Origin of the sequence: Erwinia sp. MYb416 (assembly GCF_037479575.1) — a bacterium.
Taxonomy (GTDB): domain Bacteria; phylum Pseudomonadota; class Gammaproteobacteria; order Enterobacterales; family Enterobacteriaceae; genus Erwinia; species Erwinia rhapontici.
In genome coordinates this window covers 461374-519044 of the sequence record NZ_JBBGYT010000439.1, presented here as the reverse complement: position 1 = coordinate 519044, position 57671 = coordinate 461374, and the positions used below count along the sequence as shown (strand labels likewise).

42 protein-coding genes, 1 tRNA gene and 1 pseudogene (2 of these 44 only partly in view) are annotated in these 57671 nt (G+C 55.6%); 20 read left to right on the top strand and 24 right to left on the bottom strand.

Features of this window, described 5'->3' with window-relative positions; genetic code table 11:
* The 7 genes from WH277_RS21135 to ompC form a co-directional block, all read left to right on the top strand.
* On the top strand, positions 1-6834 hold the 3' portion of the coding sequence (locus WH277_RS21135; RefSeq protein WP_339507058.1) for a beta strand repeat-containing protein. 6789 nt of this gene lie to the left of the window's left edge; the window shows 6834 of its 13623 coding nt (coding positions 6790-13623); the start codon falls outside the window, past its left edge; it ends in the stop codon at positions 6832-6834.
* Positions 6835-10857 (top strand): beta strand repeat-containing protein, encoded by a 4023-nt coding sequence (locus tag WH277_RS21130; RefSeq protein ID WP_339507056.1) that lies wholly within the window; start codon positions 6835-6837, stop codon positions 10855-10857.
* 447 nt (positions 10858-11304) lie between these two features.
* The gene (locus WH277_RS21125; RefSeq protein WP_339506781.1) at positions 11305-13692 is read left to right on the top strand and encodes a BapA prefix-like domain-containing protein; all 2388 of its coding nucleotides are present in this window, start codon (positions 11305-11307) and stop codon (positions 13690-13692) included.
* 66 nt (positions 13693-13758) lie between these two features.
* Complete coding sequence (locus tag WH277_RS21120; RefSeq protein ID WP_133841429.1) at positions 13759-15108, top strand: TolC family outer membrane protein; 1350 nt, start codon at positions 13759-13761, stop codon at positions 15106-15108.
* Between the two features lie 38 nt (positions 15109-15146).
* Positions 15147-17312 (top strand): type I secretion system permease/ATPase, encoded by a 2166-nt coding sequence (locus tag WH277_RS21115; protein WP_133841430.1) that lies wholly within the window; start codon positions 15147-15149, stop codon positions 17310-17312.
* Positions 17309-18478 (top strand): HlyD family efflux transporter periplasmic adaptor subunit, encoded by a 1170-nt coding sequence (locus tag WH277_RS21110; RefSeq protein ID WP_339506779.1) that lies wholly within the window; start codon positions 17309-17311, stop codon positions 18476-18478. Before WH277_RS21115 ends, WH277_RS21110 begins: the two co-directional genes overlap by 4 nt.
* A gap of 473 nt (positions 18479-18951) precedes the next feature.
* Positions 18952-20058 carry a porin OmpC gene (ompC, locus tag WH277_RS21105; RefSeq protein WP_133841432.1) on the top strand — a complete coding sequence of 369 codons (1107 nt, stop codon included), beginning with the start codon at positions 18952-18954 and terminating at the stop codon, positions 20056-20058.
* A 107-nt stretch (positions 20059-20165) separates the two neighbouring features.
* Here ompC and WH277_RS21100 read toward each other — a convergent pair whose 3' ends face one another.
* Entirely contained in the window at positions 20166-20330 is a 165-nt protein-coding gene (locus WH277_RS21100; RefSeq protein ID WP_159336293.1) for a hypothetical protein, read from the bottom strand.
* Between the two features lie 452 nt (positions 20331-20782).
* Here WH277_RS21100 and apbE point away from each other — a divergent pair, with 452 nt between their 5' ends.
* The 3 genes from apbE to WH277_RS21085 all read left to right on the top strand — a co-directional run bounded on the left by apbE (position 20783) and on the right by WH277_RS21085 (position 24238).
* The gene (gene apbE / locus WH277_RS21095) at positions 20783-21832 is read left to right on the top strand and encodes an FAD:protein FMN transferase ApbE (protein ID WP_339506777.1); all 1050 of its coding nucleotides are present in this window, start codon (positions 20783-20785) and stop codon (positions 21830-21832) included.
* A 17-nt stretch (positions 21833-21849) separates the two neighbouring features.
* Positions 21850-22491, top strand: a complete 642-nt coding sequence (gene alkB, locus WH277_RS21090) for a DNA oxidative demethylase AlkB (RefSeq protein WP_133841434.1) — start codon at positions 21850-21852, stop codon at positions 22489-22491.
* Between the two features lie 94 nt (positions 22492-22585).
* The gene (locus WH277_RS21085) at positions 22586-24238 is read left to right on the top strand and encodes a multidrug ABC transporter permease/ATP-binding protein (protein WP_133841435.1); all 1653 of its coding nucleotides are present in this window, start codon (positions 22586-22588) and stop codon (positions 24236-24238) included.
* A 221-nt stretch (positions 24239-24459) separates the two neighbouring features.
* Here the strand turns inward: WH277_RS21085 and WH277_RS21080 are convergent, their stop codons facing one another.
* The 8 genes and pseudogenes from WH277_RS21080 to WH277_RS21045 all read right to left on the bottom strand — a co-directional run bounded on the left by WH277_RS21080 (position 24460) and on the right by WH277_RS21045 (position 31224).
* Positions 24460-25254, bottom strand: a complete 795-nt coding sequence (locus WH277_RS21080; protein WP_133841436.1) for an amino acid ABC transporter ATP-binding protein — start codon at positions 25252-25254, stop codon at positions 24460-24462.
* Between the two features lie 2 nt (positions 25255-25256).
* Positions 25257-26156 carry an amino acid ABC transporter permease gene (locus WH277_RS21075; protein WP_167863602.1) on the bottom strand — a complete coding sequence of 300 codons (900 nt, stop codon included), beginning with the start codon at positions 26154-26156 and terminating at the stop codon, positions 25257-25259.
* Complete coding sequence (locus WH277_RS21070) at positions 26143-26667, bottom strand: GNAT family N-acetyltransferase (RefSeq protein WP_133841438.1); 525 nt, start codon at positions 26665-26667, stop codon at positions 26143-26145. The genes WH277_RS21075 and WH277_RS21070 overlap by 14 nt, the downstream gene beginning before the upstream one ends.
* A gap of 11 nt (positions 26668-26678) precedes the next feature.
* Positions 26679-27632: pseudogene (locus tag WH277_RS21065) on the bottom strand (ABC transporter substrate-binding protein); the annotation flags it as partial.
* Positions 27633-27676: 44 nt separating this feature from the next.
* Complete coding sequence (locus tag WH277_RS21060) at positions 27677-28807, bottom strand: M20 peptidase aminoacylase family protein (RefSeq protein ID WP_159336297.1); 1131 nt, start codon at positions 28805-28807, stop codon at positions 27677-27679.
* A gap of 11 nt (positions 28808-28818) precedes the next feature.
* Complete coding sequence (locus WH277_RS21055; protein WP_339506774.1) at positions 28819-29817, bottom strand: LLM class flavin-dependent oxidoreductase; 999 nt, start codon at positions 29815-29817, stop codon at positions 28819-28821.
* Positions 29818-30209: 392 nt separating this feature from the next.
* Entirely contained in the window at positions 30210-30944 is a 735-nt protein-coding gene (locus WH277_RS21050; protein WP_212813071.1) for a 4'-phosphopantetheinyl transferase family protein, read from the bottom strand.
* A gap of 73 nt (positions 30945-31017) precedes the next feature.
* A complete protein-coding gene (locus WH277_RS21045) occupies positions 31018-31224 on the bottom strand; it encodes a hypothetical protein (protein ID WP_133841443.1) in 207 nt (68 codons plus the stop codon).
* A gap of 509 nt (positions 31225-31733) precedes the next feature.
* Here WH277_RS21045 and WH277_RS21040 point away from each other — a divergent pair.
* Positions 31734-32147, top strand: coding sequence for a hypothetical protein (locus WH277_RS21040; protein ID WP_133841444.1), 414 nt, complete (start codon positions 31734-31736; stop codon positions 32145-32147).
* A gap of 111 nt (positions 32148-32258) precedes the next feature.
* On the opposite strand, the gene WH277_RS21035 is transcribed toward WH277_RS21040, so the two are convergent.
* From WH277_RS21035 to WH277_RS21025, 3 genes are all read right to left on the bottom strand, one after another.
* Positions 32259-32335 (bottom strand) — tRNA-Pro (locus WH277_RS21035).
* Between the two features lie 75 nt (positions 32336-32410).
* Positions 32411-34162 carry an LPS biosynthesis-modulating metalloenzyme YejM gene (gene yejM / locus WH277_RS21030; protein ID WP_133841445.1) on the bottom strand — a complete coding sequence of 584 codons (1752 nt, stop codon included), beginning with the start codon at positions 34160-34162 and terminating at the stop codon, positions 32411-32413.
* A 21-nt stretch (positions 34163-34183) separates the two neighbouring features.
* On the bottom strand, positions 34184-34411 hold the full coding sequence (locus WH277_RS21025; RefSeq protein WP_133841446.1) for a YejL family protein: 228 nt from the start codon (positions 34409-34411) through the stop codon (positions 34184-34186).
* A 169-nt stretch (positions 34412-34580) separates the two neighbouring features.
* Between WH277_RS21025 and yejK the strand changes: the two genes are divergently transcribed.
* Positions 34581-35585: a nucleoid-associated protein YejK gene (yejK, locus tag WH277_RS21020; RefSeq protein ID WP_133841447.1), complete on the top strand. Its 1005-nt coding sequence runs from the start codon at positions 34581-34583 to the stop codon at positions 35583-35585.
* Between the two features lie 57 nt (positions 35586-35642).
* Here yejK and rplY read toward each other — a convergent pair whose 3' ends face one another.
* Together rplY and WH277_RS21010 are read right to left on the bottom strand one after the other, a co-directional pair.
* A complete protein-coding gene (rplY, locus tag WH277_RS21015) occupies positions 35643-35927 on the bottom strand; it encodes a 50S ribosomal protein L25 (RefSeq protein WP_133841448.1) in 285 nt (94 codons plus the stop codon).
* Positions 35928-36097: 170 nt separating this feature from the next.
* Positions 36098-37852: a DEAD/DEAH box helicase gene (locus WH277_RS21010; RefSeq protein ID WP_167863611.1), complete on the bottom strand. Its 1755-nt coding sequence runs from the start codon at positions 37850-37852 to the stop codon at positions 36098-36100.
* Positions 37853-38041: 189 nt separating this feature from the next.
* Between WH277_RS21010 and rsuA the strand changes: the two genes are divergently transcribed.
* The 3 genes from rsuA (at position 38042) to WH277_RS20995 (ending at position 40727) form a co-directional block, all read left to right on the top strand.
* Positions 38042-38746 (top strand): 16S rRNA pseudouridine(516) synthase RsuA, encoded by a 705-nt coding sequence (gene rsuA, locus WH277_RS21005; RefSeq protein WP_133841450.1) that lies wholly within the window; start codon positions 38042-38044, stop codon positions 38744-38746.
* Positions 38747-38776: 30 nt separating this feature from the next.
* Complete coding sequence (locus WH277_RS21000; protein WP_133841451.1) at positions 38777-39979, top strand: Bcr/CflA family multidrug efflux MFS transporter; 1203 nt, start codon at positions 38777-38779, stop codon at positions 39977-39979.
* Between the two features lie 403 nt (positions 39980-40382).
* On the top strand, positions 40383-40727 hold the full coding sequence (locus WH277_RS20995; protein ID WP_374760141.1) for a YejG family protein: 345 nt from the start codon (positions 40383-40385) through the stop codon (positions 40725-40727).
* 13 nt (positions 40728-40740) lie between these two features.
* On the opposite strand, the gene yejF is transcribed toward WH277_RS20995, so the two are convergent.
* From yejF to WH277_RS20955, 8 genes are all read right to left on the bottom strand, one after another.
* Positions 40741-42324, bottom strand: coding sequence for a microcin C ABC transporter ATP-binding protein YejF (yejF, locus tag WH277_RS20990; protein WP_159336303.1), 1584 nt, complete (start codon positions 42322-42324; stop codon positions 40741-40743).
* A 1-nt stretch (position 42325) separates the two neighbouring features.
* Positions 42326-43351 (bottom strand): microcin C ABC transporter permease, encoded by a 1026-nt coding sequence (locus WH277_RS20985; protein ID WP_133841454.1) that lies wholly within the window; start codon positions 43349-43351, stop codon positions 42326-42328.
* Positions 43351-44442 (bottom strand): microcin C ABC transporter permease YejB, encoded by a 1092-nt coding sequence (locus tag WH277_RS20980; RefSeq protein ID WP_133841455.1) that lies wholly within the window; start codon positions 44440-44442, stop codon positions 43351-43353. Before WH277_RS20980 ends, WH277_RS20985 begins: the two co-directional genes overlap by 1 nt.
* An 11-nt stretch (positions 44443-44453) precedes the next feature.
* Positions 44454-46262, bottom strand: a complete 1809-nt coding sequence (locus WH277_RS20975) for an extracellular solute-binding protein (protein ID WP_339506767.1) — start codon at positions 46260-46262, stop codon at positions 44454-44456.
* Positions 46263-46371: 109 nt separating this feature from the next.
* Positions 46372-47964, bottom strand: coding sequence for a cyclic di-GMP phosphodiesterase (locus WH277_RS20970; protein ID WP_133841457.1), 1593 nt, complete (start codon positions 47962-47964; stop codon positions 46372-46374).
* Positions 47965-48274: 310 nt separating this feature from the next.
* Positions 48275-48847 carry a bifunctional murein DD-endopeptidase/murein LD-carboxypeptidase gene (gene mepS, locus WH277_RS20965; RefSeq protein WP_200644044.1) on the bottom strand — a complete coding sequence of 191 codons (573 nt, stop codon included), beginning with the start codon at positions 48845-48847 and terminating at the stop codon, positions 48275-48277.
* A gap of 507 nt (positions 48848-49354) precedes the next feature.
* Positions 49355-50062 (bottom strand): phosphatase PAP2 family protein, encoded by a 708-nt coding sequence (locus WH277_RS20960; protein ID WP_133841459.1) that lies wholly within the window; start codon positions 50060-50062, stop codon positions 49355-49357.
* Between the two features lie 52 nt (positions 50063-50114).
* Complete coding sequence (locus WH277_RS20955; RefSeq protein ID WP_339506764.1) at positions 50115-51089, bottom strand: CobW family GTP-binding protein; 975 nt, start codon at positions 51087-51089, stop codon at positions 50115-50117.
* Positions 51090-51208: 119 nt separating this feature from the next.
* Between WH277_RS20955 and WH277_RS20950 the strand changes: the two genes are divergently transcribed.
* Positions 51209-51526, top strand: a complete 318-nt coding sequence (locus WH277_RS20950; RefSeq protein ID WP_339506762.1) for a hypothetical protein — start codon at positions 51209-51211, stop codon at positions 51524-51526.
* Between the two features lie 64 nt (positions 51527-51590).
* Here the strand turns inward: WH277_RS20950 and yeiP are convergent, their stop codons facing one another.
* Complete coding sequence (gene yeiP, locus WH277_RS20945; RefSeq protein WP_133841462.1) at positions 51591-52163, bottom strand: elongation factor P-like protein YeiP; 573 nt, start codon at positions 52161-52163, stop codon at positions 51591-51593.
* Positions 52164-52378: 215 nt separating this feature from the next.
* On the opposite strand from yeiP, the gene WH277_RS20940 reads away from it, so the two are divergent.
* Positions 52379-52633 (top strand): YkgJ family cysteine cluster protein, encoded by a 255-nt coding sequence (locus WH277_RS20940; RefSeq protein ID WP_133841463.1) that lies wholly within the window; start codon positions 52379-52381, stop codon positions 52631-52633.
* 1 nt (position 52634) lies between these two features.
* On the opposite strand, the gene WH277_RS20935 is transcribed toward WH277_RS20940, so the two are convergent.
* On the bottom strand, positions 52635-53849 hold the full coding sequence (locus WH277_RS20935; RefSeq protein ID WP_159336305.1) for a sugar efflux transporter: 1215 nt from the start codon (positions 53847-53849) through the stop codon (positions 52635-52637).
* Positions 53850-54221: 372 nt separating this feature from the next.
* On the opposite strand from WH277_RS20935, the gene fruB reads away from it, so the two are divergent.
* The 3 genes in view from fruB to fruA are tightly spaced (at most 16 nt apart) and all read left to right on the top strand, a layout consistent with a single transcriptional unit that may run on beyond the window.
* Positions 54222-55355: a fused PTS fructose transporter subunit IIA/HPr protein gene (gene fruB, locus WH277_RS20930; RefSeq protein ID WP_339506760.1), complete on the top strand. Its 1134-nt coding sequence runs from the start codon at positions 54222-54224 to the stop codon at positions 55353-55355.
* Positions 55352-56293 (top strand): 1-phosphofructokinase, encoded by a 942-nt coding sequence (gene fruK / locus WH277_RS20925; RefSeq protein ID WP_133841466.1) that lies wholly within the window; start codon positions 55352-55354, stop codon positions 56291-56293. Before fruB ends, fruK begins: the two co-directional genes overlap by 4 nt.
* 16 nt (positions 56294-56309) lie before the next feature.
* Positions 56310-57671: the 5' portion of a PTS fructose transporter subunit IIBC gene (gene fruA / locus WH277_RS20920; RefSeq protein ID WP_339506759.1), read on the top strand. It continues 327 nt past the right edge of the window; the window shows 1362 of its 1689 coding nt (coding positions 1-1362); the start codon lies at positions 56310-56312; its stop codon lies beyond the right edge, outside the window.

The window sequence follows — 57671 nt, the reverse complement described above, 5'->3', positions numbered from 1 at the left end:
GGCAACACCTCAACCAGCAGCAGCAATTTCACTGTTGACACTATTGCACCGTCGTTGGCGCTGGATCCTGTCACCGGCGACAATATTATCAACGCCAGCGAGCAGCAAAATGGTATCGCCATCAGCGGTACGGGTGAAAATGGCGCAGCCATTGTGGTGACGCTGAATGGCAAAACTTACGAGACCACCGTTGGGGTTAACGGGCTGTGGTCGGTAGAGGTGAATGCAACTGACCTCGGCGCTCTCACGGGCAGCAGCTACCCGGTCAGCGTTACGGAAACCGATCTGGCCGGCAACAAAACTACCCAGACGACCACGGTGCAGATCAATACCTCGCAACCGACGATTACGGTTGATCCGTTTACCGGCAACGATATTGTTGATGGGGCAGAGCAGCATGTCAGCCAGAAACTGACCGGGACCACTACCAACGTGGAAGAAGGTCAACTCGTTACCCTCGCGCTGAACGGCGTCACTTACAGTGGCGTGGTACAGGCGAGCGGCGCATGGAGCATTACGCTTCCCGCGACGGCGCTGGAAGCCTTAAGCAACGGACAGCAAACCTATGTGGTTTCTGTCAGCAACAGTGCCAATACAGCGATTGAACAAACCGGAAGCTTTGAGGTGAACAACCTGCTTTCGGGCCTGGCAATCAATCCGATCAGCGGTGATGGTTTCCTCAATGCGCAGGAGGCGGCTCAGCCGCTGGAAATCAGCGGTACTTCAGCTAACTTCACGGTCGGTACTCTGCTGACGGTCAGCGTGGGTGGCAGCGACTTCCCGGTCACCGTTGGCGCAAATGGTCAGTGGACATTAACCTTGCAACCGGGGGCTATCCCCTTAGTGGATGGGCCGCTGACGGTAACCGTGAGCGGTACTGATGCGGCAGGTTCGGCAGTGACCAGCAGCAGCTCGCTGGATGTTCACGTGACGAATCTCCCCAACGTGGTGGTTGATGCACCGTTCGGTGATAGCGTCCTGAATGCGACAGAGGCAGGCAGTACGCAAACCCTGACCGGCTCAACCGGTATCTCTGGCGACGGTCAGACGGTCACCATCACACTGGCAGGTATCACTTATACCGGCACGGTTGACGGTAACGGCAACTGGAGCGTGGCAATCCCGGGAACGGTACTGGCGGGATTACCGCAGGATACCAACAACATCACGGTGCTGGTCAACGATGCTGCGGGTAATCCGTCAGAACTCACCGTACCGTTTAACGTTGATACCCTGGCGCCGGCGGTCACCGTTGATGTGATAGCGGGTGACGGGGTGCTGAATGCCGCAGAGCGGGGCGCCGACCTGGCGGTTTCAGGAACGGGTGAAAATGGCAGCAGCATCGTCGTGACGCTGAACGGCGTCACCTATCCGCCGGTGGTGGTGAGCGGCGGAATCTGGACGGTAAACGTTCCGGCGGAAGATTTACAGGCTATTCCGGACGGCAGCTACGCGGTGAGTGTGACGGCGACGGATGCGGCGCAGAACAGCAGTGCCCCTGTCACCAGCACGCTGGTGGTGAAAGCGGATGTGGCGGATCTCCCCACGATTACGATTAATACCTTTGCCGGCAACAATATCGTTGATGGTGCTGAACAGCAGAGCAGTCAGTTGTTGTCCGGTACAACGACAAATGTCGAGCAGGGACAGACGGTGACCGTCACCCTGGGTTCGCAGGTCTATAACCCGGTTGTACAGTCAGATGGCAGCTGGAGCATCAGCATTCCGTCCGGTACCTTGCAGAACGGCACACCAACCATTACTGCCGCGGTGAGTGATGCTGCGGGCAACCCAGCCAGCAACACTCTCACTATCACGGTGAACACCCTTGCCTCGGGGATCAGTATCGATCCGATCAGCGACGGTTATCTCAGTGCCGATGAGGCTCAGCAGTCGCTGATCGTTACCGGTCATACCGCCAACGTGGCGACGGGCACCCCGGTGTCAGTATTGATTAATGGTCAGACCTTTACGGTGAACGTGGGTGCCGGTGGTGTGTGGAGTGCGCTGGTACCGGCAAGTGCGCTGGCGGGCCTGGCTGACGGCCAAACCATTGTTTCTGCCAGTACGCTGGATGCCAACGGTAATCCGGTTGCCAGTAACGCCACGCTGAACGTGGTTGTCCATAATCTGCCGCAAATCAGCGTCGATATCCCGTTTGGCGATGGTGTATTGAATGCCAGCGAAGCGGCACTGGGGCAGACGCTGTATGGCACCACGGGTGTGGCGGGGGCAGGACAAACGGTCTCCGTGCTTATCGGCACCACCACCTATACCGGCACGGTGGATACTAACGGTAACTGGAGCATTCCTTTGCCGTCAGCAGTCTTGCAAGGTCTGCCGCAGACAGGGGCAGATCTGGCCGTTACGGTCACGGATGTGGCAGGCAACAGCAGTAGCCAGACGGTGACGGTCGGTGTGGATACGGTCGCACCAACGATTACGCTGGATCCGATCGCCACTGACGGTGTGATCAACGCTACTGAAGCCGCGCAGGGCGTCACCATCAGCGGGGGCAGTACCGGGGCGCAGGAAGGCCAGACAGTCAGCGTGGTGTTCAATGGACAGACATACACTACCACCGTCGATGATCAGGGAAACTGGAACCTGACTATTTCGGCCGATGCCCTGACCGGTGTGGCCAACGGCAGCTATACGCTGACGGCCACCGTGACGGATGCCGCAGGTAACAGCAGCCCTGTCAGCACCAACGTGACGCTGGCTACCGGCGCACTGCAGCCAACGATTAACCTCCCGTTTGGCGATGGTTATCTCAACAATAGCGAAGCGACTGATCCTGCCGGGCAGTCCCTCACGGGCACCACTGGTGCGATCGGTGCCGGGCAGACGGTGATTGTTACCATCGGCAGCCAGGCGTTCCCTGTTACGGCAGACATTAACGGTAACTGGACGCTACCCCTGAGTACCACACAGTTGCAGGCCCTCGGCGAGGGCAGCCTGCCCATCAGCGTGGACGTGACCAATGCGCAGGGCAACACGGGCAGCATCAGCAGTTCCGTTATCGTTGATCGGACTGCGCCAACGCTGAGCCTGGATCCGGTTGCCGGTGATAACGTGATTAACGGCACTGAAATTCTGCAAACCGTGACCATCAGCGGCACGGCATCGCCGGATGAAGCAGGTCAGCAGGTGAGCATCACCTTTAACGGTAACCAGCCTGCTTATATTGCGATTGTGCAGGAGGATGGTAGCTGGCGCTTTGATCTGCCGGGGAGTGCGACGCAGAACCTGGCCGACAATAGTTATACTGTGACCGCCACGCTGACCGACAAAGCGGGTAACACCTCATTGGTGGCCACGGAAACCGTCGAAGTGAGGGCAGAAGCCGGCGATCTGCCGCTGATTACCATTGATGCGATCACCGGTGATGACTATCTCAACACCAGTGAAGTGGGTCAGGCACTGCAGTTAAGCGGTACCACCACCAATGTGACCGATGGCCAGATGGTGGAGATTACCTTTAACGGGCAGACGTTTTACGCTGAGGTTAACGGCGGAGTATGGAGTTACCTGGTACCGGATACGGCAGTGGGAAGCATTGCGGATGGTCCGCAGCAGGTGAGTGTCTCGGTCAACGATATCTACGGTAACGTGGGCGATGATACCCGTGACTTTACCGTGATTGCGCGTGGTGACGATCTGCCTTCCATTACCATCAACCCGGTCACCAGTGATGACATGGTGAACTACAACGAGTCACGCGACCCGAATGGCGTCATCATCACCGGTAGCAGCCAGCATATTCCGGAAGGTGACACCATTACCGTGCGCGTTAATGGTAAAGACTATCCGGCAACCGTGGACAGCGACGGTAACTGGACAGCGACGATCCCGCAGACTGATGCGCAAAATCTGCCGCAGAACAGCAATGCCATTACTGCCAGCGGTAACGACGTTGCAGGCAATACCGCGACGGCCAATGAGAGCTTTACCGTTCATACTCAACCGCCACTGCTGGAAATCGACGCCAACCTGGTGACGGACGGTGTGCTCAGCCTGGCGGATGCTCTGACGGGGCTGGTGTTGTCAGGCAATACAGCGCCGAATCTCAACGTTGAGATCACCCTTGGGACCAATGTCTACAGCGTGCTCTCCGATAACCTGGGCAACTGGAGTACCACCATTCCAAGTGCTGATTTGCTGGCATTGGTCGACGGTGATCTGGGGCTCAGTGTCTCCGTCAAGGATGCGTACGGTAACACCACGGAGCAAATTCTCGACGTCAACGTGGCGGTGAACGCCCTCACGGAACTGACCCTGGAGACGCCATTCGTTGATGGCTTCCTTAACAGTACCGAAGTTTTAGTTGATCAGACGATCCGGGGCACGGTGGATAATCTGCCGAACGGTGCCAGCCTGGTGGTGACTGTCGGGACACAGACTTACTCCCCTGTGGTTCTGGATGGTCTGGGGGGATGGTCGGTGACTATCCCGGCCGCCGATCTGGCCGCGATGGGCAATGGGGTTATTCAGGTCAGTGTATCAACAGTGGATGCGGTGAACCCGGTGAGCGTATCGGCCGATGTCGAGCTGATACTGACCAATACGCTGAACCCGGTGATCAACCAGCCGTTTGTTGATGGTCTGCTGGATGTGGCCGAAGCCGCAGTGTCGCAGACGCTGACGGGCACGACTGGTGTGATTGGTGCAGGGCAGACTATCGTACTGACGATTAACGGCAACGTCTATGCCGCCAGTGTTGATGCCAACGGTGTCTGGACGGCCAACTTAACCCCGACACAGCTGCTTGCTTTGGGCAACAGCACGGGGGCAGGCCATGAGATTGTGATTGTGGTCGGCGATGCGGCGGGTAATACGGCATCAACCTCGCTGGACTTCCCCGCCATTGTCACCGGATTACCGACGGTCACCCTCGATCCGCTGTCGCTGGCGGGTAACGGTATTCTGACACTGAATGAAGTCGCTGGCGGGATCACGTTGGGGGGGAATGTGACCTTTAATGGTGATGCGGCTAACACCCATGTCATTGTCAATGTGAACGGTACGCCGATTGAGGCCACCATCAACGGTGATGGCACCTGGAGTCTGCCGCTGTCGGGTGGCGTATTAGCCACGCTGCCGGACGGCAACTGGCCAATTACGGTGACGGTGACGGATGGCGTGGGCAACGTGGGGCTCCCGGCAGATGCATCGCTGACCGTGGCGATTAACGATGTGCCCGTTCCGACCATTACCACCCCGTTCGTTGATGGCCTGCTAAGCATTGCAGAAGCTGGCGTGGACCAGGTGTTAAGGGGATCGACGGGGGTATTGGGTACGGGTCAGACGGTCACTGTCAGTATTGACGGCGCGGCAGCCGTGCCTGCCGTCGTTAATGCCAATGGTAGCTGGTCGTTGGATCTCAGCACCGGCCTGTTGTCTGGTCTGGCCAACGGTGAACACACCATTACCGTGGTGGCGACTGACGCCTACGGCAATGAGGCGGAGGTCGATGGCAGCTTTGATGCGCTGCTGACCCTGCCAATACCGACCATTACTAACCCGTTCGGCACCGGGCTGGGCATTGATGAGGCGGCGGGAGCGATCACCATTACGGGTAACACCGGCATTCCGGTGGTGGCTGGGCAGGATCAGAGCGTCACGCTGAAAGTCGATGTGAATGGCGTGGTCTACGATGCGACGGTGGTAGGGAATATCTGGACGGTGGAACTGCCTCCGGGTGCGCTTAACGGCCTGAGCAACACAACACACCAGGTGATCGTCACCGTCATTGATGCTGCAGGCAACCCGGCAACGGAAACGCTCGACTTTAACGCCTATCTGACGGTGCCGCAGCCCACCATCGCGGTACCATTTGATAATGGCTATCTTAACGTTGATGCGCTGGCAGGGGCGGTACTGACCGGTACTACTGGCGCGGTCGGCGCGGGGCAGAGTGTGACCCTGACCTTTGGTGGCCTGGCGGCGATCCCTGCGACGGTCGTTAATCCTGATGGCACCTGGTCGCTAACGTTGTCTGCGGGCCAGATGGCCGATCTCGGAGGTCTGGGGCAAAATCTGCAAACCGTTAAGGTCACTGTGACCGACCCGGGGGGGAACACCAATACCCTCAATGAAGGCTTTATCATCGATACGACTGCGCCTGTGATTAACGGACTGACCTTCGCCGGCGATAATGTTCTCAACTACGTCGAAAGCCTGAATACGCAGACGTTGACCGGGATTTCCAATCCTGCTGATGCAGGGGCCACTGTGACACTTCAAATTGGTACTCAGACCTTAACCGGCCTGGTGGGTACCAACGGAGCATGGACGATTAATGTCGGGGTGACGGATCTCGCGGCACTGGTGACCGCAGGCGGTAATTACACGGTGTCCATTACCGACGTTGCGGGCAATACCACCAGCGTTAATGGTGCTGTTGGGTTAAACCTCAGCCCAACGCTTGACGGTTACATTACGCTGGCTCCTGTCAGCGGCGATAACATTATCAATGTGGCCGATGGCCCTAATACCCTTATCAGCGGGACGCTCAACAATGTCCCTCTGTCGCTGGGCGGGCAGATCACCATCACGGTGGGTGGCATTCTGGTCGATACCATTTCGGTCGATGCACTGCGCCTGAACAATGAGTTTACCTCCCAGACGCTGGTGAATGCGGACCTTCCGGCCGGTTCACAGCAGGTGGTGGTGACCTTTACGCCAACCGTTGGCGACCCTGTTGTCGCCAACACGACGGTTCTGATTGATATCACTGCGCCTACTGTGACGATCACGCAATTTGCCGGAGATAACATTCTCACCGTGGCGGAAGCGGCCACATCACAGACGATTACCGGTACCTCATCGTAAATTGGCAGCACGGTTTCTGTGACGCTGGGAACCAAAACCTACACCGCCGTGGTGCAGGCTGGCGGCGCCTGGACGGTGAACGTGCCGTCTGCCGATCTGCAAGGGCTGGCTCAGGATGTGACCAGCATCAGCGCCAGCGTGAAGGATGCGGCGGGTAATACCGGGTCTGCGGTACTTAACAATGTGATTGTGGATACTGTCGCGCCATCGTTGCTTAATGTAGACGCCTTGCTGGGTGATAACGTCATCAACGCGACTGAATCACTGCTGACGCAGACGCTGACGGGGACTGTGTCGGGAGCCGATGGTCAAAATATTTATGTTTACCTCGGTAACAGCACTGTTCCTCTGGCGCAGGCAACCGTCCTCAACGGTGCCTTTAACCTTGAGCTGACGCCGACGGCGATCGGCGCCCTGTTGCAGGGCGGTAACGTGCTGACGGTGAAAGTGGCGGATGACCATGGCAACCAGACCAGTGCCGCCATCACCATTAACAAAGTGTTCAACAGCCTGCTGGGGCTGACGGTTGATACCGTGTTTGGCGATCCTGCGGGCACCGGGGGTTACCTGAATGCGGTTGAGGCTGGCCTCAGTCAGCTGATCACCGGTACTGCGGTGTCCGCAGCGGGGGGATTAGTGTCACTCACGCTGCTCAGTGGTCAGGTCCTGACTGCCACTGTTGGTCAGGATGGCAAATGGTCTCTGGCAGTGCCGCCAGCGGCGCTGGCGACCTTGCAGGAAGGGGCCAATACGCTGAACCTGGTGGTGACTGACGTCGTCGGTAACGTTGCCAGCGCGACGACATCGGTCACCACGATTGTCAATAATCTGCCGGTGGTTAACACGCTCACCAACCTGTTTGGCGACAATAACGTGCTTAACCTGCTGGAAGCGCAGGCCGGACAGACCATCGGCGGCGAATTAAATGCGGTGGTCGGCTCGGTTGTTACGGTGACGCTGGGTGCCAGGGCTTATACCACCACCGTGCAGGCGGGCGGCGGCTGGAGCGTAGACCTCTCCGCCACCGATCTGCTGGCGCTCGGGAATGGCAATCTGTCGCTGGGGGTAAAAGTGGTCGACCCGGCGGGTAACGTTGCCAGTAATAGCACCAGCATCACTGTTGCGACGATTAAACCTGAGATTATCCTGAATCCGATCCTCGGTGACGGCTTACTGAATATTGCCGATTTGAGCAATGTCGCCAGTCAGCTGGTCAGCGGTACGGTGAAAAACGTGGCAGCCGGTACTATCATCAAAGTGATGATCGGAACAACTGAGGTGGACGCGACGGTTGATGCCACCGGTAAGTTCAGCGTTGGCCTCACTTTGCCTCAGTTGCAGGGGCTGCAGTCCGGTCTGCTGGATATCAGTGCATCGGTGAAAGACAGCCTGTCCGGTAATGAATCCACCCTTTCCGTTACGGGGGGACTGCAGGTCAGTCTGACTCCGCCAAGCCTGTCGTTGAACCAGACGCAGCTGTTCGGGGATGGCCTGCTGAATGCGGCGGATGCACTGGTTAATCAGCTGATCAGCGGCACCACCACGGCGGGGGCGCGTGTCGTGGTCACTGTTGGTGACAGCACTACGCCACTGCTCTCCGGCACGGCAGGGACTGACGGGGCCTTTAATCTGGCGCTGACGCCATCGGCGCTGGCGACCCTGTTAGACGGCGGTGTCACCCTTAAAGTGACCGTCACCGATACGGCGGGTAACAGCAGCAGCAGCACACTGGCGGGGACGGTGGGCATTCATGCTTTACCATCGGTCACCCTTAACCCGCTGTTTGGCGATGGGATATTAAGTGTGACAGAGGCCCTCTCTTCGTTAGGGCAGCTGTTAAGTGGTCATGTCAATAATGTCCCAACCGGTACCCTGGTCAGTATTAAAGTCGGTGGCCTGACTTTACAGGGGAGCACTGACTCCAACGGCAACTTCGGTGTGACACTCACATCGGCACAGTTACTGGGTCTGGCGACGGGGGGACTGACGGTGTCAGCAACCGTGACCGATGCGGTAGGCAATGTGGGCAGCAGCAGTGTCGGCGTCACCATCGGGGTGCATGTGGCACCGACGGTCACCGTAGGCACGCTGTTTGGTGATGGCGTCCTTAACGCCGCTGAGCTGGCGACAGCGCAGACCATCAGCGGTACCTCCACCAATGCGGTGGCGGGTTCAACGGTGAGCTTTACCCTGAATGGTATTGCTTACAGTACGACGGTGGGCAGTAACGGCAACTGGAGTATCAGCATTCCGAAAACTGCGCTGGCTGCCATACCAGACGGTCCGTTGACCATCACCGCCAATCTGGCTGACCCGTATGGCAATACCGCGTCCGGCAGCAACAGCGCCAGCGTGATTGCGCACAATACGCCGACCATCACCTTTGGCACGCTGTTTGGCGATGGGGCACTGAATGCGGTGGAAGCGCAGACGGCGCAAACCATCTCCGGTACGGCGTTTAATGCCGAAGGTTCGACCATTCTGGTTAACGTCGGGTCGAAGACCTACAGCACGGTGGTCGCCGCCAACGGCAGCTGGAGCGTTTCGGTGCCGTCGGTGGATCTGAAAGCATTGCCGGATAACACGGCGTCAATCAGCGCCAGTGTGATCAACGGGGCCGGTACCAGCAGCGGCACGATTACGGTTCCGGTGATTGTCGGTACTCACAGCACGCCGACGGTGACGTTGAGCAATACCGCGGGCTTCAGCGATGGTTACTTCAACCTTGCTGAATCCGGTACCGCACAAGTCATTACCGGGACGTCCACCAGTGCAGCGGGGGGCCGGGTCACTGTCAATATTGAAGGGATTTCATACACCGGCACGGTAGCCGCTAATGGGACCTGGAGTGTGACCATCCCGGCAGGAGGGCTGACCTCTCTGGCAGATGGGCAGCATACTGCGGCAATCACTGTTGCTGACCGCGCAGGTAACACCAGCAGCACCAGCGCCAGCTTCAACGCCGTGACGCAAAACCTGCCGGCGGTGAGCGTTGATGCGGTTGCCAGTCTGTTGAGTGTCTTGCTGACCGGGCTGACCATTTCAGGGGGAAGCCTGCGTCTGGCGACGGGGACCGCGGTGACGATCACGCTGTCGCAAAGCGGGCAAACCCAGACAATGACCACGACGGTGGGCGCTAATGGACGGTACAGTGCGAAGTTCGTCGGGGGGTTACTCAGCACGTTGGATCTCAGCTCGGTGGTCACAGTGACGGCGGTTGATGCCGCAGGTAACCCGGCGACCACCGTCACCACGCTGCTGTTGGGTTCAGTGTTGCCGCTAGCCACTACCGCCTCGGTGATGATGGCGGTGGCCTCCGATGAATCTCTGGCGTCGACGGATACGTCTTCAATCAGTGCGGCCAGCACCAGTGAAGAGAGCACCACCACTACCGTGCATACGGCAGCGCGTGTGGCCTCAACGCTGGTGACCGACAGCGATACCAGCAGCACCGACCATGCCACCTCCACGGCAGCGGCCAGCACCACGGCCAGCAGTGAAACAGTGGCATCGACGGCAACGGATGACGGCAGCTACACCATTGGCGGGGTCACCATTACGCTGGCGGATGGTCAGACCGTGCACGGCGAATCGGTGACGGGTAGCGTAGGTAATGACACCATCACGGTGAATTCGCTCGACTTTACGCATATTGATGGCGGCGCAGGGACGGATACCCTGGTACTGAACGGTGAACATATTGCGCTGGATCTCACCTCGCTCGGTCTGAAAGTCGAGCATGTGGAGATTATCGACCTTGGCACCTCGGGCAATAACAGTATTAAGCTGGACTTGAACGAAGCGCTGAATATTACCGATAAACAGAGCGATGACCTGCTGATCAAAGGGACGCTGGGTGACCAGGTGACGCTGGCCAATACCGATGGCGGCGTCTGGGCCACCACCGGGCAAAGGACGGTAGAAGGGCAGACCTTTGACGTTTATCACAACTCGGCGCTGTCGTCAGACAACACCCTGGGCGATGTGCTGATCCAGCATAATCTCCAGGTCCATGTCGTATAACGAAAAAATAATCCCAGCTCGGGTCGCATTCCCGCGCTGGGCGTCTAAAGTTAAGAGGAAGTGATAGATTGGTAGCGAAACAATCCAACAGCGGCTTCGGCCGCTGTTGTTCGTTGTGGACCTGAATAAACTAAGAAAGGTGTTTTTAAAGTGAGTAAGGCAAAAATAACAATAAGATATAAGGCCACTGGCGAAGTGTAATTCCAGATTTTGGCCAGTAGTAATGTGCTGATGACAAGGCTAACGTAGGCCGCGCCAGCGCTACTATAATAGCTATTTTAACCATTTTTCCTTGTATGGATTGCATTGTGATCCGTTGTACACCGGGTGACGCTCGGCGCTATTTTTGTAGCGCTGGCTGATGTTTTGCGTGAAAAAAACGGCCTCTGGCTGGGCTTTTCTTCGCAAACGCTTACTCACTTTACCGGGTACACAAGGGGAAACACCATGACTCAGCCTGCATCTGGCTTCGTCGATATACTCTCTCGCGATAGCGGAAAACTGCTGTCTCAGAGCCAGCCCCATACGTCTCAAACCGTGCGGCTTGATCAGCCTTCGCTGGTGAAAATTCACGCACCGACCACCTCCGTTGTTGAGTATCAACAGCAGGGCGACGATCTGATCCTTCACATGCGTGATGGCAGCACGGTGCGCTATCAGCATTTCTTCACGGCCACCGACGGCGAACAAAGTGAACTGCTGTTTGATGACGGGGTGAACCCGCCGCAGCATGCGCTGTTCAGCAGCGGGCTGAATACTACCGATGCCGCAACGCCGCTGACACCAACCTATCAGGCACTGGCCAGCGTTGATGCGCTGCTCGGCGCGCCCGCCGCAGCGGAGAGCAGTGGAACCCTGACGGCCGTTGGTCTGGGGCTACTCGGACTGGCCGGGGTCGGCGGTGGCGTGGCGCTGGCCAGCCATCACAGCAGCAACGATGACAGCAGCAGTCAGAGTGCGCCTGCCAGCGGCGGTGACACCCCGGTGGTTGTGCCACCGGAGAGCAGCACAGGAACGGGCGGCAGCCCGTCACTCACCGTGACCCCGCTGACGGGTGATGCGGTGATCAGTGCTGACGAGCGCCAGAGCGATCAAACCTTCAGCGGGACCTCCACCAATATTGCCGCAGGCAGCACCCTGACCGTCAGCCTGAATGCGCACACTTACAGCACGCAGATTGCCAGCGATGGCAGCTGGAGCGTCATCCTGCCTGCCGCAGATCTCCAGGCGCTGCCCGACGGCAGCAACACCATCAGTATCAGCTTCGTTAACGCCAGCGGCGGTACGTCGACCGCAAATAAAGTGATTACCGTTGAGCCGCTGACGCCCATCGGTGAGCCGCCGCATCCCACCCTCGACCTGCCGTTTGGCGATGGCATCCTGAACAGTGCCGAGCTGGCAACGCAGCAGACCCTGACCGGCAGCACGGGATCGACCGGCAGTGGGCAGAAGGTGGTGGTGACGATGGGTGAAGAAAACTACAACGCCACGGTGGACAACGACGGTAACTGGTCACTGAGTCCTGATTCGTACGCCCTGTATTTGATGGGCCAGGGGGAAAGCACCATTGTGGTCACCGCCACCGATGGCTGGGGCCAGCAGGGCAGCAGCAGCACGCCGATTGTTATCGACACCAGCGACCCACAAATCACCATGAATGAGATTTCGGGCGATGACGTGATTGATGCCAGTGAAAAGGGTGACGATTTGCTGATTAGCGGTTCGGCCTGGGGCGAAGCGGGACGGACCGTGGATGTGCTGTTCAATGAGCAAACCTGGCACGCGGTGGTGAGCAGCAGTGGCACATGGAATCTGGCTATCCCGGCCAGCGCGCTTCAGGGGCTGGACGATGGCGTCTATCGCGTGCAGGCCAGCCTGAGTGATGCCGCGGGTAACAGCACATCTACGGCGCACAACATCACCCTCGCAACCTCTGTTGATACCCTGCCGTCACTGAGCATTGACCCCATCTCCACCGATGATGCCGTCAACTACCGTGAAGGGATCTATGGGCTTGAAATGTGGGGCACCTCCAGCAACCTGCCTTCCGGCACGGTGGTTACACTGGATCTTGCGGGTAAAACCTATTATGGCAACGTCGCCAGCGACAATATCTGGCGCGTGTCGATCAATGACAGCGAACTGGCGGCGATCACCGACGGTAAATATACCTTTACCTTCAGCGCTACCGACCCCAATGGCAACAGCACCAGCGCCACCCGCGATGTCCTGTTGCTCAGTCATTACACCAGCAAAATTGGTTTCACCGTCGATGACGTCACCCCGGCGGACGTTAGCGTGGTTGACGGCCAGGAGTACGTCACCATTGGCGGCACCTTCGCCGATACCTTCCCCATTAACTTGATCAGCATCCGGGTGGATGACTATCCGTATTACAGCGCGACCCTGACGGAGGATCACCACTGGAGCATCACCGTGCCGCTGTCCGGTTCCAATGTGCATGACGGGCTGAATTATATCTATTTTGGTACCTCGGACGGTGCCGGTAACTGGGTTGAACAGTCTGACCAGATCCACGTTGATCTGGGGAATGCGACGGACAGCGGATCGCTGCAACTCGCCAGTCTGGGTCTGGCAACGCAGAGCGATGCGCTGGTGGCCGCGACAACGCAGGACGACCTCACCGCCGTTCAGTCACTGCTCCTGACCGGGGACAGCCCGGTGGCGCTCAGTACCACCGACAGTGGTGTCTGGTCACAGGTGTTACCGGGGGGCAGCAGCGAACCGATGTCGGATGTGTATCACGCTCCCCTTCAGGAAAGCACGCTGGCAGACGTGCTGACGCAGCATCAATTGCAGTTACAAACCGCTTAATTGGGGGCAGAAGAGGCGGGGTATTTCCCGCCTCTGGCCCGGAACATAATGATCACAGGTGTCTGGATGAAAAATAGGGTGATATTGCTGTGTTTCACAACCTGTCTGGTTGGGCAGAGCGCACTGGCGGCGAAAGAGGAACCTGTTGCGGCATTTAACTGGCGCGCAGCACCCACGGAAGAGCAGATTGCCAGCCTGACGCTGCGTGACGCTATCCTGCGAGCCTTTGCACGTAATCCCAAAATTTCTGAAGCCGCTGCACAGATCCGCGTCGGTGAGGCCGAGTTGGATGCGGCGAAAAGCGCCTGGTATCCCCAGGTGTCGCTGGCAGCCAGCGGCGGGCGATCGCACCAGACCGACTCCTCCGGCAGCCTGAATAACAGCGGTTCGGGTGGCATCACCCTCAGCCAGTTGCTGTATGACTTTGGCCGTACCGGGGGGGCAATCGACGAGCAGCACAAGCTGTCCGATGCCTACCGCTATGCGCTTTATGACACCATGACCACCGTGGCGCAGGACACCCTTCAGGCGTATCTGGCAGTGAAACGCTACCAGGCGCTGGTGGATGCCGCGCGTCTGAATATCGCGTCTTTGCAGCGTGTCAGGGACATGGCAAAACTGCGTGCAGATGCCGGGCTAAGTTCCCAGTCTGATGTCCTGCAGGCACAAACCCGCATTGCCGGTATGAACGCCAGCATGGAGCAGTATCGCGCACAGGCGCGATCGGCGCGTGCGCAGCTGACCGTGCTGACGGGCGTAACGTCTGAAAACCTGCCAGAACTGCCACAGGCGTTGCTGAACCAGCAGGTGACACTGGACAAAATCGCCTATGAGAAAAGCGCTGCCGTGCGCAGTGCGCAGGCGAAGCAAGAGGCGGCGCTGGAGCGTGTGCGCCAGGCCTCATCCAACCACTGGCCGACCATTAAAGTCCAGGCTGGCCGCACCCGTTATGAAAATGACAGCCGATCCTACTGGGATGACGAACTGCAATTGCAGGTAGAAGCGCCGCTGTATCAGGGCGGGCTGGTGAACGCCAAAACTCGTGCCGCTGAGGGCGATCGTGAAGCGGCTGAGGCCGCCATCCAGCAGTCAAAACTGCAAATCAACCAGAATGCCTCTACGGCCTATGCCGACATGATTGGCGCGCAACAGCGTAAAGAGGCCGGTGAGCAGCAGTTGAGCAGTGCAGATCATACCCGTGAGGTGTATGCCGATGAATACAAACTGAATAAGCGTAGCCTGAACGACCTGCTGAGTGTTGAGCAGGATGTCTTTCAGGCTGACAGCAGCCGCCTGACGGCGCTCTACGATGGCTGGGATGCCACGGTTCGTTATGCCGCAGCGGTGGATAATCTGCTGGATATTTTGGGCATTGACCGGGAAAAGAACAGTGGACAAACGCTGCCGTCGCTGTGATGCGGCGCTCGTAAGACAACCAGATAAGGCCGTTTTTTATGACTAAACAAACCGCAACCACGGAAAACTGGATCGATGCCATGCTGCGTGTGGCCGCCCGCTTCGGTAAACCGGCTGATGGTAAAACACTGCGACAGCAGATGCGCTGGTTTGAGCACCTCACGCCGCCGCAGCAGCTGGAGCGACTGGCGGGGCTGCTCGGGCTGCATCTCACTATGACACCGCGTGACAAAATCCGCTGGCGTCAGGAAGTGACGCCCGTGGTGCTGATTATGGAGAGCGGCAGTGTGGTGGTGATTGAAGCCATTGATGGTGAAGGCAATGCCCGTTACTGGCTCAGTGACGGCGGTGACGTGGTGCGTGAAACCGAACTGGCGCTGCTGCTGGCACAAAGTCAGCAAGAGGTGGGGATTATCGGCGTGGCGGCACGTGGGCGCGATGCGCGTATTGATGAGTTCGTCCAGCCGTATAAAAAGCACTGGTTCTGGCAGAACTTCCAGGGAATGGGGCGCAAAATCGGTGAGATTTCCCTGGCCTCGATCGTGGGTAACGTGCTGGCGCTGGCGGGGATTCTGTTCTCCATGCAGATCTATGACCGGGTGATCCCCGCGCAGTCAGAAGCCACGCTGTGGGTGCTGTTTGGCGGCGTACTGATTGCCGCCGTGATCGAATATCTCATCCGTCTGATGCGTACGCAGGTGTCTGACATGATGGGAAAACGCATCGACCTGAAAGTCTCTTCCATGCTGTTTGCGCGTGCGATGAATATCCGTAACGAGGCGCGACCAAAATCCACCGGATCGTTTATCTCCCAGCTGCGTGAAATTGATCAGGTGCGTGAGCTGCTGACCTCCACCACCGTGGGGGCGGCGGCGGATATGCCGTTTGTCATCCTGTTCCTGTTTATTATGGCGTTTATTGGCGGCCCGCTGGTGATCGTGCCGCTGCTGGCGATCCCGCTGATCGTCATTCCCGGCCTGCTGATCCAGATTCCTATGGCGAAACTGGCCAAAGAGGGATTACGCGAAGGGGCATTGCGTAACGCCATCCTGGTGGAAACCATTGAAGGTATTGAAGATATTAAATCACTGCAGGCTGAACCCTATTTCCAGCGTCAGTGGGAGCAGACGCACGAAGTGAGCGCCGCGATTGGCATGCAGCAGCGTCTGTGGGGCGCGCGCCTCACGGGCTGGGCGTCAAGCGTGCAGCAACTGACCTACGCCAGCATGCTGGTGTTTGGGGTCTATCTGGTGCTCGATGGTCAGATCACCACCGGTACGCTGGTGGCGAGCAGTATGCTCTCTTCGCGCACCATTGCGCCGCTGATGCAGCTGACGATGGTGTTCTCGCGCTGGCAACATGCGAAAAGTGCGATGAACGGGCTGGATGAATTGCTGAAGAAACCGCTCGACCAGCCGGAAGAGGGAGAAATGGCGCACTGCCCAACGCTGACCGGTCACTACGATCTGCGTGGCGTGCAGTACAGCTACGATGAAGAAAACGTGAAAAACGTGATCACCATTAACCAGCTGCAAATTAAACCCGGTGAACGCATCGCTATCCTGGGACGTGTGGGGGCCGGGAAGTCGACGCTGCTGAAACTGCTGGCCGGGCAGGCGATGGCGACCCAGGGCAAAGTGATCGTCGACGGCGTGGACTTACGCCGCATTGACCCGGTTGACCTGCGGCGACAGTTGGGCTGGTTGTCACAGGATTCTCGTCTGTTCTTCGGCACCCTGCGCCAGAACCTGATGCTGGGCAACCCCCACGCCAGCGAGCAGGATATGTTACAGGCGCTACGCGTCAGCGGTGCACTGAGCCTGGTGCAGCAGGATGCGGCCAGCCTGGACCGCATTATTAATGAGGGCGGACGCGGACTCTCCGGCGGGCAGCGCCAGATGGTGATGCTCAGCCGTATGATCCTGCGCCAGCCGCAGGTGGTGCTGATGGACGAACCCACCGCGTCGATGGATGAACAGCTGGAAGAACATGTGATCAGTCAGATGAAAGGCTGGCTGAGTGGGCGCACCCTGATACTGGTGACGCATCGCCCGGCGCTGCTGAAAATGGTCGATCGCATTATTGTCATGGATAACGGCCGCGTGATTGCTGATGGCCCGAAAGATGACATCCTGAAACGTGCTACCGCGCAGACGGCACAGGCCCAACCGCCGGCGGCCAGTGCAAGAGGAGATGCCGCATGAGCCTTGTATTGATGGATCGCAGTCTGAAACAGAATGAACGGCGCACCTCGGCCATCATCTGGGTCTGTACTGCCGCGCTGGTGCTGTTTTTTGTCTGGGCACATTTCGCCATTCTTGATGAAGTGACGGTGGGAACGGGCAAGGTCACGCCGCTCAGTCGTGCGCAGGTGATTGAAAGTCTGGATGGCGGCATCGTCGACCAGCTCAACGTCCATGAAGGCAATATCGTCGAGAAAGGGCAGGTGCTGGCAAAACTTGACCCGACGCGTTTTCAGTCCAACTTTGGTGAGGCGGCATCACGCGCGCGAACGCTGCGCGGATCGGCCGAACGCTTAACCGCTGAACTGACGGGCGCGCCGCTGAAATTCAGTGCCGAAACGCTGAAAGAGCCGGATCTGGTGGCGCGTGAAACGCAACTTTACCAGTCGCGGCGGCGTAATTTGCAAGAGACCGTCAGCAATCTGGAGCAGTCAAAAAAACTGGTTCAGGATGAGCTGCGCATGACCCAGCCGCTGGTGGCGAAAGGGGCGGCGGGTGAGGTGGAAGTGATCCGCCTGCGCCGTCAGGTCGCTGAGCTTCAGGGAAAAATAGATGAGGCACGTAATGACTACGCGGTACGCGCACGCGAAGAGCAGGTGAAGAACAACGCGGACCTGGATGCACAATTACAGGTGATGACCGGGAAAGAGGATCAACTGACCCGCGCCACTATTTACTCACCGGTACGCGGCATCGTTAAAGATATTCAGGTCACCACCGTGGGCGGCGTGTTGCAACCCGGCGGTAAGCTGATGGAGATTGTCCCCCTTGAGGACCAGCTACTGATCGAAACACGCATTAACCCGCGTGATATCGCCTATATCCGTCCGGGGCTGCCCGCCACGGTCAAAGTGACGGCGTATGATTCGTCAATCTATGGCGATCTGCGCGGTGAAGTGGAGACGGTATCACCCGATACCTTGCAGGATGAGGTCAAACGTGACCAGTACTATTACCGGGTTTATGTGCGTACCGACAAGGCCGAACTGACCAACAAAGCCGGACGAAAATTCCCGATCGTGCCGGGGATGGTCGCGAACGTAGAGATTAAAACCGGCCAGAAATCCGTCATGGATTATCTGATTAAACCGCTGAATAAAGTTAAAGAGTCGATGCGCGAACGCTAGATTTTCGTCGCCAGATAATACCAGGAAAGAATAATTTCGCAGGGGAATAAAATACGTAAAAAAATGCCAGGCACAAAGCCTGGCAATATTAATAGGTGGTGCAACTCATTCGGGGTGAATGAAGATAATAATTCAATAAATGATGATAGCGCGCTAATAATACTGCTTCATGGCAGAATAATTTTATCAATCAGTGCGCATTGTTACATGTAGGTGTAATGCAATGAATTATAAGACGAATCTTATTTTTTGTCTTTAAGTGCGCAATTAGTTATCTATTTGTGCTGCGTAAAAGTTCCGCTTTATTTACATTAAGAAATGTGTTTACCCCCTTAAGAAACATTTTATGTGATTTAGTATCATTTTCTTGATGGATTATTACTCTCCCAAGCTTAACATGACACTAAGTGCTTAATTTTTACCTACAGCACGCAGTGGCAATATAAGACTTATAATCGAGAGGGTATTAAAAAATGAAACTTCGCGTTCTTTCTCTGATGGTCCCGGCGTTGCTGGTAGCAGGTTCAGCGGGTGCGGCAGAAATCTATAACAAAGACGGCAACAAACTGGATCTGTTCGGTAAAGTTGATGGTCTGCACTACTTCTCAGACGACTCCGGTTCAGATGGCGACCAGTCTTATCTGCGTTTCGGCTTCAAAGGTGAAACCCAGATTTCCGACCAGCTGACCGGCTACGGTCAGTGGGAATATCAGGCAGCCCTGAACACCGCTGAAGCCCAGGGAACAGCGAACAGCTATACCCGCGTTGGTTTTGCCGGTCTGAAATTCGGTGACGCTGGCTCATTCGATTATGGTCGTAACTACGGCGTGGCATACGACATCGGCGCATGGACCGACGTACTGCCAGAGTTCGGTGGCGATACCTACGGTGCAGATAACTTCATGTTCCAGCGCGGCTCGGGCATGGCGACCTACCGTAACAACAACTTCTTTGGTCTGGTCGAAGGCCTGAACTTCGCCGTACAGTACCAGGGTAAAAATGACAGCGATGCTGAAGTGGCGGGCAACCGTAGCGCTACCGCACAGAACGGCGATGGATATGGCCTTTCTGCCACCTACGACATCGGTGCGGGCTTCAGCGCTGGTGCTGCCATGTTCTCTTCTGACCGCACCAATACCCAGAACAGCAATGCGCTGCTGGGCAACGGTGACAAAGCAGAAGCTTACACCGGTGGTCTGAAATATGACGCGAACAACGTTTACCTGGCAGCCATGTACACCAAATCGTACAACGCGACTCGCTTCGGCAGCACGGATAATCCGGCCGCCTACGGCTTTGCCGATAAAGCAGAAAACTGGGAACTGGTTGCACAGTATCAGTTCGACTTTGGTCTGCGTCCGTCACTGGCTTACGTGACTTCACGCGGAACCGATATTCAGAACTGGGGCACCCAGAACCTGAAACAGTACATCGATGTCGGCGCGACTTACTACTTCAACAAAAACATGTCGACCTATGCGGATTACCAGATCAATCTGCTGGATGACAACAACTTCACCCAGGCTGCCGGTATCAATACCGACAACGTGGTGGCTGTAGGCCTGGTTTACCAGTTCTAATCCTCACCTGATACGGCCATTTTCCTGGCCGCGATAAGCCTGAGGCACAATAAAAAGCCGCCTCTGCGTGATATGACGCAGAGGCGGCTTTTTTGATCATGCCAGGTTCAGGCGGCCATCACGGCCACTTTTTTATCGCTCTCTTCTCCTTCTTCTTTCCCGGCGAAATGCTGCGTACTGCCTTCCAGTCCTGCTCCTCCGAGCGTCAGCAGTGAAAATCTCAACAGACGACGTCGGGCCTGGTTTTCTTTGACCGCATTTTTGTTGCGCATGACCTTTCCTCATTCTGAACAATAAGGGTTATCAAGCAGAAAACGTGCCAGGTTGGGGGAGAGGGGATTGAGGGGCGGTTCAGGTGGCTTGTGATACTGTGCGCGGCTCAGAGAGAGGCATGATGCACCAGGATGGTGCCGGTGAACTCACCCCGGTGCGGCCGGGGGAGTCTGGCATACCGTGTTAGCGGTGACGCGGACGCGGTAACTGTCGGACGTGTGTCTGCTTGTAATGCTTAAAGCCTGCAAAGATAATCAGGGCGATTGAAGCCATGAGAAGCACGTAATAGATCATTATGGCTCTCCTTTAAGAGTGAATGATGGGCGTCACGAGTGCCCTGTACAGCTACCATCCTGGTGAGCAATGGCGGTAAGATCAAGGCATCGAGTCCGAGTTTTCCCTGCGGTAAAGCACGGTTCGGACCAGTTTTTAATCAAGGTTACAGGTTGATATGAAGAGTAAATGGCGGTTTTTTTTAGGTTTGATGGTGGTTTACTTGCTGGCGTCCTGTGACAATCCTAAGCCATCAGCGGGATCTGAAGGGATGGTGCTCGAAGGTAAAACAATGGGAACATTCTGGAGGGTGAGCCTGGCGGGCGTCGCGCCTGAGCGTCGTGACGCCCTGCAAAAAGCGATACAGCAGCAGCTGGATAACGATGACCACGAACTTTCCACCTGGAAAAGTGATTCGGTTTTGTCACGTTTTAACCAGTATCGCGGCAGTGCGCCGCAGCCCATCAGTAACAACATGGCCGATATCATCACGCTGTCGTTACGCATCGGGCAGCAGACCTCAGGCGCGATGGATATCACCCTGGGTCCGCTGGTTAACCTGTGGGGGTTTGGGCCGGATAAACAGCCTCTGAAGACGCCGACACCGCCGCAGATTGATGCTGCCCGTGCGCTGACCGGGCTGGAACATTTACAGGTAATCAACCGTGCCGGGCAATCCTGGCTGCAGAAAGACCTGCCTGAGCTGTATGTTGATCTCTCGACCGTCGGTGAAGGTTTTGCCACCGACCATCTGGCGCGGCTGATGGAGCAGCAGGGGATTAACCATTATCTGGTGTCGGTGGGCGGCGCGGTGCTGACGCGCGGCAAAAATGCCCAGGGCAATGCGTGGCAGGTGGCGATCCAGAAACCGACCGATCAGGAGAACGCCGTTCAGGCGATTGTCGACCTTCAGGGGCACGGTATCAGCACCTCCGGTAGCTATCGCAACTATTATGAGCTGGAAGGAAAACGCATCTCACACGTGATTGACCCGTCAACGGGTCGCCCCATTCAGCATAAGCTGGTCTCTGTCACGGTGATTGCCACCACGGCGCTGGAAGCCGATGGCTGGGACACCGGGCTGATGGTGCTGGGTACCGAGAAGGCCAAAGCACTGGCATTGCGTGATAAGCTGGCGGTCTATCTGATTTTCAAAGAGGGTGATCATTTCAGCCACTGGATGTCGCCACAGTTTGCGGCCTTTATCCCGCCATCCTCTCCACACTGATACGCGAAGGAGTTCCGATGCTCGATCTGTTTGCCGATGATGCCCCGTGGCAAGAACCGCTGATGGACGGCGCGGTGATCCTGCGCCGCCGCGTTCGTGACAGCGCCGCAGAGCTGATGGCACAGGTGAACCAGATTGCTGCGCAGAATCCTTTTGAACATCGCATCACGCCCGGCGGCCATAAGATGTCAGTGGCGATGACCAACTGCGGCGATCTTGGCTGGTCTACGGACTCACGCGGTTACCAGTACAGCGCCCAGGACGACGTCAGCGGCAAGCGCTGGCCCGCGATGCCCGCTTCCTTCCGGGAGCTGGCCGTGACCTGCGCCGCTGAAGCCGGGTTTAGTGGTTTTTCCCCCGATGCCTGTCTGATCAACCGCTACGAACCGGGGGCAAAGCTTACCCTGCATCAGGACAAAGATGAACGCGATCTGCGTCAGCCTATTGTGTCCGTATCGCTGGGGCTGCCAGCGGTCTTTTTATTTGGTGGTTTTGAGCGCGCTGACGCCTGCCAGCGCGTGCTGCTGGAGCAGGGGGATGTGGTGGTCTGGGGCGGGCCATCACGTCTGCGTTACCACGGTATTCTGCCGCTCAAACCCGGCATCCATCCGCTCACCGGGCCTTTTCGCTTCAATCTGACCTTTCGCCGCGCCCGCTAGCCCGCGTGTAAACGTTCCCGAATGAGAATTGTTATTGATCTCGTCTTGCTTCTCATTAAACTGCAAGCTGTTTTTTACCTGCCGGGACGTTTTCATGGAGTTGCTTCACGTTGTTTATAAGCAGTATCGCTGGCCGTTTATTCTGGTGATCGTGCTCAGCCTTCTTAGCGCCGCGCTGGGGATTGGACTGATTGCTTTCATTAACCGCGAACTGATCGTCACCCTTAATTCCTCTGTGATGGTGTTACCGCAGTTTCTCGGACTGCTGCTGCTGCTGATGGCGGTTACGCTGGGTTCACAGCTGGCGCTGACCATGCTGGGCCACCATTTCGTCTATCGTCTGCGCGGCGAATTTATCAAACGTATTCTCGACACGCGGGTTGAGCGCATTGAACAGATTGGTAACGCTCAACTGCTGGCCAGCCTGACCAGTGATGTGCGCAATATCACCATTGCTTTTGTGCGCCTGCCGGAACTGATTCAGGGGATCATCCTGACGATCGGCTCTGCGGCCTATCTGGCCTGGCTGTCACCGAAAATGATGGTGGTGACCTCCGTGTGGGTGGCGGTGACGATTATCGGCGGCTGGCTGCTGGTGGCACGCGTTTATCAACATATGGCGGTGCTGCGCGACACGGAAGACCGTCTGTATCACGACTTCCAGATTATTATTGAAGGGCGTAAAGAGCTGGCGCTGAACCGTCAGCGCGCGCAGCAGATCTTTGAAAACGTCTACAGCGAAGATGCAAAGACCTATCGTCACCATATTGTGCGGGCCGATACTTACCATCTGAGCGCGGTGAACTGGTCGAATATCATGATGCTGGGCGCCATCGGGCTGGCATTTTACCTGGCGAACAGCCTTGGCTGGGCCGATACCGCGGTGGCGGCGACCTACTCGCTGACCCTGCTGTTCCTGCGCACGCCGATGCTTTCAGCGGTGGGAGCACTGCCCACGCTGCTGACTGCACAGGTAGCCTTCGACAAGCTGAACACCTTTAATCTGGCGCCTTATGAAGCTGAGTTCCCGCAGCTTCCGGCGGCGAAAAACTGGCAGACGCTGGAACTGCGTAATCTGATGTTCCATTACGGCGATAACGGTTTCCACGTTGGCCCGGTGAACATGACGCTTAAGCGTGGCGAACTGGTGTTCCTGATTGGCGGTAACGGCAGTGGGAAATCCACGCTGGCGATGCTGCTGACCGGGTTATATCAGCCGGTGTCTGGCGACATTCTGCTGGATGGCCAGGTGGTGGAAGCGTCCTCAATGGAGAGCTATCGTCGCCTGTTTTCGGCGGTGTTTACCGATGTGCATCTGTTTGACCGCCTGATTGATGATCAGGGGCAGGCGATTGACCCTGCGCTGGTGCAGAACTGGCTGGAACGCCTTAAAATGCAGGATAAAATCAAGCTGGAAGGCAACCGCGTGCTGAACCTGAAGCTGTCGAAGGGGCAGACCAAGCGCCTTGCGCTGCTGCTGGCGACGGCAGAGCAGCGCGATATCCTGTTGCTTGACGAGTGGGCCGCCGATCAGGACCCGCACTTCCGCCGCATCTTCTATCGCGAGCTGTTGCCGTGGTTGCAGTCACTGGGGAAAACGGTGTTTGCCATCAGTCATGATGACCATTATTTCCTGCATGCGGATCGCCTGCTGGAGATGCGTGACGGCACACTGAGTGAATTGACAGGGGATGAACGCGATCAGGCTACGCTGGATGCCGTGAAAAGGACGGATACATTAGTCTAGGGGCGCGGTAAGGTTTTCGTAGGGGCGAGGCACGCCTCGCCCGTGGCAGGTAAAGGTTTTCGTAGGGGCGAGGCACGCCTCGCCCGTGGCAGGTAAAGGTTTTCGTAGGGGCGAGGCACGCCTCGCCCGTGACAGATAAAGGTTTTCGTCGGGGTGAGGCATGCCTCGCCCGTTGTCGATGAGGTCGCGGCGTACCCCGACCCTATGGTGGTGTTGACTTATTACAACACCTTCGCCAGAAAACGACGGGTCCTCGGATGCTGCGGCTGGTTCAACACCTGCCCGGCGCTGCCTTGCTCCACAATTTTCCCTTCCACCATAAACACCACATTATCCGCCACCTCGCGGGCGAAACCGATCTCGTGCGTGACCACGACCAGCGTTGTGCCGGAGCGCGCCAGCTGCTTAATGGTATCGAGTACCTCGCCGACCAGCTCCGGGTCCAGCGCCGACGTGGGTTCATCAAACAGAATCACCTTCGGATTCAGCGCCAGCGCGCGGGCAATCGCCACTCGCTGTTGCTGCCCGCCAGAAAGATGGCGCGGCCAGGCATCGGCTTTATGGCGCAGACCGACCGTGTCGAGCAGCTGCAAAGCCCGTTCTTCGGCATCGGCGCGTGACAGTTGCTTATGGGCCAGCGGCGCTTCAATAATGTTTTCCAGCACCGTCAGGTGGGGGAACAGATTGAAATTCTGGAACACATAGCCCACGCCGATACGCTGTTTGAGGATCGCTTTTTCCTTCAGCTCATACAGCTTATTGCCTTTACGCTGATAGCCAATATAGTCGCCATCAATACGGATAAAACCTTCATCCACGCGCTCAAGATGATTGATTGCCCGCAGCAGGGTGGACTTTCCCGATCCGGAAGGACCGAGGATCACCGTCACGGAACCGGGCGGTAGTTCCAGCGACACATCGTCCAGCGCCTTGAAACGGCCATAACTTTTACTCACCCCGGCAATCGAAATATGACCGAGAGTGGCATCGCTGTGCAGATCGATAGCTTCAGACATGATTAGCTCCTGACAGGGGTAACGGCGGCGCGCAGACGCGCAGAGGCGAGGCGGCTAACGGGTTCACGCGTGGCCCCCCGGGCCAGCCAGCGTTCCACATAGTGCTGGAACACCGATAACACCGTGGTGATCAGCAGATACCAGACGGCCGCCACCATCAGCAGCGGGATCACCTGCTGCGTGCGGTTGTAAACCATCTGGATGGTGTAAAACAGCTCCGGCATCGCCAGCACATAAACCATCGCGGTGCCTTTGGCGAGGCTGATGATTTCGTTAAAGCCGGTAGGAATGATGGAGCGCAGCGCCTGCGGCAGGATAATGCGCAGCGTGCGGCGCGATGACGGTAACCCAAGAGCGGCAGCGGCTTCAAACTGCCCCTGATCCACGCCTAAAATCCCGCCACGAATAATCTCAGCGGTATAGGCGGCCTGCACCAGCGTCAGCCCAATCACCGCGGTGCTGAACTGCCCGAGCACATCAATGGTTTTATACTCAATCAGTGTTAGCGGGGTAAACGGAATCCCCAGTGAGAGCGTGTCGTACAGATAGGAGAAGTTGTAGAGAATAATCAGCACCACAATCAGCGGTAGCGAGCGGAACAGCCAGATATAACCGAACGCCAGCCCGGAGAGCAGCCAGGAAGGGGAGAGACGTGCCAGCGCAAGGCCCACTCCGAGCAGGATACTCAGCAGGCTGGCGATCAGCGTCAGCAGCAGCGTCTGGCCCAGACCACTGAGGATCGCCGGGGCAAAGAACCACTGAGCGAATACTGACCACTCCCAGCGTGGGTTAAACGCCACGGACTGGATCACCACGGCCAGAATAAACAGCGCGATCACCGCCCCCACCAATCGCAGCGGGTAGCGTGCGGGCACGACGCGCAGGGTTTCACTGGGTTTCATTGGCGGCTCCTGCATCGACGTTCTCGTGCAACGGCTTGGTAAAGCGCAGGCGGCCATCATGCGGTGGCAGGCTGTACTCTTCCGGGTCACGGCGGGTATCAAACTGCGGCTGATAACCGTGGGACAGATACAGTCGCACGGCCTCCGGCTGACGGAAACCGGTGGTCAGATACACCTGACGATAACCCGCCAGCAGGGCGCGGCGTTCCAGCTCCACCAGCACCTTCAGGGCCAGGCCCTGGCGGCGCAGGTCACTGCGCGTCCAGATGCGTTTCAATTCTGCTGTTTCGGCATCGAGTGCCTTGTAAGCGCCCATCGCAATAATGTCCCCGTCGCGCTCCAGCACCACAAACATCCCCCGGGGCGACAAATACCATTCGGTCAGTTCGACTTCGGCATCGCGTGCAAAGAAGTCACCGTAACGTGCGCTGTACTCACCAAATAACCCGTCGATAATCGGCGCCAGTTCAGGCGCCTCCGGCGACAGCTGGCGGAACTGTTCATGGCTCATGCTGACCTCCGTTAGTCGCCCAGGCCTTCCGGGTTGATTTCAGAATGGTCAAGACGCTCAATGCCTTCGCCCCAGCGGTTCAGCACCTTGTCGTACTCGCCCCCTTTGATCACGCCATTTAGCGCGGCGTTAACGGCAGTCACCAGCCCGTTACCTTTCTTCAGCGTTACGGCGATATGGGCCGCTTTCGGCCAGCCGCCATCCACGCTGCCCACCAGCCTGGTTTTTCCGGTCAGTGCGGCTTTCCATGCACCGATCACGTTCGGGCCGAAGAAGGCATCGGCGCGTCCGGACTGCAGTGCCAGCGTTTGCGCAGCATCATCCTTCACATAGTTAGGCGTGAACGGTTTCAGACCTTTCTTCTGATTTTCGGCATCCCACGCCAGCAGGATCGCTTCCTGGTTGGTGCCGGAGCCGACTATAATGCGCAACCCGGCGATATCTTCGGCTTTGGTCAGTGAGGTGATTTTACTGTCAGACTTCACGTAGAAACCGAGGGAGTCTTTACGGTAGGTGGCGAAATCGAACTTCTCTTTACGCGCTTTGGTCACCGTCACGTTGGTGATGGCGGCGTCATACTTACCGGAACTGACGCCCAGCGGCCAGTCCTCCCATGAGGTCGGTACCACGTTCAGCTCCAGCCCCAGGCTGTCAGCCACCAGGCGGGCGATATCCACTTCACTGCCTTGCAGGGTTTTATTGTCATCGGAGAACAGCGTCAGTGGCGGTGAGTTCAGTGCCGCAACGGCGACGGTAAACTTGCCCGGTACGGCCAGCTTAAGATCTTTCGGCAGCAGTTTGACGGCGTCCGGATTCAGCGGCGCGTGCACCGGCGTGGCATTGGCCTCGACGCTGATCCCGGTCCCGTTAATCTTGACGGTTTCTGCATTTGCTGTGGTGCCAAGCCACAAAGACGCGCTGAGCAGGCCCAGTAATACGGATGATTTTTTCATGATGAATGACTCTTATTATGGTGAAAATGCAGATGAATCGGGCCGTTCTCAGCCCGTTAAGCGATGTCCTTCAGCGCCGCTTCAGCCAGCTGGCTAAAGTATTCTGCGGCGGGATACAGCAGGGCTTCATCCGGGTTAAAACCAGGGTGATGCAGACCAAATTCACTGTTGCTGCCGATGCTGACAAAGGTGCCCGGCGTGTTATGCAGGTAGAAGGCAAAATCTTCGCCCCCCATTTGCAGTTCGGCATGTTGCACTGCGTAACCCTGACGGGCAGCCACCTGTTTGCTGAACTCGGCCCAGTACTCGGTATTAATCAATGCCGGCGGGCCGGCATGCCAGTTGAGGTCGGCACGTGCACCAAAGCCACTGGCGATGCCTGCAATAAGCGTGCGCAGGCGCTGCGGCAGCTCGCTGCGGATCGCCGCGTTATGGGTCCGTACTGTGCCTTCCAGCACCACTTTCTGCGGTAACACATTCCAGGTATTGCCGCCCTCAATGCGTGTGACGCTGACCACCACGGATTCCAGCGGGCTGTAACTGCGGCTGACCAGGGTCTGTAAGGCGCTGACGATCTGGCTGGCGATCACAATCGCATCCACCCCTTCCTGCGGCCGGGCTGCATGGGCACCTTTGCCGTGAATGTCGATGTCAAAACGATCCACGTTGGCGTAGAACGGGCCACCACGCGTCTCAAACGTACCGACCGGCAGTTCCGGGGCGTTATGCATACCGAAAATCGCTGCCACGTCCTGTAAAGCACCCGCTTTGATTAGCGTTTTCGCGCCACCAAAGCGTTCTTCTGCCGGTTGAAACAGCAGGCGAACGCGGCCGGGCAGGCTCTTTTCACGGGCCTTAAGCAGTTTTGCGGCACCCAGAATCACAGAGGTGTGCACATCGTGACCGCAGGCGTGCATCACGCCCTGATGCTGCGAGCGGAATTCGACCGGGACGATCTCTTCAATCGGCAGGGCATCGATATCAGCACGCAGGGCGATCAACGGCTCACCCTGACCGACTTCGGCCACGACGCCTGTCGCCAGATCAAAAGGCAGGAGGGTAATGTCAGCTTCTTTCAGCCAGCCGGTGATGCGTTCCGTGGTGGCAAACTCCTCGTTCGACAGCTCAGGATACTGGTGCAGTTCACGGCGCCAGGCGACGAGCTGCTGTGCAAGAGAGTGGCTCATGGTCCGGCTCCTTATGCGGCAACCAGCTGGTGGGTGGCCAGCAGTTGCAGGGATTTCAGGCGTGGAACACCTGCACTGATCGGGGTATCAATAATGAATTCTTCCACCCCGAAACGCTGATGCAGCGCGTCCAGATGGGCGTGAACCTGTGCGGCGGTGCCTTTCAGTACGGCGGATTCACGTGGTTCAATCCGGTACTGTTTCGCGCCGGACTGGCGAATAAAGGCCTCGGCCTGGGCCAGATTGCCGACCGTGACGCTTTGGCCGTTATCCACATGCACGCGGAAGTGCTGTAAATCGGCCGCCAACAGATCGGCTTCGGCTTCGCTATCGGCAACAATGGCCTGCACGGCCAGCAGCGCGGATTGTCCTTTGCTGTGTGTGCGGTAAGCCGTCAGGGCGCGTTCCAGTTCCTGCTTGTCGCCATTCAGGTGGGCGGCAAACACGAACTGCCAGTTCAGCTCGGCGGCCAGCTGAGCGCTGGCTTCGCTGGCACCCAGCAGAAAACGAGTTGCCGGGCGCGGTGGTACCGGCGTGGCCAGCAGCTGGTCTTCACCTTCAGGGGCAGGGGAGGCGCTCAGCCACTGATCCAGCGCGCGCAGCTGGCTGGCAAAATCCCCTTTCTCTTCCGCGTTTACACCCTGCTGTAATGCTTTCGTGGACAGCGGCAAACCGCCCGGCGCTTTACCCACGCCCAAATCGACGCGGCCAGGGGCCAGTGATGCCAGCAAATTGAAGTTTTCCGCGACTTTATACGGGCTGTAGTGCTGCAACATCACGCCACCGGAACCGACACGGATGTGGCGCGTGTGGGCGAGGATCCAGGCGATCAGCACTTCCGGTGACGGGCTGGCCAGTGCGGCCGTGTTGTGGTGTTCTGCCAGCCAGATGCGGTGATAACCCAGTTCTTCCGCCCGTTGCGCCAGGGTCAGGGTTCGTGCCAGCGCAACCGCCGCGGTTTCGCCTTCAGCCAGGGGGCTTTTATCCAGTAAGCTCAGTCGGTAAGCCATAATGCATCCTTGAACGGTATCAGTTGCTGGCAATTATTGAAGGAGGGTCCGCTGCTGTAAAACAACAAATCTGGCTTATATCAGTCGGGAAATGGGATTAACCCACGTTTGCCGGGAATCGGCAAAGGCTGTGCGAAATGGGTATTTTGTCTGGCGGGGGGAGTCGGGTTTAATAAAGCTTCACTTGAAGCCTGATGCGACAGGCGGTTAACAGAGGAATAAATGATGAAAGGTATCTGGCTGCACTTCACGCGATTTTTTCAGGCACCCTCTGGCATGGCAACATTAGACAGCTGTCGGGTGATTGAGGCAATGATGCCGATGGTTGAGCTGTACGGTGTGGATCTACACGATCTGCCGTCGCTGCAACAGCGTCATCACGATGCATCCCGTTAATCTCTGCGCTGTTGCGGCCCGATAATCCAGGTGATCACCTGATCGGGTTGCAGTATGGCTCTTCCCTCAAAAATTCTCCCGACCACCATCTCCCCGGAAATTGTCTGCGTCAGACGCAGGCTGATGTGCTGTAAGTCTGCACTGCACTGAATCACTTCCGCTGCACTGAAATCCATAAACTGCAACACCCGCGGGTAAAGCGCCTTATACAGACTCTCCTTTAGCGAAAAAGCCACGGTCAGCGCCGTCGTAAAGGGAACTTCACTCAGTTCCAGGCGTGCTTTCTCTGCTGCGGTGATCAGCATAGAGTGCGTCTCATGGGCGACCTGCGCCGTCATAATACGTTCACAGTCAACGCCCAGCAGCCAATCCTGACGACGCGTCAACAGTGCGCAGACCTGCTGGTGGGTGTGCGACAGTGACCCGTTGATACCTTGTGGCCAGATGGGGGCTCGATCGGGGGTATTACGCAGCAAAAACGAGGGAATACCCCAGCTTGTCAGCGCCTGTTGCAGGCAGTAGCGGCTGGCCAGATATTCAGCACGGCGCTTTTTGACTGCCCGCTGTAAGTGTTCAGGCGCAGGGATAGTCAGCGTGGTAAACAGGGATTCCGTGAAATGCGCGGCATCGTAGAGCGCATCCAGCAGATAGATATCGGGATGCTCGGCCAGCGGTTGCAGGGTGCAGTGTGAAATAAAAGGCGGGTAAGACGGGAGGTGCAGTGCAGTCATAGCCGCTAACCTGTTCAAATAAGATGATTTATTTAAACAGGTTAGTGGCTGGATATCAAAATAAAGGCGTTAATCAGTGATTAGGGGGGATCGCGAAACTTTTCAGTGAGACAACGAAGTGATCGTGGCCTTTGGAGATCTTGGCGCCACGATCGCACCACTGGCTGGCAAGACGAAAGAAGTCGTCACTACCGATGTCATAAGCCAGTTCCACTTTACTGATACCTGAATGAAGCAGTTCTTCTGCGTCTTTGAAGTTTTTTGCTTTGATAATGGCCATTTGAGTTATCCCTGTCTGACAGTGCGATGAAAGTCTAGCGACAGCGTATGATATTACTGTGACAGTTTTGTTTCAGTGATGAAGATTGAGAGTTTCGCCACGTTTTTTGACGGAAAAATGCAGAGAATCGACGAAAAAAAGAGCGTAAAAACAATGCGATCTCTTGCAGGGCGCGATCATTTTTTCCGAGCGACCCGTGCTGAGGGTGTGCATCAGGAGGCTGGCCTGCAACACTGGTCGACCGAAACAGAAGGTCGGCCATCCCGGTTCACCGTCAACGCTGGCCCAGTTACCCCCTCAGATCGCCCCAACTAAACAGTTAACGCCGTCTTACACGTCCCTACAGTTAAGGCTAATTATTAGTTATTTAGTCTTAAAAAAGTCTTTAGGTAGTGTGCTGTGTGATTTATTGACTAGTGTCAAGATTTGGATTCATTAATCCGATACAGTGACTTTAATTAGTGATGATGGTGACTTTCATCACATTTTTTAATTAGGGCATTAAGTTTATGAAAAAACTATTTATTGTTGCTGCTGTGTTATTCGCTGGATGTAGCTCTCAGGCTTCACGTTTGGCTTCCTGTGAGGCTCAAGGCATCAGCCGTGATACGTGCTACCTTGCAGAACAAAATCGTCAAGCGGCTATTGTCGGAGCTGCTGAAAATCAGGCTTTACGTAATGCAAGCACTGTAAAATTTCATGCTCAATCAGCGCATAAAGTCAAAGTGTGGAAAGGGTACGGCGTGGTCGTTAAGCAGGATAGTTTAGGTATCGTTTCTGTTGAGGGTAAGCCTGCTGTATTGACTGAATCAGCACCTAACGGAACTAAGAGTTATCAACAGGGTTTGTTTGATGTTGTTTTCTACCCATCCGGGAAAGTGTGGCTAATTAAATCTGGTGTTGTTCAGGGGGCTTTGAAATGAAACTAATGGTTCTGTTAGTGGTGGTAAGGTCTCTTACGGCATGAGCCACAATAAGCCACCAGGCTAAGGAAGGTTAAATATAGGTAAGTCATTGTGGGGTAAGATAAAAATTGGTCGGCACGGAGAGATTTGAACTCTCGACCCTCGCCACCCCATGACGATGCGCTACCAGGCTGCGCTACGCGCCGACAGAGTCATCTATATTACCCAACTGCATCCTGATTGCAACCCGCTAACGCGTTGACTGCTCTAGATTTATACAGCTAATTTGCGATAAATCGTTTTTCGTCAGTCAGAACCTGTAACAACAATGCCAGCTGCGGCTTGTGATCTTTCAACGGCTGGCCCTGCAAATCCCAGGCAGCATAGCCCCCATTGTTATCCAGCGCCAGCGTCTCCTGCGGGGTGGTGATCAGCAGTTGATGATGGGTGCTGCTGGCAACCCAGTTGTGACGTCGCTGGGCAGCAAACAGATCCTCGCCCTGCGAGTAATCAACCGCTGGCGTGTTGACGTGCAGCAGGCGCTGCATCAGGGTGGTCATTATATCCTGATGATCTGTCAACTTATTGACGGTTTGCGCAGGGGTTTGCGGCCAGTGAACTACCAGAGGTACCTGCAACATTTCACGATTTCCCGGCGTGGTATCGCCTTCCAGCACCACGCCGTGTTGGGCGGTGATCACCACCACGGTGTTCGCCAGTAATCCTTTTTGTTCCAGGGTCGTCAGCACCGTCTGGATCTGCTGGTCTACACTGGCCGCGGCGCGATTGTAGTGACGAGCGCTCTGCTTATCGGCGCTATCACTGCTGTCAGACGTCGACAACGACAGGTAGGAGAACCACGGCGTACCTTCGTTTTTATGTCCGTCCAGCCAGCGCTGCCACTGACGAGTGGTATCCGCATTCGACTGGCTCTGCGATGTCGGTAAAGAGAAGTCGGTGAGCAGGGCCTGGCGATACAGCGGCGAGTTGAAACCGTCGCTGGCAAACAGACCCAGTTGGTAACCCTGTTGCCCCAACGCCGTGATCAGCGTTGAGGGAATACGCGATGACAGCACGCCATCCATATAGCTTGGTGAGATGCCGTAGAACAGGCCAAATAATCCACTGTCTTCCGTAGCGCCTGAGCTGAAATGCTGGCTGAAGCGCACGTTACTTTCGGCAAAACGTGTCAGGTTGGGCAATGATTTCGCCATCGATGCTTCATTCAGCCCATCAACGGTAATCACCAGCAGGTTGTTACGCGTGCCTTTATCACTGAAGGTGATATCGCTGAGCGGATAAGCGACTGACACGGCTTCAGGGTTACCCTGTTGTACCAGGCGGCGTTGATATTCCTGAGCATCCAGCAGGCCGTGCTTCTCAAGGAAGCGTCGCGCGGTCATCGGATAAGAGAGCGGCAGGTTCGAGCGCTGCATAGTGATTGGACGGTAGAAATTGGCATCCGCCCAGATGTACATCAGGTGGCTGGCAAAGAAGGCGCTGATAAACAGCCCGGCCAGGGGTTTACCAAAGCTGCGACGGTTCAGACTGCGCAGTTTCTGCCAGCTCCAGGTGGCAAACAGCATCTCCACCAGGAAGATGACCGGTACGCTGATAAACATCAGTTGCCAGTCACGGGCCATCTCACTTTGGTCGGGGTTGACCACCAGCTCCCAGACTACCGGGTTCAGGTGCAGGTGGAAGCGGGAAAACACCGCGCTATCCACCAGAACCAGCGTCAGCCCGGCAGTCGCGATAATCGCAGAGAGAAAGCGCAGCAGGCGCTGCGACATCACCACAAAGGTCAGTGGAAATATAATCAGCAGATAGGCAGCGAAAACAATAAAGCTGAAATGGCCAATCCAGCTGCTGAATGAGTAGATGCGACCGGCCAGCGAGGCTGGCCAGTCGGAGACAAACAGGTAACGGCTACCCAGAATAAGCGCAAAGATGATGTTAAACAGGGCGAACCAATGCCCCCAGCTAATCATCTGGGACACTTTTTCACGGTAGCGCTGTCGATTTGTTACCATATCGGAATCAGGATCATCTCATCAGTGGGCTTGGTCATCGCGTACCGACGCCTGCAGGGCATCGGCAAACGAACGTGCCATTGCCTGGCGCTGTGCCGGTGACACGCTGGTGTTAAGTAAGTTGGTCACCATATTCCCCAATACCATCAGGGAAAGATCGGTTGGGGTCTGGTTTGATTCCAGAACCTGGACCATTTCTGCGAGGATCTTCTCCACGCGCTCGTTGCTGTAGCGGGATGATTGTGCCATAACGTCAATTTTATACTGAGGTTTAAAGGGCGCTATCTTACCGTAAGAACGTGCTTTTTTCTGCATTTTTATCGTAATGACGCGCGAATGGACTGTGCATCGTTCTGACAGTTGATCGTAAAGTCGCACAGTGATTGAATACGCGCCTGTGCTTAAAGGAGAGTTTACCATGAGTCTGGATATCACCCAGATTGCCCTTCACCAGATGATCAAGCGTGACGAACAGACGCTGGAGCTGGTGCTGCGAGATTCACTGTTACCGTCCAACGCGCCCGTGACGGCAATGATGGAAGAGCTGCATCGCGTTTACAGTGCCAAGAGCAAAGCCTATGGCCTGTTTAATGAAGAGAGCGAACTCGCCGATGCATTACGCAACTGTCGTAAGGGCGAGAATGATTTCCTGGCGTTTAGCCGCGCCGCCAGTGCACGCCTGCGCGATGAGCTGAGCAAGTATCCGTTCGCAGAGGGTGGCGTGGTGTTATTCGGTCACTATCGCTATCTGGCGGTTGAGTATTTGCTGATTGCGGTACTGAACAGCCAGAACAGCATGCGTGTTAACGAAGAGCTGGATATCAGCACGACCCACTATCTGGACATCAATCATGCCGATATCGTGGCTCGCATCGATCTGACCGAGTGGGAAACCAACCCGGAATCGACTCGTTACCTGACCTTCCTGCGTGGGCGGGTGGGGCGTAAAGTGGCTGATTTCTTTATGGACTTCCTCGGTGCCAGCGTGGGCCTGGATACAAAAGCGCAGAACCGTGGCCTGCTACAGGCGGTGGATGACTACTGTGCCGAAGCCAGCCTCGATAAAAATGAGCGGCAAAACTACCGCCAGCAGGTTTCCACTTATTGCAACGAGCAGCTTAAATCCGGTGAAGAGATTGAACTGGAAGGCCTGTCGAATGAGCTGGCCCCGCTGGGAGACAAAACCTTCCAGGCCTTTACTCAGGAACAGGGTTACGAGCTGGAAGAGAGCTTCCCGGCAGACCGCAGTACGCTGCGCCAGTTGACCAAATTTGCCGGCAGCGGCGGCGGGCTGACGATCAACTTTGACGCAATGCTGTTAGGTGAACGTATCTTCTGGGATCCGACCACTGACACGCTGACCATTAAAGGGACACCGCCTAACCTGCGCGACCAGTTGCAGCGCCGTACCAGCGGAAAATAGACGAAAAAAAACGCCGCATTAAGCGGCGTTTTTTTCACATCTAAAACGAACGGGCGATTAAGCGCGAACGAAGTCGATGTGGTGCAGTTTTGGCTTGAACGGGTGACGCTGAACAGCCTGCACTTTTACTTTAGTTTCTTTGCCATCAACAACCAGGGTCAGAACTTCGTCGTAGAAACCAGGCTTCGCCTGCAGGTTCATAACAGAGTCGTGGTCCAGTTCGATAGCAACAGCTGCTTCATTTCCGCCATAGATGATGGCTGGGAATTTGTTAGCTAAACGCAGGCGGCGGCTCGCACCCTTGCCCTGCTCTTTACGAGCTTCAACATTAATAGTGAACATTTTTAAGTCTCTTCAAGTTTTATTCCTGCTACAGGCGACCCAGCAACAGGTGGATTGTTCAGCTTTTATCCGGCAAAGCCAGTTAAAAGCGGGCGGAATTATACCCGGGTTTGCCTTTTCAGGCAATGTATTAAGTCGGAAAGCAGAGCAGGAGCGGCAATCCGTCTGTTTTAACGTAATTCGTTGGCCCGGCGGAAACGTCCCTGGTAATCAAACACTTTCTCGCGCACTTGCCAGTAATGGCGCTGTTTACGCGCGACGACGAAATCGGGATGACGCAGCAGCGGCTGAAGCGCAATGATATCGGCAGCGCTCTTCCAGCCCAGCGGTACGCCGGGTGCACGTTGATGCGGGCGCAGAAATAGCTGCTCAAAGGCGGTGCGCTGCGCCGGGGTTTTTAAACGAAAGCGCTCGCTGACTTCGGTCGCTTCTTCATCGAAGTAACGCACCTTCAGCCATTCGCCCTGGTCGTCGCTCCCGCTCTCCAGCACCATCGCCGCACAGCGCAGCACCAGCGCATCTTTCAGTTTCAGTGCGGCTTTCAGCATATCGTCAGGGTCAACAAGGATTGCATCACACTCCCGGCAGCGGCGTGCGGCAATATCATTTTCAGCATGACAGTGTGGGCAGTTTTTAAAGCGAAAACGGTAATCACACTGTTCACGCAGCCCGTCATCATCCTCCAGCACGCCCTGGCAGCGACGGCCAAAATGTTCGATAAGGGTGCCATCCTGAGTGGTTTTACCCCAGAAGGTATTGGCAAAACCACAGCCAGGGCAGAAAACCTGCACCGGCTGATTATCACTTTTACCCTTGGGCGCACCGACTTCCGGGGTAAAAATATCGTGGGGGTTACCGGCATAGTCGAGGATCAGACAGTCTGTTTTACCAGGGCTGAGCCGCAGCCCGCGTCCGACAATTTGTTGATACAGGCTGACTGACTCGGTGGGGCGCAGAATAGCGATAAGATCAACATGCGGGGCATCAAACCCTGTCGTCAGCACCGACACATTGACCATATACCGCAGTTCACGTGCTTTAAATGCGGCGATCAGCGCGTCACGCTCGGCAGCCGGCGTGCCCGCGCTGATCAGCGCTTTACTGCCCGGCAGCAATCCGAGCACTTCACGCGCATGGTCGACCGTGGCGGCGAAAATCATCACGCCTTCCCGCTGTTGGGCAAATTCAACAATCTGCTGGATAATGTGCGGCGTAATACGCTGTTGCTGTTTCAGTTCACGGTTGAGATCCGCCTCGCTGAACAGGCCGTTTTCCTGCGCCTGTAAACGACTGAAATCATACTGCACCACGGGCATATCCAGCCGCTCAGGCGGCACCAGAAAGCCGTGTTTGATCATATAGCGCAGCGGTAGCTCATAGATGCAGTCGCGAAAGAAGGCGCGTTCGTCGCCTCTGACCATGCCGTGATAATGGAACTGATAAATCCAGCCTTTGCCCAGGCGATACGGCGTGGCCGTCAGGCCCAGCAGCCGGAGCTGCGGATTATGCTGGCGCAGCTGATTGATAATTTGCTGGTACTGGCTGTCGTCGGCATCGCTGATGCGGTGGCATTCGTCGATAATCAGCAGCGAAAATTCGGCACTGAACTGCGCCAGATTTCGTGCTACTGACTGCACGCTACCAAACACCACCTTGGCATGGCTCTCTTTACGTTGCAGCCCGGCGGCAAAGATATCGGCCTCCAGCCCATATGCCTGATATTTACTGTGGTTCTGCGCCACCAGCTCTTTCACGTGGGCCAGCACCAGCACGCGCCCGCGTGCGACCCGTGCCAGTTCTGCAATCACCAGGCTTTTACCGGCTCCGGTAGGCAGGACAATGACCGCAGGTTGCGACGTGTGGCGGAAATAGCGGATGGTGGCATCCACGGCTTCCTGCTGATAGGGACGTAGGGTGAACGACATGAAGACCTGTAAAGCAGCAATAAAGGGACATTATGCCATGAAAGCGCCATAAGAATACGATCCCCTCTGTGCCTCAGCCCCTTCTGCCGCTATACTCCCTGTTCCATTCCGGATGAGCGTTCTGCGCCACATCAAAAGACGATTATCGTCAGTTTCCACTCCAAACTAATTACAGGCAGTGCAGAGTTAATGCGACTTGATAAATTTATATCCCAGCAACTGGAAGTCAGCCGTGTCATCGCCGGGCGTGAGATTCGTGCAAAGAAAGTGACCGTAGACGGTGACGTTGTACGCGATAGTGCATTTAAACTGAGCCCGGACAGCGCGGTTGAATATGATGGCAATCCGCTGCAACAGCAGCATGGCCCGCGCTACTTTATGCTGAATAAGCCGGTCGGTTATGTCTGTTCCACTGAGGATCCCGATCACCCGACGGTGCTGTTCTTCCTTGAAGAACCTTCCGCCTGGAAGCTGCATGCCGCCGGGCGTCTGGATATTGATACTACCGGTCTGGTGCTGATGACCGATGATGGTCAGTGGTCCCACCGCATCACGTCTCCGCGCCATCACTGTGAAAAAACCTATCTGGTGACGCTGGAATCTCCGCTCAGTGACGATACCGCACAGCAGTTTGCTGACGGCGTTCAGCTGCACAATGAGAAGACGCTGACCAAACCTGCTACGCTGGAAGTGATTGATCCGCATCAGGTACGTCTGACCATCAGCGAAGGGCGCTATCACCAGGTAAAACGTATGTTTGCCGCGGTGGGGAACCACGTCGTGGGGCTGCATCGTGAACGTATTGGTGCGATTGCGCTCGATACAGAGATGGAACCCGGTGAGTATCGTCCTTTAACCGCAGAAGAAATTGCCAGCGTCGGACTGACGCGTTAGTGAATTTTTGTCCAGCAGAGGGGCAGGTGAGTGGCAAAAGATAAGAATTCCTCCATGGGACTGGTGGTGATCCTCGGGCTGCTGGCGATGCTTATGCCGCTGTCGATCGATATGTATCTTCCTGCCTTACCGCAGATTGCCCGCGAATTCGCGGTGTCAGCGGGCAGCGTACAGATGACGCTGAACGCGTATATTCTCGGTTTTGCCCTGGGTCAGCTGGTCTACGGGCCGCTGGCTGACAGCTTTGGCCGCAAACCGGTGATTGCGGCAGGAACGCTGATTTTTGCTATTGCGGCTGCCGCCTGTGCTCTGGCGCAGACTATCGATCAGTTGATCACACTGCGTTTTCTGCACGGCCTGTCGGCGGCGGCGGGCAGCGTGGTGATCAGTGCACTGATGCGTGACAGCTACTCGAAAGAGGAGTTTTCCCGCATGATGTCCTTTGTCATGCTGGTCACCACCATTGCACCCCTGCTGGCACCGATTGTTGGGGGCTGGATGCTGCTGATCTGGAGCTGGCATGCCATTTTCTGGACCATCTCGGCGGCAGCGGTGGTCACCACGCTGCTGGTGGTGACCCAAATCAAAGAGACGTTGCCGAAGGACAAACGGCAACCGTTCAGCCTGCGTACCACGTTGCGTAACTTCCTCTCTCTGTTTCGTCACAAGCGGGTGTTCAGCTATATGCTGGCCAGTGGATTCTCGTTCGCCGGGTTGTTCTCATTTCTGAACGTCGGGCCGTTTGTCTATATAGAGCTGAACCATATTTCGCCGCAGGATTTTGGTTATTATTTTGCGCTGAACGTGGTGTTTCTGTTCCTGATGACGCTGCTAAACAGCCGTTGCGTGCGCCGCTTTGGCCCGCTGGTGATGTTCCGTTTTGGGCTGTTAATCCAGTTCTCGATGGGCGTCTGGCTGGTGGTGGTGAGTGCGCTGAATCTTGGTTTTATACCACTGGTGTTCGGCGTGGCGATGTTTATCGGCTGCGTGGCAATGGTCTCGTCTAATGCGATGGCGGTGATTCTGGAAGAGTTTCCGCATATGGCAGGAACCGCCTCCTCGCTGGCGGGTACGCTGCGCTTCGGCGTGGGCGCGCTGGCAGGCGCACTGCTCTCCACGATTACGTTCACCAGCGCGTGGCCCATGGTCAGCGCCATCTTTATCTGCGCCACCACGTCCATCTTGTTGTTTATCTACGCTTCGCGACCGCGCAAATCTGTCCCTGCGGGCTGATGAGTCGTGTAGGGCCGATCATGTGTTGCGATCGGCCCGTGCGAAAAATGTCTCCCGGCGTAATGACAACCCTCTCTCACCCCACTGGCTCCCCAAATCTCGCCTCCCGGCCTAAAAACCCTGCTCAGGATGTTGATTTTTTGTAAAAAAATTCCCATAAAAAAGTAACAACATTGCAGCGAAAACGGTTGTTATCACCCGGCGAACGCGGTAAATATAACGAATAAATGAGAGACATCTCTCAAAAATGGGGCCGGATACGTGATTTTTCATGTCAGCCGATGCTCTGACACAGGGTAAATAGTTCCAGTAATTAACAGGTTAATCTGTTAGCGAGAATTGATGATTTACCTTGTGAATTATTTGTGAAAATATTGTTTAAAAATCGCTCTGGGGAGCTCTGGTGAATACGTTACAACATTCAGTGGTACATCGACTGCCGCAACGCTATCACTGGTGTGCCGGCCCGGTCGGACAGGTCATTGAAGCACAGACCCTTAACGGTCTGAACGGCGATGACGATCTTATCGGGTTGCGCCTGCTGAGCCATAGCGGCGAGTCGGCATGGGAAACCATGCAGAAGATTGAGTCGGCACTCGCGGAAATTCAGTTGGTATGTTCGGTGGTCGAGTGGGAAGGGGAGCCTTGTCTCTTTGTTCATCGTGATGATGAATGCGCAGCAACCTGCCGACTGAAAAGTTTCGGCGTGGGTATTGCCGAACCTTTTCTTAGCGACCGCAGTGCCTGATCGCCATTCAGCGTCAGGCCAGCGTGAGTAACTGTTGTGTATAGCTCTGCTGCGGTGCGCTAAATACCTGCTCACACTCACCCTGTTCAACCACTTCCCCCTGACGCAGTACCACTACCTGATGACACAGTGATCGCACAACGCGTAAATCATGGCTGATAAAGATATAGGCCAGACGGTGCTGTTGCTGAAGCTTTTTCAGCAGTGTCAGGATCTGTTTTTGCACCGAACGATCAAGCGATGAGGTCGGTTCATCAAGGATGATCAGCTGCGGTTGTAAGATCAATGCCCTGGCGATAGCCACGCGCTGCCGCTGCCCGCCGGAAAACTCAGAGGGATAACGCTGACGCGTCTCAGGGTCCAGCCCCACTTCCTGCATTGCGGTGATGACCCGTGCTTCGCGTTCAGCGTGACTCAGTTCAGGATGATGTACCTGCAAACCTTCGGCGATAATCTGCAAAACGTTCAGGCGCGGGTTGAGTGAGGAGTTAGGATCCTGGAACACCACCTGAATCTGGCGCCTGACGGGCAGCATTTTTTTGCGGTTCAACAGGTGCAGAGGCTGGTTCTTAAACCAGATTTCCCCCTGCGAATGCAGCAGACGCAGCAACGCCAGCCCGGTGGTGCTTTTACCGGAGCCGGATTCTCCCACCAGGCCCAGGCTCTCTCCTGGCCGCAGCATGAAACTCAGTGACTTCAGCGCATGATGATAACCCACGGTGCGCCTCATCAAACCTTGTTTGATCGGGAACGCGACGGCCAGATTTTCCACGCGCAGCAACGGCTCGGCCTGCTCGTCAGCCGGATCCGGCTGGCCTTCGGGTTCCGCGTTCAGTAACTGCTGTGTGTAAGCGTGCTGAGGGGCGCTGAAAAGCTGATGGGTGCTGTTATGTTCCACGCCCTGACCGTTACGCATCACGGTCACACTATCCGCCAGCTGTCGCACAATATTCAGGTTGTGGGTGATAAACAGCAGGCCCATATTCAGCTCCTGCTTGAGCTCTTTCAGCAGGGTGAGGATCTGTGCCTGCACCGTGACATCCAGTGCGGTGGTCGGCTCATCGGCGATCAGCAGTTCAGGCTGCGTCAGCAGCGCCATGGCAATCATCACGCGCTGGCGTTCACCGCCGGAAAGCTGGTGCGGGAAATCATTCAGACGGCTGGCGGCCTGGCGGATGCCCACCCGATCGAGGCAGGTCAGCATCTCAGCGCGTGCGGCTTCACGGCGCATACCACGATGCAGTGACAGCACCTCATACAGCTGTTTTTCGATGTTGTGCAGGGGGTTCAGCGATACCATCGGCTCCTGGAAGATCATCGCGATGCGGTTGCCTCGCAGGCCCCTTAGCGTACTTTCCTCAGCGTGTAGCACGCTTTTTCCATCAAACAGAATATCGCCCTGCGGATAGACCACCGGCGGTGTGGGCAGCAGACGCATCACCGACAGGGCAGTGACACTTTTCCCTGAACCCGACTCACCCACCAGTGCCAGCGTTTCACCGGCATCCACGGATAGTGACAGCCCATCCACAACACGACGTTCTACGCCACCCTGACGGAACGCGATACTGAGATCCTGAATCGTGAGCAGCGCCATATCAATACACCTTGCTGGGGTCAAAGGCGTCGCGTACGGCTTCACCAATAAAGATTAACAGCGACAGCAGGATCGCCAGTGAGAAGAAGGCGGTCAGGCCGAGCCATGGGGCTTGCAGGTTATTTTTACCCTGTAACAGCAGTTCGCCCAGCGAAGGTGAGCCGAGCGGCAGACCAAAGCCGAGAAAGTCCAGCGAGGTCAGCGTGGTGATTGATCCGCAGAGAATAAAAGGCAGATAGGTCAGTGTGGCAACCATCGCATTTGGCAGCATATGGCGAGACATAATGCGCCAGTCGCTCACACCCATTGCCTGCGCGGCACGGATGTAGTCAAAGTTACGGGTACGCAGGAACTCTGCACGCACCACGCCGACCAGTCCCATCCAGCCAAACAGCACGGTGATCCCCAGCAGCCACCAGAAGCCGGGCTGAATCACGCTGGAGAGCAGGATAATCAGAAACAGCGTTGGCATACCGGACCAGACTTCAATAAAACGCTGCCCCCAGAGATCGACGCGCCCGCCAAAATAACCTTGCACCGCTCCGGCGAAAATACCCATCACGCTGGAGGCAATCGTCAGCATCAGACCAAACAGCAGGGAGATACGTGTGCCGTAAAGAATGCGCGCCAGCACATCGCCACCGTTAGCATCGGTCCCGAGCCAGTTCTGCGTGGAGGGGGGCGAAGGGAAGGGCACGGTACTGGCAAAGTTAATCGTATCATCACCAAAGCGGATCGGTGCCCAGATGGCCCAACCATTCTGGTCCAGACGAGATTTCAGCCACGGATCCTGGTAGTCAGCCGGGGTTGCCAGCGGGCCACCAAAATCACTCTCCTGATAGTTGACCAGCAGCGGGAAGTAAGTTCGATCCTGATAATGCACCACCAGCGGTTTATCATTGGCTAACAGCTCTGCACCAAGACACAGAATAAACAGCACGGCAAAGATCCACAGCGACCAGTAACCCCGGCGGTTATGGCGGAATCGCGCCCAGCGCGCCTGATTAATCGGGTTTAAACGGCTCATTAGCGGCCCTCAAAATCAATGCGCGGGTCGACCAGCGTATAGGTGATATCGCTCAGGATATTCAGTAGCAGGCCAATCAGGGTGAAAATATACAGCGTGCCGAACATCACCGGGTAATCGCGCTGGATCGTGGCATCGTAGCCCAGCAATCCCAGCCCGTTGAGTGAGAACATCACTTCGATTAACAGTGAACCAGTGAAAAACATACTGATGAAGGTGGCGGGGAACCCGGCAATCACCAACAGCATGGCGTTACGGAACACGTGGCGATAAAGAATTTTTTTCTCATCCAGCCCTTTAGCGCGGGCGGTAACAACATACTGCTTGCGGATCTCATCCATAAATGAGTTTTTGGTCAGCATGGTGAGCGTAGCAAAACCGCCAATCACCGTTGCCAGTACCGGCAGGCAGATATGCCAGAGATAATCGGTGACTTTGCCATACCACGGCAGGGAGTCAAACTGCGGGGAAACCAGCCCGCGTAGTGGGAACCAGTCGAGATAACTGCCCCCGGCAAACAGCACAATCAGCATGATACCGAACAGGAAAGACGGAATGGCGTAACCCACGATGATCAGCGTGCTGCTCCAGATATCAAAGGCACTCCCGTTGCGCACCGCCTTTTTTATGCCCAGCGGTATCGAGACCAGATAAATAATCAACGTGCTCCAGAGCCCGAGCGTCACCGACACTGGCAGGCTCTCTTTGATCAGCTGGATTACTGAGCTGCTACGAAACAGGCTGTCGCCAAAGTCAAAGCGCACGTAGTTCCACAACATGGTGAAGTAGCGCTCATGCAACGGTTTGTCGAAGCCGTAACGTTTGGTTATCTCGGCAATCACTTCCGGGTCCAGGCCGCGTGAACCCCGATACTGACCGTCGCCCGGCGCGGCGTTAAGCGAGCTACGCCCGTGAGCCGAACCTTCCGCCCCGGCGCCGGGGAGGCCGGTCGTCTGACCAAACTCAATATTAGCAATCGCCTGATCTACCGGGCCGCCCGGTGCGATCTGCACAATGAAAAAGTTGATAGTGATGATCGCCCAGAGCGTTGGGATAATCAGCAATAAACGACGAAGTAAATAAGCACCCACAGTCAGACTCCTTAGCGACGTTGCGCCGGCAACTGTGCGGCTTTGTTGACATCGTACCACCAGTTATCAAAACCCTGCGCATAGGTTGGGCGCGTGGCTGGCATCGAAAACTTGTTCCAGTATGCGTAACGGTCATTGGCGGTATACCACATCGGGATCATGTAATAGTTCCACAGCAGCACGCGATCCAGGACGCGGCCCAGCGGCAACAGTGCCTCGGCATTGCCCTGATTCTGATTAATGCGGGTGATCAGGTCGTCAAGCAGCGGACTGCTCACGCCAGGCGTATTGTAACTGGAGTCCATATAGGACGTGGCCCAGTAAAACTGCAGGCCAGTATCGGGCGTAGGAAAGGCCGAATAAACGGTCGGCAGCATATCAAAGTCACGTTTCCGCAGGCGTGCCAGATATTGCGAACTGTCAACCTGACGCACCGTCATGGTAATGCCGACCCGCGCCAGGTTGTGCTGGAAGGGGAGAACCCATTGGTCGTTGCCGCCGCTGCGCAGCAGCAGCTCAAACGTAAAGGGTTTGCCGGTCTTACTGTTGACCAGCCGCTGGTTTTTCAGCTCCCAGCCTGCCTGGTTCAGTAGCGCCAGCGCCTGCAACAGTTTTTCCCGGTCGTAACCCGTGCCGTCAGATTTCGCAGGTTGATAGATCTTATCGATCACCTCCTGTGGATACTGGCCCTTAAAGGGGCCAAGGATCTCACGCTCTTTGGCATCAGGAAAGTGGCGCGCGGCATACTCGGTATTCTGAAAATAGCTGTCGACACGTTTGTAAGCATTATAAAACAGGGCCTTGTTCATCCATTCAAAATCAAACAGCAGCGACATGGCTTCGCGTACCTTACGGTCGGCAAACTGGGGCTTCTGGGTATTAAATGCCAGCCACTGGGTGTTTGTGGCAACGGTATTCGGCACCTGTTCTTTAATGATATATCCGCGTTCGAAATTCGAACCACTGTACTGCGTAGCCCATTTCTTGGCCGACCCTTCGGTACGAAAATCAAATGCGCCGGCTTTAAAGGCCTCAAAGGCGACGTTGTCGTCAAGATAATAGTCGTAGCGGATCGTATCGAAATTATAGCGGCCTTTATTCACCGGTAAATCTGCCGCCCAGTAGTCTTTCACCCGCGAATAGGTTATCGACTGGCCCACTTTATACGCAGAAATACGATAAGGTCCGCTGGAAAGAGGAGGGGAGGGCAGGGGTTCCCCGAGATTGCGATTTTTCCAGAATTTTTCCGGAAACACGGGAGAAGAGATCAGCGACATCATCTTATCGCGGTCTCCCTTCGGCAGATCGAAGCGTACGGTGAGGCGTGAAAGCGCTTTCACTGTCACCCCTTTGTAAAACACCCGATACTGCGGCACGCCCTGCGTCATAAACATATTGAAGGTAAAGGCCACATCCGCAGCGGTAATCGGTGAACCATCCTGAAAACGCGCCCGTGGATTGAGGGTCACTTCTACCCAACGATAATCATCCGGATAACGGGCAAATTCCGCAATCAATGGATACAGGCTGCCGACTTCGTCATCAGATGAGGTAAATAAGCGGTCATACAACGTGTCCGTACCCACCCCGGGGCTGCCACGCAGGGCGAAGCGGTTGAAATTATCAAAGGTACCAATAGAAGAAAGTGTTGCGCTGCCGCCCTTCGGTGCGGCCGGGTTAGCATAATCGAAGTGTGTGAACCCGGCAGCGTACTTCGCCGTGCCCAGTTGAGCGAAACTGTAGCTCTCATTAATTTTTTCTGCCTGCACGCTGGCCGCAGACAGGCTAAGTAATGCAAGGGCAACAAGACGCACAATCATGGTTTCAACAGGCTCCCACCAGCGACAAATCGGTTATATTTGCAAGCCGTGGCAGTCAAACCACGATGAGACAATGATAGTAAAGGTTTTTATCTGATTTAACAGCCCGTTATTCCTTTAAAATTGTACTGGGAACAGGCGTTTGTTGCTCAAGGTAGTACTCAATAAGCTGTGGCACGGTACGTGGGCGACTGAACAGATAGCCCTGCAAATAGGTTACGCCGCGGTTGATCAGCCACAATGCCTGTTCGCCCGTTTCGACACCTTCGGCCACCGTATTAAGGTTGAGTTTGTTCGCCAGCGTCAGCACCGCGTCCAGTACGGGAGAATTGACCGTCTCCATACCGATGCTTTGTACAAACCCCCGGTCGATCTTCAGATAATCAAACTGGAATTTTTCCAGATAGATTAATGCGCTGTGACCGGTGCCGAAATCATCAATGGCTATTCTGATGTTCTGCTGGCGGATCCAGTCGAATATTTCCTCAGTCCCCTGTTCGCTGACCATCGCCCGTTCGGTGATTTCAAACACGTACTCAAAATGGCCCGCAGGCATCATGGCCAGCCAGTCCCGCACATCCTGGCGAAAGCTCGGGTGAACAAGGTGATTGGGCGACAGATTAACCCCCATTTGAGTGCCGACGGGCACTACTTTACAGAGACGATGCGCGTCCTGTGCCACCAGCGTAAAAAGATGGCGGGTCAGCGGCACAATCAGATTCTGTCCTTCGGCATAACTGATAAACGAATCTGGCGGGATACGGCCATCAGTCGGATGCGTCCAGCGCAGCAATGCTTCCAGCCCGTAGCATTTTCCGCTGTGGGTTTCGATGACGGGTTGGTATTCAACATGAAACTCTCCGCGCTTAATGCCAAGCATGATTTCTTTACCCGAGCGCAGGCGCAGCGTAAGCATCAGGAAACAGCCGCAGGTAATCAGTACGCCCATTAAGAGCCCTGCCAGCAGGATAATATGGATATCGCGGCGTGGCAGCGCTTCGCCGTAAAGATAGAGCGTGAGGGGATAACCTGGAATGGCAATACTGCGCAGTGGCACCTTTGGCAGCGCGCTGCGTTTCACCACGCGTTGTTCATCCCAGGTGGTCATCGCACTGTCTCCGGCGACGATTGCCATACCGCTAATCTGTTGCTCGCGTGAGGCCAGCAGTAAATAAGGGGTGAGATTAATATTGAGGGTAGTGAAAACACCGCTGTTGGGCAGGGCAGGGTTTTTTAGCCACAGCACGATGGCGGGTGTATGGGGCATCATCGGCGTACCGGAGATCAGTCGAATGTCGGTGGCGTTTCTGACATCGGTATAGGGAGAGATTTCGCGGATATCCATTTGCATCGGACCGGTAGCGGATGAGCAAAAGGCACTGTGATCTTTGACCAGGAGAATAGCGCGAACATTGGCTGCAAAGGCTGAGCGTTGCGTAAGATCGTTGCGTATGGTTTCACAGGTCGCGTTGGTGGCAACCTGAAGTGGTTGGAGTGTGGTCTGCAACTCGTCGAAGGCGTTAACAACGTAACGTTGCGTATAGCTCGCGAGGCGATCGTGCGCTGCGGATCGCCGGCTCCAGGTGACGGTCAGCATAATGATAAGAAACAGTAGAAAAAAGAAAAAACCTATGGACGCACTGAGACAAACTATCTTGCGCGGCTGAGTCACCTGCCGCCTGACGGTGGTAGATAGTGGCATTCGGTGATCTCTCCCGTTTTCGCCGATTTTATTATTATTGGTCGCGAACTGCTTCTGGTGTCAGCCAGTGAGGATATAACGGAGGGGAAATTCTGTCTCTATCTTATTGATGGTAATCAATTCCTTTTCGGGCGGCCTGCCAGGTAAAACAACTGAAAAATTGTTCCAGGACGACGTAATCCTTTTTGCGGCCAAAAACAGGGTTCACTCCGCGAAATGACGAGCAGGAAGGACGGTATAAAAGGCAAAAAAAAACGCTGCCATGGCAGCGTTTTCATATCTCGTGTTCGCAGATTTCAAGGGAGTGAAATCAGCTTTGCGTTCGGCTCAATACCCTGCGGGCATCGCGGTAACGGTTTTTCCAGTAAGAATCATTCAGGTTCGAAATCATCACACCGCTGCTGGTGGAGGCATGAACAAAGTTGTCATTACCGATATAAATACCGACATGACGACCCGTGGAGCCTGCACGGAACAGCACTAGATCACCTGCACGCAGTTTTGCGCGCTGAATACTTTTTCCGGAATCTTCCTGCTCATACGTTGAGCGTGGTAAATCCAGGCCAAACTGTTCACGGAATGTGGTCTGGACAAACGCAGAGCAATCAATGCCACGTTTGCTGGTGCCGCCAAGACGATAACGTACACCTTTCCAGTCCGCATACTGGTCCATCAGGCGGGATTTGATATCCACATTCTGGACCATCTGTTCGAATTCATCCTGAGACGCTTGCAGTAAAAAACCGTTTTGATCTTTAACTGCATGAGTATCAGTTTGTACATTGTGTCCGCTGTTCGAACTACATGCTGACAACAGTGTCGCTAGTGCGACGGCGGGGAGCACCCGCAAGATATATCTCAGAATAGGTTGAGACTTGACCATTATGTTTGTGATCCCTTGAAGTCCTTAACGACTAAGTCGTTAGCAAAATTGCGAAACGAAACGAGATTAATTAGTACAGGAGGTTAAGACAAATCGGAAAACCTTAAAATGTGTCATTGAGCACAAATTAAAATGTAACTTACCGAAATACTTTAGCCATTTAGCCTAATCGAAAACGAGATTACCCGATAACAAGCCCCATAGCGAGGGCTTTTAAGCACTTTTTTAGAGGATTTTACGATGTAAAACCATTACGTAACGAATTGGTCACATTATCGCCAATTAGCAGCTTAACTGAATGTGCTTAAGCGCAATTTTGCTGCTAACAACTACGGGTCAAGTCAAAATCAGAACAATCTGGATGGACAAGCTTGAGATGTAGCGGTTTCGGCTGTTATCCGGGGCATAATAAATACGTCTTATAGCCCCTTTTTCGCCTGCAGATTATTTGCCTGAACGGCAATATAGTGGACGTAAAAAAGAGTCTTTACATCCATGCGGCTGGGATTATTGTGCGGGTTTATATTTGCCCGGCAAATTGCGATACAGCCAGTTCACCAGATAATCACTCGCCGGTGTCAGCAACCACCAACTCATACCAACCAGTACGATTGACAGGGAACCCACGGCAATATCGGTAAACCAGTGTGCGCCAATCATCACGCGCGGCAGGGCAAAAATCAGCACAATAATCACGGCCAGGCCAAATGCGCGGCGGGTGAAATAGCGCAGCATAAAGCAGGCAAAAATCATCAGCATCATGCCGTGGTCACCGGGGAAACTGTCTGCTGAGGAATCTTTTGTCGGGATCCCGGTGAGTTTGGTCACGTGATTAACGTCCGGGAAGAATTTCGTTGGGCTGGGATGCGAAACCGGAATTTGATGGCCGAGTTGGTTAAGGCCCACTGCCGTGATTAACATGGTGATGCCGATGGCAAACATGCGGCGGCGCCCTTCAGGTGTTTCACGACGCCAGAAATGCAGGTACAACCCGCCCATCGCCAGCAGTGACACACCGTCAAAAGCGCGGAAGTTGGTAATAGCCACCAGCCATAACAGGATCGGATTGGTCGCCAGTCGCTGATTGAACCCGTAAAAAATGGTTTTATCGAGGGTAAACCACAGGCCATGGTTGGCCGGAATATACCATGAGAAAAACAGCGCCAGGCCGAGAACGTTCAGCAGCAAAATCAGTAAAAAACGTTTAATAGTCATATCCGTATAGGGGCTTTTTATAGAAAAGTCGCGGCGTATAATATATCTACAACTATAAACGAAGATTCAACAAAGCATTTTGCAAAAGATTCCATTCTGCTATTTCCTCATGAATTAACTCGATACGGCTATCAGGCGGTGTCGTCTGACGGGTTTCAATATGAAAGTCCGCACCCTGACGATTAATACTCACTAACCCTTCCGGAATGCGTAATACACCCTTAACACGCGAAACCGGTGCCAGTCTGGCCCATTCAAGCAGGCCGATGGTATCAAATACAGTTTCACTGTCGAAAATCCAACCCGCCGCAAAGTAACCCTGTCCCTGATTCACTGCCCGCCGCCAGCGCGCGTTGTCGTCCAGCTTCAGCGCGGCCAGCCCGGACTGCGACGGGCGATGATGATGATGGTGCGAGGGTGTTGGCAGCGCTTGCAGGTTGGCGCGCGGTTGATCGAGTAGTGCAGCATCGATCTGGCCGTGAGAGGTGGCAACCAACTGACGAGGCGTTGCTGTGAGCTGCTGCCACTGATCAAGCCTTTCCCGGTCGGCCTCTTCCCAGCGATCTTGCTTGTTGGCGATAATAATATCTGCGGCGGCAAGCTGGTCGCGGAAGTTTTCATTTTCTAACACGCGTTTATCGGCAAGCTGACGCGGGTCGAGCAGACACAGGGTGGCGCGCAGGTCGATCCAGGGCTGATAAACGGTGGCTGACAGCATATCAAGGATCTGCTTTGGATGACCAAGCCCGGTAGGTTCAATCAGCAGGCGGTCAGGCTTAGCCTGCTTCAGCAGCATATTTAGCCCTACCTGCATGGGCAGCCCGTTGACACAACACATGCAGCCACCGGGGATCTCTTTCAGTACCGCCCCCGTTTCTGCCAGCAGGGCACCGTCGATGCCAATTTCACCAAACTCATTCACCAGAACGGCCCACTGCTCACCTTCGGGTTTACTGGCCAGTAAATGGCGCAGAGTGGTGGTTTTTCCGCTGCCAAGAAAGCCGGTAATCAGATTGACTCGGGTCATATTCGCTCCTCAGGAAAACTTTAATGATATTTATCGTTCTTGGCCCGTATTTGTTTTCATCACATCAATGTATGTAATTGGCTAGAGTCATCGAGAAGAAGATGAATAGTGAGGTTGATATGAACATTATTGCAACGACAGCCGTCGTTATGTTTTTCGCCTCATGGACGAGCAATGTAGTGGCAGACCAGCATCAGTTACCAGGCAGTTCGGGAGTCATCCAGTTCAGCGGGAGGATTGTGGAGTCTGAATGCACCCATAAGATTCAGCAAAAACAGGTGCAAGTCTCATGCGAGCGTAATGGCCAGGCAAGGTTCAGTCATATGTCGTTGAAAAGCACAGTCCCACAGTCTTTACCCTACAATCTCGGCACCAGCCAGATTCGCTGGCTCGACCAACAACACAAGACGGGCATTCTCTTGGTTGATTATCGGTGATATTGTTATGTTATAACATATTATAAATGGCGCCGTCACCTGACCGCGCCATTTTTCACGCTGACTAGTCCGCGCGGCTCATATAACGACGCTCAGGGATATGAATGCGAATCTTATCACCATTGCTGAGGTACTCCGGCACCTGAACGACCAGACCTGTGGCCATTTTTGCGGGTTTTGTGCGGGCGCTGGCGGAAGCACCTTTAATTCCCGGGGTGGTTTCGACAATTTCCATATCTACCGTCTGAGGCAGCTCCAGCGCCAAAATCATACCGTCCATCGTCAGTACCTGAATACCCGGAATACCGCCTTCCGGCAGGAACAGCAGTTCATCTTCGATCTGCTCCTGCTTGAAGTTGTACGGCGTGTAATCCTCATCATCCATAAAGACGTATTCATCGCCATCAATGTACGAGAAGGTCACCTGGCGACGGCTGAGTGAAATGGTGTCGATGATGTCGTCACCTTTGAAACGTTCTTCCACTTTCATCCCGGTGCGGATATCCGTGAAACGCATTTTGTACAGCGTGGACGCGCCGCGTGCGCTCGGGCTTTGTACGTCAATATCTTTAACTAACAGCAGTTTGCCGTTAAAGCTGACGGCCATGCCTTTTTTGATTTCATTGGCTCTTGGCATAAAACAGGTCTCGTATGAAAGATGAGGGGGAAATTTATCGCGACACGTTACTCGCGCCCGCGTCGCCAGGCAAGATGGCCCGGAGAAAAATATGCGCCTGAAGGAATACGCACGGGCCGGACAGGGGGTTCGATCGGACCGAACCGGTTACAGGACAAGAATAGTATTCGCGAGGGCGACCTGCTATTGTCGCGCTTTCGTATTGGAGGTCAGTGATGGAGTGTCGCGCCGCCTGTGGTGCCTGCTGTACAGCACCGTCAATTTCATCGCCTATCCCAGGCCATCCGCACGGAAAACCGGCGAATACACCCTGTATTCAGCTCGATGCTCAGATGCGCTGCAAAATCTTTGGTTCGCCACTGCGGCCTAAAGTGTGCTCAGGATTGCAGCCGCAGCTTGAGATGTGTGGCACAAGCCGCGAGCAATCGATGGTGTATTTGCTGGACCTGGAAGCACAGACCGCCCCCTGAATCAGCCTGCGGGCTGTTCTGTGCTGGTTTCCCCTGACTGAGGTTCCGGCACGCGCAGCAGGCAAAGCAGCGAGGCGGCCATCATGATCACGGCAAACCAGAACACCGCGTGGAAACTCCAGACCTCAGCCACCATCCCAGCCAGCGAGCCGCCAACAATCCAGCCCATACGGGTTGAATTGGTGAACAGCGTTGTCGCTGCACCGGCCTGGCCTGGCATCATGTCCTGAAAGTAAATCATCCCGATGGCTGCCACCACCCCAATAAACATCGCATTCAGCCCCTGCAACAGCAGCATCGATACTTCGCCATCAAACATCAGCGTGCCGCTGTAAAACAGCAATCCTGAAAACGCGGCGCCACGCATCAGGCGGCGCTTACCGCAGCGTTTGGCATAATACCCCGCCAGCAGCATCACCGGGATCTCCAGCCCGGCAGCCAGACCCATCATCAGCCCGGCCAGTTTTTCCGGCAGATGCAGCTCATTCACCACATATAACGGCATGGTAATGAGATACAGACCATTGCTCGACCACATCAGCGTGCAGGCAATAAACAACATCAGCGTGGCACGGCGATGACGGCGCGGAGCCTGAATGGGCTGACGCATCACCAGGGTGGTTTTGCGCATTGAGGGCAGCAGATAGCGCACAATCACCGCGCAAAGTACAAAGGCCACGGCGGCTGTCAGATACATGGTGCGAAAGCCGTAGCCCAGCGCCAGAGCAAAGGCCAGCGGCGGACCCACCATCCAGGCCAGAGAGATCTGCGCACGCATGACCGAACTGAACATCACGTTTTCACGCCCGGTTTTATCTGAATGCTCACGCGCCAGCGCAAACATCTGCGAGGTGGCGCTGGTGCCGAAACTGGAAAGCAAAACGCCTACGAACAGTAAAATAAAGTAGTTGCGGTTCCAGGCAAACAGCAGCGACGCCATTGCGCCCAGCAAACAGCAATAGAGGATCAGTGTTTTACGATCGCCTTTGCGGTCTGAATAGCGCGCCAGAAGCTGGCTGACGACAATGCCAATCACGGCGCTGAGCGTGAAGAACAGGCCAACCATAAAGGGGCGAACATGAACTTCAGTGCTCAGGAACAGGCTGAGGGTTGGCGTTTGCAGCGCACCGGCCAGCCCGGAAATAAATGCCACGATCAGAAATGCAAGGGATTTGCTGTCAGGCAAGGTACGGGCGGGCGCAGCAGGTAATGACATGGGTTCGATAAGCCTGGTGAGGAAAAACGGCGAGATTTTACGCCCTAATATGAAAGTCGGGAAACCTTTTTCAATCGGGGGCGAAAGCGTTTTCATTTTAGGCACTTTTTGCACAATTCAGCGGTGAGAATGCTCGTCAGCATGCCTTCAGCTTTTCACTCTTTTGAGGTGCGTTTTTCTGAAAATGATTGATGAAATGTGCGGAGCGTCAAAAATCTGCTACGCGATTCACAGTAAAACTTGCAACAGATCCGCTATCGGGACCAAACTCATTGAAACGTTTCAGCGTTGTCTCCTCAGGTTGTTAGTGCAGAGATAGCGCTTTTTTTCTCAAATTAGCTGAAACGATTCAAATCAGCAGCGAGGAGAACCATGTTCCAGTTAGAACTCAACGCCATTAAGCCTGGAGCCCAGGCAGGCGACAAACAAGATGCTATCCGTCAGGTCGCCGCCGCGCTGACCGCCGCCGGGAATGTCGGCGAAGGTTATGTCGACGGCATGCTGGCACGCGAGCAGCAGACCTCCACTTACCTCGGTAACGGTATTGCTATCCCGCATGGCACCACCGATACCCGCGATCTGGTGTTAAAAACCGGTGTGCAGGTGTTCCAGTTCCCGCAGGGCATTGCCTGGGGCGAAGATCAAACGGCCTACGTGGTGATTGGTATCGCCGCGAAGTCTGACGAACACCTCGCGCTGCTGCGCCAGCTGACGCATGTGCTGAGTGATGACAGTGTGGCAGAACAGCTGCGCACCACCGACTCCGCAGAAACCCTGCGCAGTATTTTGATGGGTGAAAAACTGGCGGCAGAATTCAAATTCGATACCTCGCTGATCACGATCGATGTGGCCGCCAGTGACCTGATGACCTTACAGGCACTGAACGCCGGTCGTCTGCAACAGGCAGGCGCAGTGGATGCTTCCTTCGTGAGCTGCGTGATTGCCGGTAAGCCGCTGAATCTGGGGCAGGGTATCTGGCTTAGTGACAGCACCAACGGTAACCTGGCCAGTGCGGTTGCCATCAGCCGTGCTGCTGCCCCGTTCAGCGTTAACGGTGAAAGCGCGTCACTGTTGATCACCGTTTCCGTCACCGACGACCAGCCGCTGAATGTGCTGAACTACTTAAGCGATCTGCTGATTAAGCAGAAAGCGGATCGTCTGCTGAGTGCGGACGCAGCCGGAATTCTCGCCTTGCTGACCAGCGACGTCTCCGAACAGGGTGACGTATTGACCGAAGAGTTCACCATTCGTAACGAACATGGCCTGCATGCGCGTCCGGGTACAGCACTGGTCAGTGTGATCAAACAGTTTAACTGTGATGTGACTGTCACAAACCTTGATGGTAGCGGTAAACCGGCTAACGGTCGCAGCCTGATGAAAGTCGTGGCGCTTGGCGTGAAAAAAGGCCATCGCCTGCGCTTCAGCGCCAGCGGTGAAGATGCCCGCGCAGCACTGGATGCCATTGGTGAAGCCATCGCTGCCGGTCTGGGCGAGGGTGCATCATGAGCAGACGTGTCGCCACTATTACTCTGAATCCTGCCTACGATTTGGTGGGGTACGTTCCGGAAGTTGAGCGCGGCGAAGTCAACCTGGTGAAAACCACCGGGCTGCACGCAGCGGGTAAAGGTATCAACGTGGCCAAGGTTCTCAAAGACCTGGGCATTGATGTCACCGTGGGCGGCTTCCTGGGTAAAGAGAATCAGGACGGCTTCCAGCACCTCTTCAGCGAGCTGGGGATTGCTAACCGCTTCCAGGTGGTTGAAGGCCGCACCCGTATCAACGTCAAACTGACCGAGAAAGATGGCGATGTCACTGACCTGAACTTCTCGGGTTTTGACGTAACGGCACAGGACTGGGAGCGCTTTACGGCGGATTCACTGACCTGGCTGGGGCAGTTCGACATGGTCTGCGTCAGCGGCAGCCTGCCAGCAGGCGTTGACCCGGATGCCTTCACCGAGTGGATGACGCAACTGCGTACCCACTGCCCATGCATTATTTTTGACAGCAGCCGTGAGGCGCTGGTTGCGGGCCTGAAAGCCGCACCGTGGCTGGTCAAACCCAACCGCCGTGAGCTCGAAATCTGGGCAGGCCGCAAATTACCGACATTACAAGATGTGATTGAAGCAGCACATGCGCTGCGTGAGCAGGGGATCGCTCACGTGGTTATCTCTCTCGGTGCCGAAGGGGCGCTGTGGGTGAATGCTTCAGGCGAATGGATTGCAAAACCACCTGCCTGTGAAGTTGTGAGCACCGTGGGTGCGGGCGATTCTATGGTTGGCGGGCTGATATATGGCCTGCTGATGCGTGAATCGAGCGAGCACACACTGCGTCTTGCAACGGCAGTGGCGGCTATGGCCGTCAGCCAGAGCAACGTGGGCGTTACCGATCGTACCCAGTTGGCCGCAATGATGGCGCGTGTCGACCTACAACCTTTCATTAACTAACAGCAGGAGACGCATAATGAAAACGCTGCTGATAATCGATTCTTCGCTGGGGCTGGCAACGGGCTATCTGGCAAAAAATATCACCACAGCGGCTGCGGCAAGCGCCGGTCTGACTCTGACGGATAATCCGGCAGAAGCGGATCAAGTCATTGTGGCAGGCAAAAATATTCCGGCAGACAGCACGCTGAACGGCAAAGCCATTTATCTGGCTGACATCGAACAGCTGCTGCGTCAGCCAGCCGAGGTGCTGGCAAAGGCGCAAACTCACGCACAACCTTATCAGGCACCGGCGGCATCAGCGGCTGCGCCTGCTGCGGTCAGCACCGGGCCTAAACGTGTTGTCGCGATTACCGCGTGTCCGACTGGTGTGGCACATACGTTTATGGCCGCCGAAGCCATTGACACCGAAGCGAAAAAACGCGGCTGGTGGGTGAAGGTGGAAACCCGTGGTTCAGTGGGTGCTGGCAATGCCATTACCGCTGAAGAAGTGGCGGCAGCCGATCTGGTGATTGTTGCGGCAGACATCGAAGTGGACCTGGCAAAATTTGCCGGTAAGCCGATGTACCGCACCTCTACCAGCCTGGCGCTGAAGAAAACCGCTCAGGAACTGGATAAAGCCGTGGCAGAAGCCCGTGTTTACCAGCCTCAGGGTGGACAGTCTGCTGCACAGGATGAGAAAAAAGAGAAAGCAGGGGCCTATCGTCACTTGTTGACCGGTGTGTCCTACATGCTGCCGATGGTGGTCGCAGGGGGGCTGAGCATTGCCCTGTCCTTCGCCTTTGGTATCACTGCGTTTAAAGAGCAGGGTACGCTGGCAGCAGCGCTGATGCAGATTGGTGGCGGCAGTGCGTTTGCCCTGATGGTGCCGGTGCTGGCAGGCTTTATCGCCTTCTCGATTGCAGACCGTCCGGGTCTGACGCCTGGCCTGATTGGCGGGATGCTGGCGACCAGCATTAACGCCGGCTTCCTTGGCGGTATCATCGCCGGTTTCATTGCCGGTTATGCCGCGAAGTTCCTTAGCCAGAAGGTCAAACTACCGACCAGCATGGAAGCATTAAAGCCGATTCTGATCATTCCGCTGGTCGCGAGTTTGATTACAGGTCTGCTGATGATCTACGTGGTGGGCAAACCGGTGGCCGGTATCATGGCAGGTCTGACGGCCTGGCTGGCAAACCTGGGTACGGCTAACGCGGTGGTTCTGGGCGCCATCCTCGGTGGCATGATGTGTACCGATATGGGTGGCCCGGTGAACAAAGTGGCTTATGCCTTTGGTGTCGGACTGCTCAGTTCGCAAACCTATGCGCCGATGGCGGCGATTATGGCAGCCGGTATGGTGCCACCGCTGGCGATGGGTCTGGCAACGCTGGTCGCACGCAGG

Coding starts and splice junctions, on each gene's coding strand:
- WH277_RS21125 (WP_339506781.1), top strand. CDS start 11,305: ATGACTCAGCCTGCATCTGGCTTCGTCGATATACTCTCTCGCGATAGC.
- WH277_RS21120 (WP_133841429.1), top strand. CDS start 13,759: ATGAAAAATAGGGTGATATTGCTGTGTTTCACAACCTGTCTGGTTGGG.
- WH277_RS21115 (WP_133841430.1), top strand. CDS start 15,147: ATGACTAAACAAACCGCAACCACGGAAAACTGGATCGATGCCATGCTG.
- WH277_RS21110 (WP_339506779.1), top strand. CDS start 17,309: ATGAGCCTTGTATTGATGGATCGCAGTCTGAAACAGAATGAACGGCGC.
- ompC (WP_133841432.1), top strand. CDS start 18,952: ATGAAACTTCGCGTTCTTTCTCTGATGGTCCCGGCGTTGCTGGTAGCA.
- WH277_RS21100 (WP_159336293.1), bottom strand. CDS start 20,330: ATGCGCAACAAAAATGCGGTCAAAGAAAACCAGGCCCGACGTCGTCTG.
- apbE (WP_339506777.1), top strand. CDS start 20,783: ATGAAGAGTAAATGGCGGTTTTTTTTAGGTTTGATGGTGGTTTACTTG.
- alkB (WP_133841434.1), top strand. CDS start 21,850: ATGCTCGATCTGTTTGCCGATGATGCCCCGTGGCAAGAACCGCTGATG.
- WH277_RS21085 (WP_133841435.1), top strand. CDS start 22,586: ATGGAGTTGCTTCACGTTGTTTATAAGCAGTATCGCTGGCCGTTTATT.
- WH277_RS21080 (WP_133841436.1), bottom strand. CDS start 25,254: ATGTCTGAAGCTATCGATCTGCACAGCGATGCCACTCTCGGTCATATT.
- WH277_RS21075 (WP_167863602.1), bottom strand. CDS start 26,156: ATGAAACCCAGTGAAACCCTGCGCGTCGTGCCCGCACGCTACCCGCTG.
- WH277_RS21070 (WP_133841438.1), bottom strand. CDS start 26,667: ATGAGCCATGAACAGTTCCGCCAGCTGTCGCCGGAGGCGCCTGAACTG.
- WH277_RS21060 (WP_159336297.1), bottom strand. CDS start 28,807: ATGAGCCACTCTCTTGCACAGCAGCTCGTCGCCTGGCGCCGTGAACTG.
- WH277_RS21055 (WP_339506774.1), bottom strand. CDS start 29,817: ATGGCTTACCGACTGAGCTTACTGGATAAAAGCCCCCTGGCTGAAGGC.
- WH277_RS21050 (WP_212813071.1), bottom strand. CDS start 30,944: ATGACTGCACTGCACCTCCCGTCTTACCCGCCTTTTATTTCACACTGC.
- WH277_RS21045 (WP_133841443.1), bottom strand. CDS start 31,224: ATGGCCATTATCAAAGCAAAAAACTTCAAAGACGCAGAAGAACTGCTT.
- WH277_RS21040 (WP_133841444.1), top strand. CDS start 31,734: ATGAAAAAACTATTTATTGTTGCTGCTGTGTTATTCGCTGGATGTAGC.
- yejM (WP_133841445.1), bottom strand. CDS start 34,162: ATGGTAACAAATCGACAGCGCTACCGTGAAAAAGTGTCCCAGATGATT.
- WH277_RS21025 (WP_133841446.1), bottom strand. CDS start 34,411: ATGGCACAATCATCCCGCTACAGCAACGAGCGCGTGGAGAAGATCCTC.
- yejK (WP_133841447.1), top strand. CDS start 34,581: ATGAGTCTGGATATCACCCAGATTGCCCTTCACCAGATGATCAAGCGT.
- rplY (WP_133841448.1), bottom strand. CDS start 35,927: ATGTTCACTATTAATGTTGAAGCTCGTAAAGAGCAGGGCAAGGGTGCG.
- WH277_RS21010 (WP_167863611.1), bottom strand. CDS start 37,852: ATGTCGTTCACCCTACGTCCCTATCAGCAGGAAGCCGTGGATGCCACC.
- rsuA (WP_133841450.1), top strand. CDS start 38,042: ATGCGACTTGATAAATTTATATCCCAGCAACTGGAAGTCAGCCGTGTC.
- yejF (WP_159336303.1), bottom strand. CDS start 42,324: ATGGCGCTGCTCACGATTCAGGATCTCAGTATCGCGTTCCGTCAGGGT.
- WH277_RS20985 (WP_133841454.1), bottom strand. CDS start 43,351: ATGAGCCGTTTAAACCCGATTAATCAGGCGCGCTGGGCGCGATTCCGC.
- WH277_RS20975 (WP_339506767.1), bottom strand. CDS start 46,262: ATGATTGTGCGTCTTGTTGCCCTTGCATTACTTAGCCTGTCTGCGGCC.
- WH277_RS20970 (WP_133841457.1), bottom strand. CDS start 47,964: ATGCCACTATCTACCACCGTCAGGCGGCAGGTGACTCAGCCGCGCAAG.
- mepS (WP_200644044.1), bottom strand. CDS start 48,847: ATGGTCAAGTCTCAACCTATTCTGAGATATATCTTGCGGGTGCTCCCC.
- WH277_RS20960 (WP_133841459.1), bottom strand. CDS start 50,062: ATGACTATTAAACGTTTTTTACTGATTTTGCTGCTGAACGTTCTCGGC.
- WH277_RS20955 (WP_339506764.1), bottom strand. CDS start 51,089: ATGACCCGAGTCAATCTGATTACCGGCTTTCTTGGCAGCGGAAAAACC.
- WH277_RS20950 (WP_339506762.1), top strand. CDS start 51,209: ATGAACATTATTGCAACGACAGCCGTCGTTATGTTTTTCGCCTCATGG.
- yeiP (WP_133841462.1), bottom strand. CDS start 52,163: ATGCCAAGAGCCAATGAAATCAAAAAAGGCATGGCCGTCAGCTTTAAC.
- WH277_RS20940 (WP_133841463.1), top strand. CDS start 52,379: ATGGAGTGTCGCGCCGCCTGTGGTGCCTGCTGTACAGCACCGTCAATT.
- WH277_RS20935 (WP_159336305.1), bottom strand. CDS start 53,849: ATGTCATTACCTGCTGCGCCCGCCCGTACCTTGCCTGACAGCAAATCC.
- fruB (WP_339506760.1), top strand. CDS start 54,222: ATGTTCCAGTTAGAACTCAACGCCATTAAGCCTGGAGCCCAGGCAGGC.
- fruK (WP_133841466.1), top strand. CDS start 55,352: ATGAGCAGACGTGTCGCCACTATTACTCTGAATCCTGCCTACGATTTG.